45 protein-coding genes, 3 pseudogenes and 4 riboswitches are annotated in these 57,470 nt (G+C 65.0%); of the genes and pseudogenes, 24 read left to right on the top strand and 24 right to left on the bottom strand.

The annotated features are described in order from the left end of the window. Both RCJ92_RS03885 and RCJ92_RS03890 read left to right on the top strand, forming a co-directional pair. Positions 1-478, top strand: a pseudogene (locus RCJ92_RS03885) (formaldehyde dehydrogenase, glutathione-independent); the annotation flags it as partial. A 411-nt stretch (positions 479-889) separates the two neighbouring features. Then, the gene (locus RCJ92_RS03890; protein ID WP_446753809.1) at positions 890-2,803 is read left to right on the top strand and encodes a BCCT family transporter; all 1,914 of its coding nucleotides are present in this window, start codon (positions 890-892) and stop codon (positions 2,801-2,803) included. A gap of 139 nt (positions 2,804-2,942) precedes the next feature. On the opposite strand, the gene acs is transcribed toward RCJ92_RS03890, so the two are convergent. From acs to RCJ92_RS03910, 4 genes are all read right to left on the bottom strand, one after another. Beyond that, the gene (acs, locus tag RCJ92_RS03895; RefSeq protein ID WP_446753810.1) at positions 2,943-4,901 is read right to left on the bottom strand and encodes an acetate--CoA ligase; all 1,959 of its coding nucleotides are present in this window, start codon (positions 4,899-4,901) and stop codon (positions 2,943-2,945) included. A 32-nt stretch (positions 4,902-4,933) separates the two neighbouring features. Further along, positions 4,934-5,758, bottom strand: a complete 825-nt coding sequence (locus RCJ92_RS03900) for an ABC transporter permease (RefSeq protein WP_446753811.1) — start codon at positions 5,756-5,758, stop codon at positions 4,934-4,936. 3 nt (positions 5,759-5,761) lie between these two features. Beyond that, positions 5,762-6,775: an aliphatic sulfonate ABC transporter substrate-binding protein gene (locus RCJ92_RS03905; protein ID WP_138925497.1), complete on the bottom strand. Its 1,014-nt coding sequence runs from the start codon at positions 6,773-6,775 to the stop codon at positions 5,762-5,764. A 91-nt stretch (positions 6,776-6,866) separates the two neighbouring features. Continuing rightward, positions 6,867-7,694 carry an ABC transporter ATP-binding protein gene (locus RCJ92_RS03910; protein WP_138925498.1) on the bottom strand — a complete coding sequence of 276 codons (828 nt, stop codon included), beginning with the start codon at positions 7,692-7,694 and terminating at the stop codon, positions 6,867-6,869. Between the two features lie 5 nt (positions 7,695-7,699). Beyond that, positions 7,700-7,810: riboswitch (SAM riboswitch) on the bottom strand. 264 nt (positions 7,811-8,074) lie between these two features. Continuing rightward, a riboswitch (SAM riboswitch) is annotated at positions 8,075-8,164 on the top strand. A 15-nt stretch (positions 8,165-8,179) separates the two neighbouring features. Here RCJ92_RS03910 and RCJ92_RS03915 point away from each other — a divergent pair. Then, positions 8,180-9,520, top strand: coding sequence for an acyl-CoA dehydrogenase family protein (locus tag RCJ92_RS03915; RefSeq protein ID WP_446753812.1), 1,341 nt, complete (start codon positions 8,180-8,182; stop codon positions 9,518-9,520). A 45-nt stretch (positions 9,521-9,565) separates the two neighbouring features. Continuing rightward, complete coding sequence (locus RCJ92_RS03920) at positions 9,566-10,969, top strand: LLM class flavin-dependent oxidoreductase (protein WP_446753813.1); 1,404 nt, start codon at positions 9,566-9,568, stop codon at positions 10,967-10,969. 91 nt (positions 10,970-11,060) lie between these two features. On the opposite strand, the gene ggt is transcribed toward RCJ92_RS03920, so the two are convergent. After that, complete coding sequence (gene ggt / locus RCJ92_RS03925; protein ID WP_446753814.1) at positions 11,061-12,902, bottom strand: gamma-glutamyltransferase; 1,842 nt, start codon at positions 12,900-12,902, stop codon at positions 11,061-11,063. Between the two features lie 443 nt (positions 12,903-13,345). On the opposite strand from ggt, the gene RCJ92_RS03930 reads away from it, so the two are divergent. The 10 genes from RCJ92_RS03930 to RCJ92_RS03975 all read left to right on the top strand — a co-directional run bounded on the left by RCJ92_RS03930 (position 13,346) and on the right by RCJ92_RS03975 (position 23,579). Beyond that, entirely contained in the window at positions 13,346-13,735 is a 390-nt protein-coding gene (locus RCJ92_RS03930; protein ID WP_446753815.1) for an ASCH domain-containing protein, read from the top strand. A gap of 395 nt (positions 13,736-14,130) precedes the next feature. Next, positions 14,131-14,221: riboswitch (SAM riboswitch) on the top strand. A gap of 118 nt (positions 14,222-14,339) precedes the next feature. Next, positions 14,340-15,971 carry an ABC transporter substrate-binding protein gene (locus RCJ92_RS03935; protein ID WP_421014721.1) on the top strand — a complete coding sequence of 544 codons (1,632 nt, stop codon included), beginning with the start codon at positions 14,340-14,342 and terminating at the stop codon, positions 15,969-15,971. Between the two features lie 11 nt (positions 15,972-15,982). Further along, the gene (locus tag RCJ92_RS03940; protein WP_343831634.1) at positions 15,983-16,939 is read left to right on the top strand and encodes an ABC transporter permease; all 957 of its coding nucleotides are present in this window, start codon (positions 15,983-15,985) and stop codon (positions 16,937-16,939) included. Between the two features lie 14 nt (positions 16,940-16,953). Then, entirely contained in the window at positions 16,954-17,844 is an 891-nt protein-coding gene (locus tag RCJ92_RS03945) for an ABC transporter permease (protein WP_446753816.1), read from the top strand. A 16-nt stretch (positions 17,845-17,860) separates the two neighbouring features. After that, entirely contained in the window at positions 17,861-19,486 is a 1,626-nt protein-coding gene (locus tag RCJ92_RS03950) for an ABC transporter ATP-binding protein (RefSeq protein WP_446753817.1), read from the top strand. A 70-nt stretch (positions 19,487-19,556) separates the two neighbouring features. After that, a complete protein-coding gene (locus tag RCJ92_RS03955; protein ID WP_138174490.1) occupies positions 19,557-20,780 on the top strand; it encodes an acyl-CoA dehydrogenase family protein in 1,224 nt (407 codons plus the stop codon). Then, entirely contained in the window at positions 20,781-22,199 is a 1,419-nt protein-coding gene (locus RCJ92_RS03960) for an NtaA/DmoA family FMN-dependent monooxygenase (protein WP_446753818.1), read from the top strand. Between the two features lie 130 nt (positions 22,200-22,329). Further along, positions 22,330-22,746, top strand: coding sequence for a CoA-binding protein (locus tag RCJ92_RS03965; RefSeq protein ID WP_054820967.1), 417 nt, complete (start codon positions 22,330-22,332; stop codon positions 22,744-22,746). A gap of 94 nt (positions 22,747-22,840) precedes the next feature. Next, positions 22,841-23,242 carry an MmcQ/YjbR family DNA-binding protein gene (locus RCJ92_RS03970; RefSeq protein WP_446753819.1) on the top strand — a complete coding sequence of 134 codons (402 nt, stop codon included), beginning with the start codon at positions 22,841-22,843 and terminating at the stop codon, positions 23,240-23,242. Positions 23,243-23,255: 13 nt separating this feature from the next. Next, the gene (locus tag RCJ92_RS03975) at positions 23,256-23,579 is read left to right on the top strand and encodes an antibiotic biosynthesis monooxygenase (RefSeq protein ID WP_054820966.1); all 324 of its coding nucleotides are present in this window, start codon (positions 23,256-23,258) and stop codon (positions 23,577-23,579) included. Between the two features lie 121 nt (positions 23,580-23,700). On the opposite strand, the gene RCJ92_RS03980 is transcribed toward RCJ92_RS03975, so the two are convergent. The 4 genes from RCJ92_RS03980 to RCJ92_RS03995 form a co-directional block, all read right to left on the bottom strand. Next, complete coding sequence (locus tag RCJ92_RS03980; RefSeq protein ID WP_446753820.1) at positions 23,701-25,935, bottom strand: 5'-nucleotidase C-terminal domain-containing protein; 2,235 nt, start codon at positions 25,933-25,935, stop codon at positions 23,701-23,703. Positions 25,936-26,197: 262 nt separating this feature from the next. Continuing rightward, complete coding sequence (locus tag RCJ92_RS03985) at positions 26,198-26,407, bottom strand: hypothetical protein (RefSeq protein WP_279402474.1); 210 nt, start codon at positions 26,405-26,407, stop codon at positions 26,198-26,200. Between the two features lie 201 nt (positions 26,408-26,608). Beyond that, positions 26,609-27,337, bottom strand: coding sequence for an HNH endonuclease family protein (locus RCJ92_RS03990; RefSeq protein WP_138174477.1), 729 nt, complete (start codon positions 27,335-27,337; stop codon positions 26,609-26,611). 146 nt (positions 27,338-27,483) lie between these two features. Beyond that, positions 27,484-27,642, bottom strand: a complete 159-nt coding sequence (locus tag RCJ92_RS03995; RefSeq protein ID WP_171021127.1) for a hypothetical protein — start codon at positions 27,640-27,642, stop codon at positions 27,484-27,486. A 143-nt stretch (positions 27,643-27,785) separates the two neighbouring features. Continuing rightward, a riboswitch (TPP riboswitch) is annotated at positions 27,786-27,880 on the top strand. Positions 27,881-27,961: 81 nt separating this feature from the next. On the opposite strand from RCJ92_RS03995, the gene RCJ92_RS04000 reads away from it, so the two are divergent. Then, positions 27,962-28,765 (top strand): 3-oxoacyl-ACP reductase, encoded by an 804-nt coding sequence (locus tag RCJ92_RS04000; protein ID WP_446753821.1) that lies wholly within the window; start codon positions 27,962-27,964, stop codon positions 28,763-28,765. Then, a complete protein-coding gene (locus RCJ92_RS04005) occupies positions 28,762-30,102 on the top strand; it encodes an LLM class flavin-dependent oxidoreductase (RefSeq protein WP_446753822.1) in 1,341 nt (446 codons plus the stop codon). The genes RCJ92_RS04000 and RCJ92_RS04005 overlap by 4 nt, the downstream gene beginning before the upstream one ends. A gap of 14 nt (positions 30,103-30,116) precedes the next feature. On the opposite strand, the gene RCJ92_RS04010 is transcribed toward RCJ92_RS04005, so the two are convergent. After that, a complete protein-coding gene (locus RCJ92_RS04010; protein ID WP_446753823.1) occupies positions 30,117-31,238 on the bottom strand; it encodes a siderophore-interacting protein in 1,122 nt (373 codons plus the stop codon). A gap of 849 nt (positions 31,239-32,087) precedes the next feature. Between RCJ92_RS04010 and RCJ92_RS04015 the strand changes: the two are divergent. After that, positions 32,088-32,375: pseudogene (locus tag RCJ92_RS04015) on the top strand (helix-turn-helix domain-containing protein); the annotation flags it as partial. 32 nt (positions 32,376-32,407) lie between these two features. Here the strand turns inward: RCJ92_RS04015 and RCJ92_RS04020 are convergent. From RCJ92_RS04020 to RCJ92_RS04030, 3 genes and pseudogenes are all read right to left on the bottom strand, one after another. Then, a pseudogene (locus RCJ92_RS04020) lies at positions 32,408-33,577 on the bottom strand (IS3 family transposase). Positions 33,578-33,714: 137 nt separating this feature from the next. Next, a complete protein-coding gene (locus tag RCJ92_RS04025; protein ID WP_446753824.1) occupies positions 33,715-35,046 on the bottom strand; it encodes an MFS transporter in 1,332 nt (443 codons plus the stop codon). A gap of 20 nt (positions 35,047-35,066) precedes the next feature. Beyond that, complete coding sequence (locus RCJ92_RS04030; RefSeq protein WP_446753825.1) at positions 35,067-36,290, bottom strand: M20 metallopeptidase family protein; 1,224 nt, start codon at positions 36,288-36,290, stop codon at positions 35,067-35,069. 139 nt (positions 36,291-36,429) lie between these two features. Here RCJ92_RS04030 and RCJ92_RS04035 point away from each other — a divergent pair, with 139 nt between their 5' ends. Continuing rightward, entirely contained in the window at positions 36,430-37,458 is a 1,029-nt protein-coding gene (locus RCJ92_RS04035; protein WP_446753826.1) for an AsnC family transcriptional regulator, read from the top strand. Positions 37,459-37,468: 10 nt separating this feature from the next. Here the strand turns inward: RCJ92_RS04035 and RCJ92_RS04040 are convergent, their stop codons facing one another. Then, on the bottom strand, positions 37,469-37,591 hold the full coding sequence (locus RCJ92_RS04040; protein WP_446753827.1) for a hypothetical protein: 123 nt from the start codon (positions 37,589-37,591) through the stop codon (positions 37,469-37,471). Positions 37,592-38,200: 609 nt separating this feature from the next. On the opposite strand from RCJ92_RS04040, the gene RCJ92_RS04045 reads away from it, so the two are divergent. Continuing rightward, positions 38,201-40,315 carry a hypothetical protein gene (locus RCJ92_RS04045; protein ID WP_446753828.1) on the top strand — a complete coding sequence of 705 codons (2,115 nt, stop codon included), beginning with the start codon at positions 38,201-38,203 and terminating at the stop codon, positions 40,313-40,315. A gap of 450 nt (positions 40,316-40,765) precedes the next feature. Here RCJ92_RS04045 and RCJ92_RS04050 read toward each other — a convergent pair whose 3' ends face one another. The 5 genes from RCJ92_RS04050 to purS all read right to left on the bottom strand — a co-directional run bounded on the left by RCJ92_RS04050 (position 40,766) and on the right by purS (position 46,364). Then, positions 40,766-41,296 carry a hypothetical protein gene (locus tag RCJ92_RS04050; RefSeq protein WP_446753829.1) on the bottom strand — a complete coding sequence of 177 codons (531 nt, stop codon included), beginning with the start codon at positions 41,294-41,296 and terminating at the stop codon, positions 40,766-40,768. Between the two features lie 272 nt (positions 41,297-41,568). Then, positions 41,569-42,528: a restriction endonuclease gene (locus RCJ92_RS04055; protein WP_446753830.1), complete on the bottom strand. Its 960-nt coding sequence runs from the start codon at positions 42,526-42,528 to the stop codon at positions 41,569-41,571. A gap of 520 nt (positions 42,529-43,048) precedes the next feature. Beyond that, complete coding sequence (purL, locus tag RCJ92_RS04060; protein ID WP_446753831.1) at positions 43,049-45,364, bottom strand: phosphoribosylformylglycinamidine synthase subunit PurL; 2,316 nt, start codon at positions 45,362-45,364, stop codon at positions 43,049-43,051. Continuing rightward, entirely contained in the window at positions 45,361-46,113 is a 753-nt protein-coding gene (purQ, locus tag RCJ92_RS04065; protein WP_346922314.1) for a phosphoribosylformylglycinamidine synthase subunit PurQ, read from the bottom strand. The genes purL and purQ overlap by 4 nt, the downstream gene beginning before the upstream one ends. Next, complete coding sequence (purS, locus tag RCJ92_RS04070; RefSeq protein WP_054820624.1) at positions 46,113-46,364, bottom strand: phosphoribosylformylglycinamidine synthase subunit PurS; 252 nt, start codon at positions 46,362-46,364, stop codon at positions 46,113-46,115. Before purS ends, purQ begins: the two co-directional genes overlap by 1 nt. Positions 46,365-46,567: 203 nt before the next feature. On the opposite strand from purS, the gene RCJ92_RS04075 reads away from it, so the two are divergent. Beyond that, positions 46,568-46,990: a YchJ family protein gene (locus RCJ92_RS04075; RefSeq protein ID WP_246049680.1), complete on the top strand. Its 423-nt coding sequence runs from the start codon at positions 46,568-46,570 to the stop codon at positions 46,988-46,990. Positions 46,991-47,010: 20 nt separating this feature from the next. Here the strand turns inward: RCJ92_RS04075 and RCJ92_RS04080 are convergent, their stop codons facing one another. After that, entirely contained in the window at positions 47,011-47,964 is a 954-nt protein-coding gene (locus RCJ92_RS04080; RefSeq protein WP_343833074.1) for an ankyrin repeat domain-containing protein, read from the bottom strand. A 154-nt stretch (positions 47,965-48,118) separates the two neighbouring features. Between RCJ92_RS04080 and rlmC the strand changes: the two genes are divergently transcribed. Beyond that, complete coding sequence (rlmC, locus tag RCJ92_RS04085; RefSeq protein ID WP_446753837.1) at positions 48,119-49,264, top strand: 23S rRNA (uracil(747)-C(5))-methyltransferase RlmC; 1,146 nt, start codon at positions 48,119-48,121, stop codon at positions 49,262-49,264. Here rlmC and RCJ92_RS04090 read toward each other — a convergent pair. From RCJ92_RS04090 to RCJ92_RS04105, 4 genes are all read right to left on the bottom strand, one after another. Further along, positions 49,261-50,844 (bottom strand): cation:proton antiporter, encoded by a 1,584-nt coding sequence (locus tag RCJ92_RS04090; protein WP_138925525.1) that lies wholly within the window; start codon positions 50,842-50,844, stop codon positions 49,261-49,263. The genes rlmC and RCJ92_RS04090 overlap by 4 nt on opposite strands. Before the next feature lie 87 nt (positions 50,845-50,931). Further along, positions 50,932-51,426 carry a hypothetical protein gene (locus RCJ92_RS04095; RefSeq protein WP_446753832.1) on the bottom strand — a complete coding sequence of 165 codons (495 nt, stop codon included), beginning with the start codon at positions 51,424-51,426 and terminating at the stop codon, positions 50,932-50,934. A 46-nt stretch (positions 51,427-51,472) separates the two neighbouring features. Next, positions 51,473-52,393, bottom strand: coding sequence for a 3-methyladenine DNA glycosylase (locus RCJ92_RS04100; RefSeq protein WP_446753833.1), 921 nt, complete (start codon positions 52,391-52,393; stop codon positions 51,473-51,475). A 135-nt stretch (positions 52,394-52,528) separates the two neighbouring features. Next, positions 52,529-53,941, bottom strand: a complete 1,413-nt coding sequence (locus tag RCJ92_RS04105) for a CitMHS family transporter (RefSeq protein WP_446753834.1) — start codon at positions 53,939-53,941, stop codon at positions 52,529-52,531. A gap of 170 nt (positions 53,942-54,111) precedes the next feature. On the opposite strand from RCJ92_RS04105, the gene RCJ92_RS04110 reads away from it, so the two are divergent. The 3 genes from RCJ92_RS04110 to RCJ92_RS04120 are packed head-to-tail and all read left to right on the top strand — an operon-like array spanning position 54,112 to position 57,464. Next, the gene (locus RCJ92_RS04110) at positions 54,112-55,794 is read left to right on the top strand and encodes an ATP-binding protein (RefSeq protein WP_446753835.1); all 1,683 of its coding nucleotides are present in this window, start codon (positions 54,112-54,114) and stop codon (positions 55,792-55,794) included. A gap of 3 nt (positions 55,795-55,797) precedes the next feature. Next, a complete protein-coding gene (locus tag RCJ92_RS04115) occupies positions 55,798-56,472 on the top strand; it encodes a response regulator (RefSeq protein WP_446753836.1) in 675 nt (224 codons plus the stop codon). Between the two features lie 50 nt (positions 56,473-56,522). Further along, complete coding sequence (locus RCJ92_RS04120; RefSeq protein WP_346922308.1) at positions 56,523-57,464, top strand: cytochrome b/b6 domain-containing protein; 942 nt, start codon at positions 56,523-56,525, stop codon at positions 57,462-57,464. The last annotated feature ends 6 nt before the right edge of the window (positions 57,465-57,470 follow it).

Genomic DNA, 57,470 nt, shown 5'->3' on the forward strand with positions numbered 1-57,470 from the left:
CCAGGGCGACCCCGGTGAGCAGATAGAACAGATCCTGGGCGTGCCGGAGGTGGAGTGCGGGATCGATGCGGTCGGGTTCGAGGCCCGCGGCCACGGCCACGAGGCGGCCACCGAGCAGCCGGCCACGGTGCTGAACTCGCTGATGGAGATCACCCGCGCCGGTGGCCACCTGGGGATCCCGGGGCTGTACGTCACCGGGGATCCGGGTGCCGCCGATGAGGCGGCGAAGGTCGGTTCGCTGTCGATGCGCTTCGGCCTGGGCTTCGCCAAATCCCACACCTTCGTCACCGGACAGTGCCCGGTGATGAAGTACCACCGCGGGCTGATGCACGCGATCCTGGCCGACAAGGTGTCCATTGCCAGGAACGTGAACGCAACGACCATTTCCCTGGATGAGGCCCCCGCCGGGTACGCGGCCTTCGACGAGGGGGCGGCACAAAAATTCGTGCTGGACCCGCACGGCCTGATTCGCGGCTAAACGCCGAAGACGGGCGCAATGCGGGGGCGCGGGGGCGGGGAGGCGAGGAATTTCACATCCCCGCCCCTGGCACTGCATAGCACAAGGGCAAAAAGCGTTCTGGTGGGAACGGGATCGGGGGCAAAAAAGACCGTGGGGCTTGACCTGACTTGCCTGCATCCAACAGTATTGAACGCAGACCTTAGGGCCGCGGTGGGCCGTGTTGGCCGTTGTCGCATGCATCTGAACGGCGGGCTCGCCGATCTTCGAAGCGCCGCCGTTTCCGGCCCCTGCCGTCTGCCGGCCCGCCCGACTGGGGCCATGCAACCGTTCCGCTGCCACCGCCTGGCAGCCTGCCGTCCGGAGCGCGCTGCCGCCGAGTCGATGATTTCCCCGTCGGCAACGCCGTCCTGCCAGTGAAGGAAGAACGTAATGAAGCCAAGTGATCAATCGATCCAGGAGCTCGTGGGCGAGCTGCACACAGCTCGCAAACGCCGCCCCCGGAAATACACCGCCTCCGGCACCGACTACTGGGTGTTCGGCATTGCCGGCTGCCTGGCCCTGGCGTTCATCGCCTGGGGGTTCGTTTCCCCCGAGGGCCTGGGCGCAGTGGCCGGCAAGGCACTGGATTGGGTGATCACCAACACCGGCTGGCTGTTCGTCATCGCCGCCTCGGTGTTCGCGGTCTTCGTGATCGTGCTCGCTTCGAAGAACTTCGGGCGCATCCCGCTGGGCAAGGACGGGGAAAAGCCCGAATTCAGCACGGTCTCCTGGATCTCGATGATGTTTGCCACCGGCATGGGCATTGGCCTGGTATTCTACGGGGTGGGCGAACCGCTGTTCTTCTACATGTCCCCGCCGCCGGGAACCGTGGAGGGGCAGACCGATGCGGCGCTGAGCACCGCCATGGGCACCACCTTGTTCCACTGGACGCTCTACCCGTGGGCGATGTACGCCATTGTGGGCCTGGGCATGGCCTACGGCAGCTTCCGCCTGGGCCGCCCGCAGCTGTTCTCCTCCATGTTCTCCTCGATCTTCGGCGAGCGCGCCATCCACGGTTGGGGCGGACGCACCATCAACATCCTGGCCATCCTGGCCACGCTGTTCGGCTCGGCCTGTTCGCTGGGCCTGGGCGCCCTGCAGATCGGCGGCGGCATCCAGGCCACCGGCGTGATGGAGAACGTCGGCTCGGGCATCCTGGTGATCATCATTGCCATCCTCACCGCCCTGTTCGTGGCCTCCGCGGTCTCCGGCATTGAGCGCGGCATCCAGTGGCTGTCCAACACCAACATGGTGCTGGCCCTGGTTCTGGCGCTGATTGTCTTCATCGGCGGCCCGACCCTGTTCATCCTGAACGTCATCCCGAACGCGATTGGCGCGTTCATCCGCGACCTGCCGGAAATGGCCTCGCGCACCGCCGCCTCCACCGACGGGACCATGGCCGACTGGCTTTCGTCCTGGACCGTGTTCTACTGGGCCTGGTGGGTGTCATGGACCCCGTTCGTGGGTCTGTTCATTGCCCGCATCTCCCGTGGGCGCAGCATCCGCCAGTTCGTCACCGGCGTGCTGTTGGTGCCCTCGACCGTGACCCTGCTGTGGTTCGCGATCTTTGGCGGCGGCGCAATCGGCCTGCAGGAACGCGCGCAGCGTTCGGGGGATTCGAGCCAGGCGCTGGCCAGCATCGTTGACGGTGCCCCGGACATCAACTTCGACCTGGTGCTCTTCGACCTGCTGGAGAAGCTGCCGGTGCCCGGCTGGGTGGCGGTGGTGCTGATGGTGGTCACGGTGCTGCTGATCGCGATCTTCTTCGTCACCGGCGCCGACTCGGCCTCCATCGTGATGGGGGCGCTCAGTGAGCGCGGGGCTGAACACCCGACCCGCAAGTCCGTGATCTTCTGGGGCGTCGCGGTGGGCGCCGTGGCGGCGGTGATGCTGCTGGCCGGCGGGGACCACCCGGCGGCGGCCCTGAACGGGCTGAAGAACATCACGATTGTCTCGGCTCTGCCCTTCGTGCTGGTGATGCTGCTGCTGTGCGTGGCCATCTGGAAGGATCTGAGCCGCGACCCGCTGGTCATCCAGAACAAGGTGGCCCGTGAGGTGTTGGAGCAGTCGGTGGCCGAGGGCGTGGAACGCCATGAGGGCGGGCACTTCAGCCTGATGACGACCGAAATCGACATCATCACCATCGAACGGGCCCCGGCCCCGCACGACACGATCGTCTACGAGGAGGGGCAGCAGCCGCCGGCCAAGCCGGTGACCGATGAGGACCGTCCCGACCCGGAAGGGGAGAACCCGCGGACCGGGGACGATGACCCGCAGTCCGATGGCACTGATCCCCGGAAATAGCCGGCCCACCGGCTAGGCACCGGCCGGGCGTACGCCCCGGCGGGCACCACACCGGCCTTGCCCCGCCCCGCGCAGCTCACTGCGTGGGGCGGGGCAAGGCCGTTGTTCTCCAAGAGGCTCAGGCCAGCGGGCCCGGCGCCTAGCGGTGGCGGCAGATTTGCTCCAGCTTCGCGATGCATGGCTCGTTTTGCAGGCTGGTGGTGTCACCCAGTTCGGTGCCCTGGAACAGCTGGGTCAGCAGCCGGCGCATGATCTTTCCGGAGCGGGTCTTGGGCACGTCCGGGACCAGCACCACGTCCCGCGGCTTGGCGATCGGGCCGATCTGCCGGCGCACGGCCTCCCGCAGCTCTGCCACGAACGCCTCGCGCCTCGCCGCGGTGGCCGCATCCGGTGCGGCCGCGACCAGCGACTGGTCCAGCGGCACCACGAACGCGGTGGCCGCGTGTCCGGTGGTGGCGTCCGGGGTGGGGCACACCCCGGCCTCCACGACGCCCGGATGGGTGACCAGCGCCGATTCGATTTCAATGGTGGACAGCCGGTGCCCGGAGATGTTGATGACGTCATCGGTGCGTCCCAGGATCCAGATGTCCCCATCCGCATCGAACCGGGCCCCGTCCCCGGCCAGGAACCAGCCCTGCTCGGCGTACTGCTTCCAGTAGCTGGTGTAGTAGCGACGCGCATCGCCCCACACGGTGCGGGCCATTGCCGGACCGGTGCGGGTGATGACGATGTTGCCCTGTTCGCCGGGGGCCACACGTGTTCCCTGGGCGTCCACGATGTCCACCGCGACCCCCGGGGTGGCTCGCGCGGCACAGCCGGGCTTGAAGCCGGTGTCGGTGGGCCGCGGGGAGAGGATCGTCGCCCCGGACTCGGACTGCCACCAGGTGTCCACCATGGGGATGCCTTCGGCGGTGTTGCGTCCCACTTCGGTGCGCAGCCAGCGCCAGGCTTCCGGGTTCACCGCCTCGCCCACGGTGCCGCCCACCCGGATGGAGGACAGGTCATAGTGTGCCGGGATGCCGTCGGGGAACCAGCCCATGAGGGAACGCACCAGGGTGGGGGCCGTGTAGTAGCTGGTGACCTTGTAGCGTTCGATGATCTCAAAATGCCGTCCCGGGTGCGGGGCGTTGGGCACCCCCTCGTAGATCACCTGGGTGACCCCGTTGGCCAGGGGACCATAGATTTCGTAGGTGTGGGCGGTGACCCAGGCCAGGTCCGCCGTGCACCAGTGCACGTCCAGCTCGCGCAGCGCCGGGTCCGGGTTGGCGAACAACAGGTTGTGGCTGTAGGCGGCCTGGGTCAGGTAGCCGCCGGTGGTGTGCACCAGCCCCTTGGGCTTGCCGGTGGTCCCGGAGGTGTACATGATGAACAGCGGGGTTTCGGCGTCAAAGGCCTGGGCCTGGTGTTCGGTGGGCTGGCTGTCCACCAGCTCGTGCCACCACACGTCCCGTCCCTCGGTCCAGGCGATGTCGCACCCGGTGCGCCGGATCACCAGCACGTTCTCAATGTTGTTCTCCCCGGCCACCGCCGTGTCCGCGTTGTCCTTGACCGGGACGGCGGCGCCGCGGCGAAACTGGCCGTCCGTGGTGACCAGCAGCTTCGCTGCGGTGTCCTCGACCCGGAACTTCAGGGCCGCGGCGGAGAACCCGCCGAAAACCAGGGAGTGGATCGCGCCAATGCGGGCGCAGGCCAGGGTGATGACCACCGTCTCCACCAGCACCGGCAGGTAGATGACCACCCGGTCACCCTTCCCGATGCCCAGTTCGGTCAGCGCGTTCGCGGCCTGGCATACCCGTTCGGCCAGTTCCCGGTAGGTGACGGTCTCCCGGTCCCCGGGTTCCCCCTCGAAGTACAGGGCCACCTTCTCACCGCGGCCGGCCGCCACATGCCGGTCCGTGCAGTTCACGGCGGCGTTCAGCGTGCCGCCCAGGTACCAGGAAATCTGCGGGCCGCGTTCGGCGGCGGGGTCGGCGGCAACGATCCGGGAGGTGGTGTGCCATCGGGTGTCCCAGTCCAGCAGGTTCGCCGCTTCATCCCAGAAGCGCTGGCGGGTGGCTTCGTCGGTGCTTTCCTCGGAGGTGAGGTCGATGGTTGTCATCGAAGAAAATCCTTTACACGTGGTCGCGGGCCCTAGGCCCAGCGGGCAATGGCCTTGCGTTCGGCGATGGACAGCAGGGCATCGGTGAGTTTGCCGAAGATCGCCAGCAAGATGATGGTCAGGATCAGGCGGTCAATGCGCCCATTGTTTTGGGAATCGGTGAGCAGGAACCCCAGGCCCATGGAGGCGCCGAGCAGTTCGGCCGCCACCAGGAACAGCCATGCCTGGGCCAGGGCCAGGCGCAGCCCGGAGAAGATCGCGGGAACCACGGCCGGCAGCTGAACGGTGCGCAGCAGGCGCAGGCCCCGGTAGCCAAAGGAGCGGGCCGCCTCCACCAGCTGGGGATCCACGTGGCGCAGCGCCCGGGAGGCGGTGGTGAAGACCGGGAAGAAGGCGCCGATGATGATCAGGGTGACCTTGGAGTCCTCACCCATCTTCATCCACAGCACCAGCAGCGGAACCCAGGCCAGTGACGGGACCGCGCGCAGCGCCCCGATGCTCAGGCTCAGCAGGGCATCGGCCAGCTTCGATAGTCCCACCAGGGCACCGAAGACCAGGCCCAGCAGCGAACCGGCGGCAAAGCCCAACAGGACCCGCTGGGCGGAGATGCCTATGTGGGTCCACAGCTCACCGCGCTCCAGCAGGTCAACGGCGGCGGTGATGACGGAGGCCGGGGTGGGCAGCGCATAGGAGGGCACCAGTCCACTTGTCGTGGCCAACTGCCACGCCACCAGGACCAGGGCGGGGACAACCAGGCCCACCAGCCAGCGCGGGAGCCCCAGCAGTGCGGCGAGCAGCCCGGCGCGCGGGGCATCGGCTTGTGTGGTGGCCGGCTGCTGGTCAACAGGAGCGGTCATCGCCTATTCACCCGCAATCTGTGAGGCATCGGCCTGCCGGGCAAACTGGTCGTCAACCAGGGTGTCCAGTGCGGCGTCCACCTCGGCTTGGCTCTTCACATCGCCGCTGTCGACAAACACCGGCCCAATGTTGCCCAGCACCTGAACGAACTTCTCGCCCGGGACCGCCGCCACGTCGAGGTTGGATCGCTCGGAGATGACCGTGTCGGCGACCTGAGCGTCCAGTCCGGCGACATCGGCCAGGATCTGTGCGGTTTCCTCCGGGTGGCTGCCGGCCCACTGGCGCGCCTTCTCATAGGCGTCAACCACGGTCTGCGCCACTTCCGGGCTGTCCTTGAGGAAGTCCTCACGGGCGTTGAGCGCCCCATAGGTGTTGAAGTCCAGGTTGCGGTACAGCAGGCGTGCCCCGTCCTGTTCGGCGGACGCCATGATCGGGTCCAGTCCGCTCCAGGCATCCACCGAGCCGTTGGCCAAAGCGGTGCGCCCGTCGGCGTGCTGCACGTTCTGCAACGTGATGTCCTTTTCCCCCAACCCCGCCTCCTGCAGGGCCTGCAGCAGGAAGAAGTAGGGGTCGGTGCCCTTGGTGGCCGCGACCTGCTTGCCCTTCAGGTCGGCGACCGAGGAAACCGGTGAATCCTTGCCCACGACCAGTGCTGACCATTCGGGCTGCGAGTACAACGCGATCGTCTTGATCGGGGAACCGTTGGAGCGGGCCAGCAGGGCGGCGGATCCGGCGGTGGAGCCCACGTCGATGGCGTCCGCACGCAGTGCCTCGTTGGCCTTGTTTGACCCGGCCGACTGGATCCATTCGACGCTGATGCCGTCGTCGGCCAGCGCATCCTCCAGCCATCCCTTTTCCTTCAGCACCAGGCTCAGGGGGTTGTAGGTCGCATAGTCGAGGGTCAGGGTCTCACCGGCAGCGGCGTTCTCCCCGGCGCAGCCGCTGAGGCTGCTCGCGGCCAATGCCACGGCGGCGAAGGTGAATGCGCAACGGCGGGACAGGATGAATTTTGACATGGGAATCCTTAGCGGGTGGGTTCGGCGGCGCACGGGAGCAGGCCCGGACGCAAGGGTGAGGGATGGGCAGGAAGGCGACGCGGCGCGGGGGTTAATGGCCCGACGGGTCGACACCGAGCAGCTGCAGCAGATGCGCGCGCTGGGCGGTGAATCCGGAACCCGTCCGGTTGCGGGGCCTGTGGGAGTTCAGGGGCAGGTCCTCGATGACCCCGGCCCCGTTCTGCTTCTGCTCCGCGTTCGGCCGCCGGTGCCCCAGGACAATGACGCGGTCGGCCAGGCTCAGGGCCTCGTCCACGTCATGGGTGACCATCAGCACCGTGGTCGGGAACGAACGGTGGATGTCCAGCAGCAGATCCTGCATTTTCAGGCGGGTCAGGGCATCCAGCGCGCCGAACGGTTCGTCCAGCAGCAGGACCCCGGGGCGCCGTGCCAGGGCGCGGGCCAGTGAAACGCGCTGGGCCATGCCCCCGGAAATCTCGCGCGGACGAAGTTCCGCCGCGTGGGTGAGTTCGGTCAGTTCCAGCAGCTCGGCGATCAGCTCGCGCCCGGCCTGGGCGGTCAGCTGCGGAGACAGGCCCAGGGCGATGTTCTGGCGCACCGTCCGCCACGGCAGCAACCGGGGTTCCTGGAACGCCACCGCACAGCGGTCATCGATTCCCTCCACGGCGTGGCCGCCAATGCGGACCTGGCCGACACTGGGGTGATCCAGGCCGCTGACGGTGCGCAGCAGTGTGGACTTGCCGCAGCCGCTGGCGCCCAGGATGGCCACCACCTGACCGGCGGTGATCTGCAGGTCGATGCCCGACAGGACCGTGCGGGTCTGCCGTCCTGCGGTGAACGAACGCCCCAGGTTGTGGAACTGAACCGATCGGGCAGTGGATGGCGCCACGGGTGTGGGCGACACAAGGACAGTACTCATTGTCATCTCCATCGCTTCTGGCGTTAGCACCGTCCATGCAGGAAGAGGCCTTCTCCCCGTCATGGTGGTTGCTGCGGCGTCAACGAGCCAGATCTCTCGGCCGCTCGGGATGGTTACGCCACCATGTAATCGTCCCGAACGGATGGAAGGCAAATCGTTCGTAATGTGACGAATCTTCGAAGCATACGTTTCTGGGGCCGGTAATTCTGGTATTTCTTTGATCCCTTGTGGATTCTGCATCATTCTGCCGCTTGAGGGGGTCAGGCTGTAACGTCCTGCCCATTCGCGCGATCCGGGCGTTCGACGTCATCTGCGCTTCATGCCCCGAAATATGACGCCAGGCCTTGAGCCGGCTTCGTCACCGCCGGTACAAATGAGATGAACCATCCAGAGCGGCCGAGAGATCTGGCTCCACGACGCCGCAGCAACCACCCCATGCGGGCCGGTGCTACCGCCAGGACCGATGGAAGAATTGAGGCTCTTGCATGTCATTCGGCGAACCCCAACCGGACTTCAACGCGCTGTCCGACCCTGCCCAGGCCCCTGCGGGCAACGCCGTGGACCTGGACCAGCACCCCGAGCAGCTGCCCGAGCGGCAGCTGCTGAAGATCACCCCGGGGCCTGGGGCCGACGAACAATATGAACGCCTGGCCGCCACCTTCCGGCCGGTCTTCGCGCAAATCGCCGAGGGCGCGGCCCACCGGGACCGGGAGCGCATCCTGCCCTTTGAGCAAGTGGGGCTGCTGAACCGGGAACGCTTCGGGGCCCTGCGCGTCCCGGTGGACCGCGGCGGGTACGGTGCCCGCATGTCCGATGTCTTCCGCCTGCTGATTGAACTGGCCGAAGCCGACTCCCACATCGCCCAGCTCTGGCGTGCCCACCTGGCCTTCGTCGAAGACGTGCTGGCCTTCGAGGACCAGTCGCTGCAGGCCAAATGGCTGGAGCGGATCTCCGCCGGGCACATTGTGGGCAACGCCTACACCGAACGCGGCGGCAACCGGCTGGGCAGCCTGAACACCACGGCCACCGAGCACGAGGGCCGCTGGTTCGTCACCGGGGAGAAGTACTACTGCACCGGGACCATCTTTGCCGACTGGACCATGGTGGCCGTGGCCCACCCGCAGCTGCCCGGTCGGCAGATCGCCGTCGTGGCCACCCAGCATTCCGGGGTGCGGATCCTGGATGACTGGGACGGGTTCGGCCAGCAGCTGACGGGCACCGGCACCACCACGTTCGAGCGGGTCCCGGTGGACAGCTTCATCCCGCAGCATGAGAACGACACCGAATCGGCGATCTTCCAGCTGGTGCTGCTGGCCGTGCAGGCCGGCGTGGCCCGCGCGGCGCTGAATGACCTGCGCTCCTCGGTCCAGCTGCGCACCCGCAGCTTCAGCACCGGCACCGGGGTCCCGGTCCGCCACGAACCGCAGGTCCTGCAGGTCGTGGGGGAGGTCTCGGCCGAGGTCTTCGCCATCGAGTCGGTGGTGATGGGCGCGGTGCTGGAGGTCGAGGCCGCCCTGGCCGACGCCAACCTGAGCCCCGCCGAACGCTATGCGGTGTGCGAGTTGGCCGCCAACCGCGCCCAATCGGTCACCCAGCCGCTGACCATCGGGGTGACCAGCAAGCTCTTTGACCCGCTGGGCGCCTCGGCCACCAAGGCCAGCTGCAACATGGACCGGCACTGGCGCAACGCCCGCACCATCGCCACCCACAACCCCGCCATCTACAAATCCCGCATCGTGGGCGACTACGAGATCAACGCGGTGCCCCCGGTGCGGCTGAACGCCACCGGGGACGTCCCCGCCCCGGGCCAGGTCAGCTTCCGCTAGTCCCGCCCGCCACCATCGAATCAAACCCCCGAAAGAAGGACCGCCATGAGCCGCACACCCCGCGAAATCCTGTTCAACGCCTTTGACATGAACTGCGTCGCCCACCAGTCGCCCGGACTCTGGCGCCACCCGCAGGACCAAGCCGCAAGCTACAACACCCTGGGCTACTGGACCCACCTGGCCAAGGTGCTGGAAAAGGGCAAGTTCGACGGGCTGTTCATCGCCGATGTGCTGGGCACCTATGACGTCTACAACGGCACCAACGAATCCCCGCTGCGCACCGGCGCCCAGGCCCCGGTCAACGACCCGATCCTGCTGGTCTCCGCCATGGCCGCGGTCACCGAGAACCTCGGCTTCGGCATCACCGCGGGCACCGCCTACGAGCACCCGTACCCGTTCGCCCGCCGCCTGGCCACCCTGGACCACCTCACCGGGGGCCGGGTCGGCTGGAACGTGGTCACCGGCTACCTGCCCTCCGCCGCGCGCAACATGGGCCAGGAAGACCAGATGGAGCACGACGAACGCTACGACCACGCCGATGAGTACCTGGAAGTGGTGTACAAGCTGCTGGAGGGCTCCTGGGAAGATGACGCGGTCAAGGCCGACAAGGTCAGCGGCATCTACACCAACCCGGAGCAGGTGCACCCGATCAACCATGAGGGCAAGTACTTCAAGGTACCGGGCATCGCCATCACCGAACCGAGCACCCAGCGCACCCCGGTGATCTACCAGGCCGGGGCCTCCAGCCGCGGGGTGAAGTTCGCGGCCGAAAACGCGGAGGCCGTCTTCGTCACCTCGCCGACCCGGGAAATGCTCAAGGCCACCGTCACCAAGATCCGTGACGCCGCCGAGGCCGCCGGCCGGGACCGCTACGACATCAAGATCTTCGCCATGCAGACCATCATCACCGGCCCGGACTCGGCCACCGCGCAGGCGAAGTACGAGGACTACAAGTCCTACGCTGACGTCGAGGGGGCACTGGTGCTGATCTCCGGGTGGATGGGGGTGGACCTCTCGGCCTACGACCCGGACGACGTGATCGGCTCGAACGTGAAGTCCAACGCGATCCAGTCTTCCGTGGAGACCTTCCAGAAGGCCAGCGGCGACGAGGGTTCACCGTGGACCATCCGGCAGCTGGCCGAGTGGGTCGGCGTGGGCGGTTTCGGCCCGATCACCGTCGGTTCGGGCGCCGAGGTGGCCGAGAAGCTGATCGACTGGGTGGACTACACCGACGTGGACGGGTTCAACCTCGCCTACGCGATCACCCCGGGAACCTTTGAGGACATCGTCGAGTATGTGGTTCCCGAGCTGCAGGCCCGCGGCGCCTACAAGACCGAGTATGCCGAAGGCTCGCTGCGCAACAAGCTCTTCGGTGCCGGCGACCGGGTCAAGGACACCCACCGCGCCGCCCAGTACAAGATCGCCAACCGCCTGGCTGCCGCCCGCTAGCGGCCAGCGGTGAACAGGGCGGCGCGGCCGCGGAAAAACCCGTCACTGGTCTTTCCGCGGCCGCGCCGCCTTCGGTGTGGATGCGCGGGAGCTACTTGTGCTTCTTGTGTCCCTTCAGCTGCTTCACCACCATCGCCGAGCCGCCCCCGCGCCGGGTCGGTTCGGCCGCGGCGGTCAGCTTGCCCCGCGGGCCGATCTCCACGGCCGCCACCGCACCGATCTCCGCCTGCGGGGTAAAGGAATCCCCGGACGGCACGAACTGGTGGCCGAAGGGCTCCAAAATCCGGGCATCATCGGCAATGAACTCCGGTTCGGCGGTGACCGCGGCGGTGTTGCGCTGTGAGGCGCGCGGCGCGGCAATCGCCTCGGAAATCTCCATGCCCAGATCCACGCGGTTGACCAGGGTCTGCAGCACCGTGGTGATGATCGTCGAGCCGCCCGGGGAGCCAACCGCCAGCATCGGCTTGCGGTCCTTGAGCACAATGGTCGGCGCCATGGAGGAGCGCGGCCGCTTGCCCGGCTCGATGCGGTTCGGGGCGGCCGGATCGTAGACGGTGGAGAAGTCGGTCAGCTCGTTGTTGAGCAGGAACCCGCGGCCCGGCACCACGATGCCCGAACCGCCGGTCTGTTCAATGGTCAGCGTGTAGGACACGACGTTGCCCCACCGGTCGGCCACCGACAGGTGCGTGGTCGAGATATTCTCCGTGTCCTTCTCCTGCGCCACCACACCGGCTTCGGTGGGGCAGCGCCCGTCGTAGTTGGCGGCATCGCCCGGCGCTACCGGTTTCACGGAGGCGCGCTGCGGATCCAGGGCGCAGGCCCGTTCGGCCCCGAAGAGCCGGTCGGTCAGCTGGCGGGTGGGCACATCGACGGATGCCGGATCCCCGACGTATTTGCCGCGGTCGGCAAACGCCAGGGCGCTGGCCTCCAGGTAGTGGTGCAGCGCGTCGGGTCGCGGCATCGTGGAAAGCTGGAACCGGTTCAGGATGTTCAGGGCCTCGCCGACCGTGGTGCCCCCACTGCTGGAGGGGGCCATCCCGTAGACGTCCAGGCCGCGATAGTTCACCCTGGTCGGCTTCTGCTTCACGACCTTGTAGCGTGCCAGGTCCGCGGCGGTCATGTGGCCGGCTGGCACGGGCAGCTCGGTTCCCGGCACCACCGGCGGGGCCTGCACGGTCGCGGCGATCTGCTCGGCGAGCTCACCGCGGTAGAACGAGTTGATGCCCCGGCGCGCAATCATGCGGTAGGTCTTGGCCAAATCGGGGTTCTTGAACACGCTGCCCACCTTGGGGGCAGCCCCCCGGGGAAGGTACAGCTTCCGGGTGGACTCGAAGGCCTCGAACCGCTCCTTGTTATCCAGGGTTTGCTCGCGGAACGTCTCATCCACGACGAAGCCGCGCGTGGCCGTCTTGATGGCCGGCTGCAGGGCCTTGCCCAGGCTCATCGTTCCCCAGCGGTCCAGGGCCTCATCCCAGGTGGCCAGCGTGCCGGGCACGCCCACGGACACCCCGCTGGTCACCAGCTCCGGGGTGAAGGGGTAGGGGCTGCCGGTCTGCGGATCAATGAAGGCGTCGTGGGGCATAGCGGCCGGGGCGGTTTCCCGACCGTCCAGCGTGCTGATCTTCCGGGTTTCGGCGTCGTAGTACATGAAGTAGCCTCCGCCGCCAATGCCGGCGCTGTAGGGTTCGGCGACTCCCAGTGTCGCGGCGGCGGCCACCGCCGCGTCCACGGCGTTGCCGCCGCGGCGCAACACGGAAATCGCCGCGGAGGTGGCCTCCGGGTCGACGGTGGCCACGGCGCCACCGTAACCGGTGGCGGTGGCCTGCTTTTCGGTTTGGCGTGGTTCTGCCTGGGCCGGCGCTAGACTGAGCGCGGTCAAGCCTAACGCCAGGCTGATCGCGCAGGCTGGGGCGCGAAGTGATCGTGGGTGCACAGCTACCCGCTCCTTGGGGGGTTGATGGGTTCTGACCCCCTCAAGCTAGGCGTAGTGCACCACATCCAGTGGAAGTGACACGCATCACATTAGAAAAGTTGTGGTTGTCCTGAGGAACCGGCTTTCGGCGCAGCGCCTCCGGGGCGGGGCCGTCCTTCGGAGAGGAGCCGGCGGTTTCTGTGCACGAAGCACCGTATGCCTTTCCCGCCGATTTTTGCGCGCAACCTTGGTTCCGGGCAGAGGCAATGAAAGGCCCCTGTGCAGCGCCGGCCCATGGCGGAAAGCACTAGGCTTGGGCCATGGATTCCTCGGCCTCCCGGCTCCCGCCAGTCGACCTCGCGCGGGCAAGACAATTGTGGGGCGACTATGTGCTTTGGGCAGGGGGCGGGGGCCTGCGACCCGAGGTGTTGCCTGTCGTTGACTACTTCGGGGACAGTCCCGCATTGGCCGATGCGTTGCTGCGCGCAGTTTCCGACGGGGATAAGCGCGCAACCTCGAGCCTGGAGAACGAGTACACGGCAAGCGGTGAACCGTTGCCGGAGGCAGGCGCCTATTGGCTAGCCTGCGATTCCACCGGTACGGCGCGTCTCATCCTGCAGACCACCGAGGTCACCTTGGCGGCCTTTGACCACGTGGACGCCGATTTCGCCTTTGCTGAAGGGGAGGATGACCGCTCGTTGGCCAGCTGGCGCCGCGAGCATGAGAAGTACTGGCGTCGCACCCAGCGGGTTGCTGGACACCAATGGGATCCGACCCTGACGTCGCAGCCGGGTTTCCGGGTCGTGCTTGAGCGTTTCGTTGTCGCCTGGCCTATGGGCCCCGGCAGGGCGTAGCGCCCAGCGGTTTTTCCGCGCCGGTGGATCGGCCGGCTCGTGGATGAGGAATCTGTACAGGGTTTCACAGGGCTCCAACTGCGGGACAAGGCCAAGCCGGCCCGGCCCTGCGGCTGCTGCACAGTGCTGCCCCCGGTCCGCGGAGGCGTGTAAAACCCGCGCCACCCACTACAGCGGGCGCGGTGGCACCGGCGCCACCCTGCCGGAGGAATTGTCAAGGATCTGCGGTTTTCGCCTTCACACAATGACTTACCGGCGCGTGTGACCCCATTGTTACGGTGCTGCCGAGCCTTTGTCGCCTCCTCGGTGGCGATGTGACGTCGATGTTTCGTCATGGTTGGTCACATGAATGTCCCCGCCGCACACTGAAATCACCCGGAACACCCACCGGAACAACACCATCCAGAGCGACTGAGAGACCTGGCTCGTTGACGTCGCAGCAACCACCCCGACGGGGAGCGGTGCTAAGGCCAGGACCGATGGAGATTGCTAGATTTCGCAACGGTCCCCGAACACGGGCGGATGTCTGCCTGTTTTGCCTCCCTTCGCGGGAGGGACCTGAATTCAGCGTGCTCCTCGGGCTAAACCGAGAGGAACACGGATTATGCGGCCACCACGTTTGGCGCTGAAAGCCACCGCACTGCTTGCGGCCCTGGGGCTGTCGTTGACCGCATGCGGCGGCAGCGGCGCGGCAAGCCCGAACACCGAGTCGGCACAGCCAGCCGGCGACCCGGTGCAGGGTGGAACCCTGACCTACGCCGAGGTCACCCCCATCGACAACTGGCAGACCCAGGCTGCCCGGTTCTACGAGAAGGCCAACGTGCTGAACTCGGTGCTGGACCGGCTGACCTATTTTGACGCCGAGCAGGGCAAGCTGGTGGGGTGGATCGCCAGCGGCTTCACCTCCAACGAGGCCAAGACCCAGTACACGTTCACCATTCGTGACGGGGTGACGTTTTCCAACGGCACCGCACTGGATGCCAAGGCCGTCAAGGCGAACCTGGACGCGCTGGGACTGGGCATCAAGGATGCGCAGATCCAGCCGAACGTGGATTTCTCGGCGTACAAGTCCTCCAAGGTGCTCGACGGGAATAAGGTCCAGGTCACCCTGAAGCGCCCGGACGCCAACTTCCTGCGCGCCACCTCCTCGGTGACCGCCGGGCTGGTGGCCCCCGAAACGCTGAAGCTGGACAACGCCGGGCAGTCGGCGATCTCCAAGATCGTGGGTTCCGGACCGTTCGTCTTCGCCTCGGAAAAGCCCGATGAGGAGGTGGTGTTCAGCGCCCGCGACGACTACGCCTGGGCTCCGCAGGGTGCACAGAACCCGGGGGCTCCCTACCTGGATGAGCTGGTCATCAAGTACCTGCCGGAGGTTGCGCACCGTGCCGGGGCCGCCCAGTCCGGGCAGGTGGACCTGGTGCGGGGATTGCAGCCGGTGGATGAGCAGGTGCTGAAATCCGGCGGCGGCCAGGTGTTCGCCGCGCAGGGCGTGGACTTGACCACCAACAACGCCTCGGTGCGCATTGGCTCCGGGCAGCTGACCGACGCCAAGGTCCGCCAGGCGCTGCAGGTGGGCATCGACCGCCAGGCGCTGAAGGACACCGTGCTTTCGGACAGCTATGTGATTTCCGCATCGATTCTGAACCACAAGGCCCCGGGCTTCGTGGACTTCTCCGCGGAATTGGCCTACGACCCGGCGCGCTCCAAGGAGCTGCTGGATGAGGCCGGCTGGGTTCCGGGACCGGATGGGATCCGGCAGAAGGACGGGAAGAAGCTGGAGGTCACCGTCGCCTCCTCGAACAACTCGGTGGTCATCAAGCCGGCCTTCGAACTTATTGAGCAGCAGTGGCGCGAGATCGGGGTCAAACTGGTGAACCGGGCAGCGGACAACACGTTCCTGACCAGTGCCCTGGTCGATGACAAGGTCGAATTCTTCGGCACCCGGCAGTTCGCCTACGGCGGGCTGGGGCCGGTCTTCGGGCCGGCGAACAACACCCAGACGCTGAACGCGGACGAAGAGTTGAACGAACTGTTCACCCGGGAACAGGCGGCCACCACCGAGCAGGAGCACCTGAAGCTGATCGGTGAGGAACAGCGTGCCCTGGTGCTGGACAAGGCCCTGACCCTGGTGCTGTGGGATGAGGTCCAGGTCTACGGCGCGCATTCGGGCACCCACGTCGACTTCACCTCCGGCACTGCCCCGATCTTCCAGGGCGCCTGGAAGAGCGGCAAGTAGGGGAGGGAAGCATGGGTGGATACATTGCCAAGCGCGTTGGCCAGGCCCTGCTGGTCATCTGGCTGGCCTACACCGCGGTTTTCCTGGCGGTGCAGGCCCTGCCGAACGACCCGGTGACCATCTTCCTGTCCACCGACGCCGCCGCGGACCCGGCCACCATCGCACAGCTGAAGGCCCACTACGGCTATGACCAACCGCTGATCACCCAATACCTGGGACAGCTGGGCGCGCTGCTGCGCGGAGACCTGGGCTACTCGCTGTCCTCCGGGGCGCCGGTGGCCGCCCGGATCGGGGAGGTCATCGGATCCACGCTGGTCCTGGCCGGCAGCGCCTTCGTGCTGGCCGTCCTGCTGGCGGTGGCCCTGGTGGCCGCGGCCACCCTGGCCCGTGGTGAGCGGCTGCGCCGGGCGCTGTTGAACCTGCCGCCGCTGTTCATTTCAATCCCGGTGTTCTGGCTGGGCCTGGTGCTGCTGCAGCTGCTGGCCGTGCAGCTGGGGGTGATGTCCCTGTTCCCGGACGGTTCGGCGCTGTCGCTGCTGGTGCCGATCCTGGTGCTGGCCCTGCACCTGAGCGCACCGATCGCCCAGGTGCTGCTCAAGAGCGTTCAGCAGGTCTCGGCCCAGCCGTTCGTGGACGTGCTGCGCGCCAAGGGGGCCGGGGAGTCCTGGATCTTCTACCGCCACACGCTGAAGAACGCCGCCCCGGCCGCGCTGTCGATTGCCGGGATCACCATCGGCACCCTGCTGGCCGGCTCGGTGATCACCGAGACCGTGTTCGCCCGCGCCGGACTGGGGCAGCTGGTGCTGCAGGCGGTCACCGTCCAGGACATTCCCCTGGTGCAGGGGCTGGTGCTGCTCACCGCCGCCACCTTCACCGTGGTGAACCTGCTGGTGGACCTCATCCACCCGCAGCTGGACCCACGAATCATTACCGCCCACGCCGGCTCGGCACGGGCCCTGGCCGCCTGAAGGGACAAGGGATCATGAGCGTACTGACCGAACAGAACACCACCCCGGCCGGGCTGCCGCTCCCGGAGCCGGCACCAACCACCGCGGCGCCAACACCGGGCCGCCCGGTGCGCCGCTGGCTGGGACGCTGGTGGATGCTGCTGCCGCTGGGCCTGCTGCTGGCCTGGGCGCTGGTGCCCGGCGCGTTCAGCGCAGCGGACCCGATCACCGGGATCCCGGCGCAGAAGTTGAGCGCCCCCAGCCCCGCCCACCCCTTTGGCACCGACCACCTGGGCCGCGACGTGTACTCCCGGGTGGTGCACGGCACCGGGCAAACCCTGATGACCGCGGGACTGGCATGCTTGATCGGTTCGGTGCTCGGCAGCGTGCTGGGCCTGCTGGCCGGCACCGCCGGAAGGGCGGCGGACGCCGTGGCCATGCGCCTGGTGGACGTGCTGCTGGCGGTGCCCGCGTTCCTGATCGCGCTGATCCTGGTCACCGCCACCGAGCCCGGGCCGCTGTCCCTGGGCCTGGGGGTGGGGATCGCCTCGATTGCCGCGTTCGCCCGGCTGGTGCGCACCGAGGTGCTGCGGGTGCGCTCCCACGACTTCGTGCAGGCGGCACTGATGAGCGGCGGCGGCTACTTCACCGTGCTGCGCCGGCACATCCTGCCGCACGTGATCGGACCGGTGCTGGCCCTGCTCGCCGTGGATTTGGGGGCGGCGATCCTGGCCATCTCGGGACTGGGCTTCCTGGGCTTCGGCGCCCCGCCGCCCACCCCCGAATGGGGGCTGCTGATTTCCGAGGGACGCCAGTACCTGTCGGTGGCCTGGTGGCTGACCACCCTGCCGGGCCTGGTGATCGTCACGGCCGTCATGCTCACCGCCGCCCTGGGGCGCAGCATCAACCGCGCCTTCCGCTTCTAGGACAAGGACAGTGGACATGGAAATGAACACCAAGAACACCCCCGCCGCACCGGTGGTGCGCATCGAGGACCTCACGGTACGCTACCCCGGCGGGACGGTGGCCGCCAACGGGCTGGACCTGCACATCCCCTCGGGGCAGATCCTCGCCGTTGTCGGGGAATCCGGGTCCGGCAAGTCGACCCTGACCAAGGCGCTGATCGGGCTGCTGCCGGCCGGCACCCGCGTCGAGGGGTCCATCCGCTTTGGCGGCACCGAGGTGACGAACCTGGATGTGCGCCGCTGGCGGGCCATCCGCGGGGCCGGCATCGGGCTGGTGCCCCAGGATCCGGGCTCCAGCCTGGACCCGGTGAAGACCATCGGCTCCCAGCTGATCGAGGTGTTCCGGCTGCACCCGCAGCGTTCGGTGCCCAAGGCCCAGTGGCGGTCCCGGGCCGTCGAACTGCTGGCAAGCGTGGGCGTTGACCGCCCGGAATACCGGCTGGGCCAGTACCCGCACGAGCTGTCCGGCGGACTGAAGCAGCGGGTGCTGATCGCGATCGCCTTCGCGCTGGACCCGCAGCTGCTGATCGCCGATGAGCCGACCAGCGCCCTGGACGTCACGGTGCAGCGCACCGTGCTGGAGGTATTCGTCTCCCTGGCCCGGCAAAAGGGCACCACGGTCCTGTTCGTGACCCACGACCTGGCGGTCGCCACGGACATCGCCGACCGGGTGCTGGTGATGAATTCGGGGCGGATCCTGGAGGACCGCAGCGTGCGTTCGCTGATCACCGAAAGCACCGAACCCTACACCCGGGCGCTGCTGGCCCAGGCCACCGGCAGCCGGCAACGGCCCCAACCGGTCGCGCACGCCGACATCGCGATCGACGTGCAGGAGGTGTCCAGGACCTTCGGCCGCGGCGCCACCGCCCACCGTGCGGTGCACCAGGTCAGCTTCCAGGTCCCGCGCGGCACCACGTTCTCCCTGGTCGGGGAATCGGGTTCGGGCAAGTCCACGACCGCCAAGCTGATCATGGGCCTGCTGGATCCGCAGTCCGGGCAGATCCGGGTCAACGGGCAGCGGGTGGGTGCGGCCCACGGCCGGCGCCGGCACCAGCTGTGGCGCCAGGCCCAGCTGGTCTACCAGAACCCGGACTCGGCGTTGGACCCGCGCCAGCGCATCGCATCGATCATTGCCGAGCCGTTGCTGAACTACCGGCTGGGGGACCCGCGCTGGCGTTCCGGGCGGGTGGCCGAGCTCATGGAGCAGGTCAACCTGGCCCCTTCCCTGGCCGCGGCCCGCCCGCCCCAGCTCTCCGGCGGACAGCGCCAGCGGGTGGCGATCGCCCGGGCGCTGGCGTCCGGGGCCGAGATCCTGGTGCTGGACGAGGCGCTGAGCGCACTGGATGTGCTCACCCAGGAGCAGATCCTGGCCTTGCTCCAGTCCCTGCAACGCGAGCACGGGCTGACCTACCTGTTCATTTCCCACGACCTGCATGTGGTGGAACGCATCAGCCACCATGTGGGGGTCATGCGGCGCGGGGAGCTGGTGGAGAGCGGCAGCGTGCACCAGGTGTTCACCGAACCGGCCCACCCCTACACCCGCACCCTGCTGGCGGCGAACCCCGGGCAGGTTCTGCGTGAACTGTGCCCTGCCGCCGGCTGAACCCGAGCCCGGCCGGGAAGCGCCCGGCCACCGACGAACGACGAACTTCCCCCGTCACGAAAAGAGGAGCATGAGCACCCACGCCATCCAGGCCACCAGCGACGAAGCGGTCTACCAACGCCTGCTGGAACGCTTTCGCCCGGTCTTCACCCGCATCGCCCAGGGCGCCCGGGAGCGCGAACAACACCGTGAACTGCCCTACCAGCAGGTGGCGTGGCTCAAGGACGCCGGCTTCACGGCGCTGCGGGTCCCGGCCAGCCACGGCGGAACGCCGGTGAGCCACACCGACCTGTTCCGGCTGCTGATCGAATTGGCGGCCGCCGACTCCAACGTGGCCCACCTGCTGCGCAGCCACTTCTCCTTCGTGGAGACCATCGCGCTGCAGCCCGCCGAGTTCCAGGACCGCTGGTTCCCGCGGGTGCTGGCCGGCGAAATCTTCGGCAACGCCGCCACCGAACGCGGCGGCAACGCTCTGGGCGCCACGAACACCAAGCTGATCAACACCGGGGCGGGGTGGGTGCTGCGCGGGGAAAAGTACTACACCACCGGCTCCATCTTCGCCGACTGGGTGGTGGTGATGGCCTCCACGGACGGCGTGGAGGGGCGGCAGTACGCGGTCGTGGAACGCACCGCGCCGGGCGTGCGGATCCTGGATGACTGGGACGGCTTCGGCCAGCCGCTGACCGGCACCGGCACCGCCATCTTTGAGGATGTCCCGGTGCAGGAGCAGAACATCATCCAGCGCAAGGTCGCCTCCACCCTGGAACCGGCGTTCTTCCAGCTGTGCCTGCTGGCCGTGCTGGTGGGCATCGGCAAGGCGGCCCGTGGCGAGGCGGCCGGGCTGGTGGCCGCGCGCACCCGCACCTTCAACACCGGTTCCGGGGCGCTGTTCCGCGATGACGCACAGATCCAGGAACTGGTGGGGCGCCTGGCCGCCAATGTGTTTGCCGCCGAGTCGATTGTCATCACCGCCGCCCGGGAACTGGATGCCGCCCACGATGCGGCGCTGGGGCTGGACGAGCAGCAGGCCTACCTGCGCGCCGAACTGGCGGTGCAGCAGGCCCACGTGGCCACCCCGAAGCTGGTGCTGGATGCCACCAGCGAGCTGTTCGACGTCACCGGCGCCTCCGCGGTGTCCACCAGCAAGTCACTGGACCGCTACTGGCGCAACGCGCGCACCGTGGCCACCCACAACCCGGTCGCGTTCAAGGCCCGCTCCGTGGGGGACTACTTCATCAACGGCACCATCCCCACCGGGTTGAACTCCATTGGCGAAGCGAAGGGAAAGAAGTAAATGGGAACCTTTGACCAGCGACCGCGCCTGCTGCTGTCCGCCTTCTTGATGAACACCTCCAGCCACATCCTGGGCGGCATGTGGCGCCACCCGCAGGCCCAGCAGTACCGCTTCCACGAACTGGCGCCCTGGGTGGACCTGGCCCGCAAACTGGAGGACGCGAAGTTCGACGCCATGTTCTTCGCCGACGTGGTGGGCCTCTATGGGGACCACGAGGGCGGCTGGGCCTCCCATGTGCGCAAGGGTCTGCAGGTGCCCAGCCACGATCCACTGGTGCTGCTCTCCGCGCTGGCCGCCGGCACCGGGCAGATCGGGCTGGCCATGACCAGCTCGGTCATCCAGGCCCACCCCTTCCAGTTCGCCCGCCAGCTCTCCACCCTGGACCACCTCTCCAACGGCCGGGTCGCCTGGAACATTGTCACCAGCGTCCTGGAAAACGCGCACCGCAACTTCGGGGGAGCCTCCCTGGTCGCCCACGATGACCGCTACAGCTGGGCGGAGGAATACGTGGAGGCCGCCTACAAGCTGTGGGAAGGCTCCTGGGCGGACGACGCGGTGCTGGCGGACAAGGCCAACGGGATCTACGCGGATCCGGACAAGGTCAGCAAGATCAACCACCGCGGCCAGATCTACTCCATCGACGGGCCGCACCTGGCCGTGCCCAGCACCCAGCGCACCCCCTTCCTCTTCCAGGCCGGTTCCTCCCCGCGCGGCTCCCAGTTCGCCGCGACCCACGCCGAGGCGACCTTCCTGTTCGCTCCGCACCCGCAGTACGTGGCCAAGAAGGTCGCCCAGCTGGAGACGAACCTGCAGGCGGCCGGGCGCCGCCGCCAGGACCTGAAGGTGTTCGCCGGGCTTTCCTTCGTGGTGGGCTCCACCGAGGCGGAGGCCAAGGCGCTGGAAGCCGAATACGACCAGTACCTGGACCCGCACGCGATCATCGCGCACATCGGCGGCGGGCTGGGAATCGACCTGGGCGGACTGGATCTGGACACCCCGCTGGGCCGGGTGCAGACCGAAGGCGCCCAGGGGGTGCTCGAGGCGGTGCTGGCCTCCACCCCCGGCGGCAACCCGACGCTGCGGGATCTGGCCCACTACCGGGCCAAGGCCCAGCAGCTGGTGGGAACCCCGGAACAGATCGCCGACCAGCTGGAGCGGTGGCAGGACGCGGGCATCGACGGGCTGAACATCATGAACCACGTGCTGCCCGGCTCCTACGACAACTTCATTGACGGGCTGCTGCCCGAACTGCGTCGCCGCGGACTGGCGCAAACCCAGTACACCCCGGGAAGCCTGCGCCACAAGGTGTTCGGGCGCGGGGACCGGCTGCCGTCAAACCACCCGGCCGCCGCGTACCGCGGGGCATTCACGCACTCCAGCGCCGTCAGCGGCCAACCGGAGCAGAACCTGGTCCCGTAGCCGGACACAAGACCCGGGTAGCGGCCCCTTGGATGGCTGGGGGAGGCCGGGCCGCTACCCGCACCTGAACCACCGCTGCAAGTTCGCAGCGGTGGTTTTCCCCTGCCCGCACCCGGGGTAGGGTGACGGCATGAACGCCAAACATGTCAATGATCCAGAGGTTATCCGCCGGCTGCTGACCACCCCCGCCCGCTGGGCCGTGGTGGGATTGACGAACAACCCGCGGCGGGTGGCCCCCTCCATTGCCCGCTACCTGAAGGAACAGCTGGGAATGCAGATCCTGCCGGTATCCCTGAGCGGGGAAACCGTCATGGGGGAAACCGGCTATGAGCGTCTGGACCAGATCCCCGGGCACATCGACGTTGTGGACTGCTTCGTGAACTCGGCGAAGGTCGGGGACATCGTGGACCAGGCCATCGAGGTCGGCGCCAGCGCCGTCTGGCTGCAGCTGGGCGTTGTCGACGAAGCCGCCGCGCAGCGCGCCAAGGACGCCGGGCTCGAGGTGGTCATGGACACTTGCCCGAAGATCGAATATCCGCTTCTCTAGCGCCAGTGCTGCGAAGGAGCCCACCCCAGTCCCTGCCCCGGACGGCGACTGCTACCGTGGGAACCGGACGCGGCGGAGATCCGGGACGGTGGAAATGAGCGCGCTGGAGGAACACCACGAAGTGTGGCGGACCCTGTGCCTGTCCATGCCCGGAGCCTACGAAGACTTCCCCTTTGGGGAACACAGCACCGTGTTCAAGGTTGCCGGACGGGACCGCGCCAAGGGCAAGATGTTTGCCCTGCTGATGGTGCATCTGGGCGAACTGCTGCTGAACCTGAAGTGTGAACCGACCATCGCCGAACGGCTGCGAGACGAGCACGAACAGATCACCGGCGCCTACCACATGAACAAAAGACACTGGAACTCAGTGCGCGTGGGACTGGACCCGCAGGTGATGCGCGAACTGGTCGAGGATTCCTATGACCTGGTGATCGAGGCAATGCCGGCACGTGACCGGAGCGCCATCCAAATCAAGAGACACACCGGCGGCGGCTAACTAGACTGGTGGCATGTACTTCATCGTTGTTAAGTTTCAGGTAAAGCCCGAATTCACCGACAGCTTCATGGACCGCGTCGCCGAGTTCACCCGCACCACCCGCGCCGAGGAGGGCAACTTGTTCTTCGACTGGTCCACCAGCGTCGAAGACCCGAACGAGTTTGTGCTGGTTGAGGGGTTCCGTGACGACGAAGCGGCCGCCACCCACGTCAATGGCCCGCACTTCGCCGCAGGTCTGGAAGCCATGCGTCCGGCCCTGGTGTCCACCCCGAAGATCATTTCCCGCAAGGTCGATGGTCAGGGCTGGGACGAAATGGGCGAGCTGAAGATCGACTAGTTTCTGCCGCTGAGCGACCCCGCTTCCCCGGCCGGGGTCAGGGCGTCGACACGTCAAAAGCACCGCCGCTGGCGGTGCTTTTGACGTTAATCTTCACCTTGTCTCCCTGGGCTCTCGGCCTCTAGTGGGTGTTGCCCCGGCGACGCAGCAGCACCATGAGCAGCCCAACGACCAGGATGACCGCGGCAACGATGCCGATGCTCGAGTACGCGAAGCCCGTGTCGGCCAGATCCTGATGATCGGGTGCCGGTGACTGGGAAGCGTCCGGGCGTGGCGGCGCGGGGCTTTGGGTTGACTGGGTCGGCGACGGCGACGCCGACGGGGACGCCGTGGGCGAGGCGCTCGGCTGCGGGCTGGGTTCCGTGCTCGGCGTGGTGGGTGCCTCGACAGCTACCGTGAGCGGCACGGAAATGTCCTCCCGGCCCACCTGCGAGATCACCAACTGGTACTGGCCTTCCTTCAGCTTTTGAGGGGCGGTCAGCTGGAAGGAGGTGGAGCCGGCGCCATCGGCCGCGGCGATGTCCTGAACTTCAACCTCCCCGTCGAAGGCGCTGGCCGAGATCTTCGCCCCGGGCTCCAAATCGGAAACCGCCACCTCCAGGGTGGCGCCAGGAGCGAGGGTGGGCGAGGAGAGGCTCACGGTGGCCCATTCGGTGCCCGCCTGCACGGCGCGGCCCAGCGGCGCTGGATCCACGACGTCGTGGGACTTGAAGTAGTTCACCGTGGCGTCCAGGTCCACCTGGCCGCTGTCGGCATGGTCCTTGGCTTCGGCGAAGGCCGTGAAGTTATCCCCGCCGGAGGCCAGGAACGCGTTGGCGGCGACCCGAAACGTGTCAGACTCGGCGACGGGCTTTCCGTTGAAACTCACCGACGTGATGTGCTCACCGCGGGCCGCGTCCTCCACGTAGGTGTAGCTCAGTCCTTCGGAGATCCCCAGGTGCAGCTTTTCACGGGAAGCTCCTTCCGGCTGCCATTGCTGTTCGAGCACTTCATACAGCTGGGCGCCGGTCATGTCCATGGTGATCAGCGTGTTGGCGAAGGGCTGTACGTCCGCGGCGGCCTTGTAGGTGACGATGCCGTTTTGGCCGTACAGCAGATCAGCGCGCAGACCACCGGGGTTCATGAAGGCGATTTGTGCCGGGGCCCCGCCGAAGTCCTCGTTGGAGGTCGCCCACAAGTGGACATCGGCGATGGTGTTACCCAGGGTGGATTCCACGCCGCGGTCATCACCTGCCGGTTCGCCGCCGCGCAGGATGTCGGCGCTGATGGCGCCGATTTCCTGCTGGCCTACTTCTTCGGATTCGGCAACGGCCTTGTCAACAATCTCTGTGACGGCAGCGTTTGGCTTGAAAGCCGAGCTGCCTTCGGCAGCCAAGGGGACAAGCTTGGTGTCCGACTGCGTGACCGTGCCGTCGCTGGCATCAATGCTCAGGGAGATTTCGCCCAGGGTGGTGCCGTACTGATGCGCCTGGATCACCGGCCGGGTTTGGTCAGTGCCCGCGATTGGCACTGAGCAGTGGTAGGGCTTATGGGTGTGTCCGGAAATGATGGCGTCGATGTGCTCATCGGCATTGCGGATCAGCTGCCCATAATCCGTTGATTCCTTGGCAATCGTGTCACAGGCCGTGCTTTCGGATCCGTCGTGGGTCAGCAGCACCAGCACGTCGGCTTCACCGTTCTTCTTGTCGCCGTCGCTCAGCTTCTCTGCCACCCGGTTGGCGGCCTCGAGCTGGTCGCCGAAGGTGAGGTCGCTGATCCCGCTGGGGCTAACCAGCGTGGCCGTGTCCGCGGTGACCGTGCCGATGAACCCGACCGATACACCGTCTACTTCGCGGATTGTGTACTCCCTGAGGGCCGGCTTGCTGGTGCCCTTCTCGTATACGTTCGCGCCGAGGGCATAGTCCGCCCCCTCGGCTCCTTCGGCTTCGGACTTCGTGCCGTAGCGGGGGATTACACGCTCCTGCAGGTCCTGGAAGCCGCGATCGAATTCGTGGTTGCCCACCACCGACAGGTCCAACCCGGCGGCGCCGAGCGCGTCAATCGTGGGCGCATCCTGCTGTGAAGCGGAGGCGAACGTGGAGGCACCGATGTTGTCGCCGGCCGAGACAAAGAGGGTATTCGCATTCTCCTGCCGATATTTTGCGACCGCTCCGGCCAGTACTGCAGCTCCGGCAGATTCGCCCTCGGCCTGGATGCGTCCGTGGAAGTCATTGATGCTCAGCAGGTTGAGCTCTACTTCCTTGGCCGGACTTGGCTCGGTGGGCGCTGCCTGCGCGCCAACGGCGCCGGAGGCAATGAGCGAAAAGGACGCCAGGGCAGTGAAACCGACCCTGGGCAGGCGTCTGGAGGTAGACATGGAAAATCCCCTAGAGGTAAACAAGTGATCGTCACATGTTTATCCCACGGGAGTGAACCTGTCGATACTTTTTGATGAAGTGTGGGGTTGATGTCGGGGGCCGTTCACGTGGCCTCGCTTCACACGGCCCTCCCGCAGCGGGTCGGCCTGGGCGGCTCTCATCGCGAAATCCGCGCCATAGTTTGACTATCAAGCAGATCTTTCACGTTCACCGTGTGATCGTGGCCGGCTTCGGTGCAGATCCGCAACGGGGGCATGCGGATCATTCGCCGCTGGGTGGCCCCACCCGCGAGGCTCCCACGATTCGTCCGACCAGCGTGCATACGGCCAGCACGAAGAGCAGGTATGCCCCGGTAAGCAGGCCGTAGGCCAACTCACGATGCTGGACGTTGAGGGCAAAGATGAAGACCGCGGCACCGCACACCAAAAGCGCAACCCCCAGAAGCCGCATCTTCATCTCCGCATCACGCATCCCTTGTTCCGTAGACCACGCTGTCCCGTGAAAAACCAATGACTGTAATTACAATAATTGCACAAATGGTTGTCCGAAGGAATCCTCCGAAAGGACTAGATGTGCCTGCTCACCTACCGCAGTGGGATGAAGCGGCGCCTCGGGGAGCAGGGTAAACCTAGGAAAAACCGGTTCACCGCCGTGAGCCGGGGGTGTGCGCGGTTAGAGGCAGCTGCGCAGGATCTTCTCAATGGCCGCCTGTTCGGCCTTTGTCATCCACGCGTCATATTTCGCCTTCACCTGCGTCTGACGGGAAACGTAGCTGCACCGGAAGGAGCGGTTGGGCGGCAGCCACGTTGCCGCGTCCTTGTCGCCCTTGGATGCATTGGTCGGGCCATCCACAGCCATCAGGTTCAGCGGGTCGTTGGCAAAGTTCAGGCGGGTTTCGGCGTCCCACTGCTGGGCGCCCTTCTGCCAGGCATCCGAAAGCGCCACCACATGGTCGATCTGCACCGCGCTGCTGGTTCCCTGCCCGCGCACAAAGGAGATGCTCTTGCCGGTGTAGGGGTCATCAAGTACGCCGCTGAGCACCACGCATTCAATGCGTCCCTCCCGGTATTCCACGTCCTTCAGGTCCCGGGCGAGAATGTCATTGCGCGCGTCGCACCCGTTGCGGTCGGGGTCCTTCCAGCCCTTGCTGAATTCCTCGCGCGAGTACCCGGTCTTCGGGGCGCGGCCCTTGACGTCGATTTCCTCAAGCAACGCCAGCGATTCTGCGAACTCAAGGCTTTGCTCTTCGGTGATGGGGCCGCCGGTGGAGGGGGCTTGTGACTGCGTTTGCCCTGGAGCGGCGTCGGGGTTGAAATCGCTGAGCGTCCCGGCCGAGCATGAGGTCAGTGACAGTGAGCCAAGCAAGAGGGCCAGGGTGATGAAACGACGCGGGCTGCGCATGCGGTAGAAGGTTCCCTTCGATGCAGTGGGCGCACCAAAAATAAGGTGCTGCCTGTGGTGTACAGCCAGCACCTTATCGCTTCGGGGCGACACTATCGCCCGAACCGCCGGGGCACCTTTATGTGGTGTCCGTGACGCAGACCGCGCTAGTTGGTCGCGGTTCCCGGATCCTCGTCCTGGCCCGGACGGGTGTGCGATGCCCCGCCCTCATCACGCCACTTCTTCAGCTGCTCGGGTGACACTTCGCCGGTGTCGATGTTTTCTGGTGCGTAGGGGTCCTTGCCCTTGTCATTTACCGTGTCCATATCCTCACCGTAGGCCGGTTCCGGCAAAGCGACAAGGAGTCCGGTCCCGTCCGTTTTCGTAACGGCAACGGCGCGGCCTTGGCATTGTCCGGGTCAAAAAGTCTCCAAGTCGGCGCCTGGTCGCTGGATGTGGTAGGAATGGGCTTAGTGACACGGGGTGCCGCCGCAGCGGCTGAGAAAACACCCGTCGAACCTGCACCAGTTAGTACTGGCGAAGGGAATGTCCTGGATTCCACGATGCCCCGCACCTTTGAGTGGCTGCGGCGTATCCACACCGGGTTCCGTTCGCCTTGACCCACATTCAAGGAGTTCGAACACCATGAATACACAAACCACCACCGTCGAAACCAGCAACAGTGCTCTGCCCCTGGCAGAGCAGCAGGTGTTGGTCACCGGGGCCGCGCGCGGGCTGGGCGCGGCCATCAGCACCGCCTTCCTGGACGCCGGAGCGAACGTGGTCCTCAACTACCACTCCTCGGGGCAGGCCGCCAACGATCTGGCTGCCCGCTACCCCGAACAGGCCCTGGCCGTACAGGCTGATGTGCGTGAAGCCGGGCAGCTGAAAAACCTGGTCCGCCAGGCCGAAGAGCACTTCGGCAAGCCGCTGACCACGCTGGTCAACAACGCGCTGGTCGACTTCTCCTTCAACGGGGACGCCCGGCCCAAGGCTGGCGAACTCAGCGCGGCCGATTTGAGCAAACAGTTCACCGGGTCGGTGCTGGCCCCGGTCGCCGCAATCCAGGCCGTGCTGCCGAACATGCGCAAAGCCGGTTTTGGACGGATCATCAATATCGGCACGAACCTCTTCCAGCATCCGGTGGTCCCGTACCACGACTACACGGCCACCAAGGCGGCACTGCTGTCGCTGACCCGCACCTTCGCCGATGACCTGGGACCCGAGGGGATCACCGTGAACATGGTCTCGGGCGGACTGCTGCGCACGACCGACGCCTCCGCGGCCACCCCGGAAGAGGTCTTTGACTTCATCGCCTCCGGCACACCGCTGCGCAAGGTCACCAGCCCGGCCGAACTGGCGGACGCCGTCCTGTTCTTCGCCTCCCCCTGGGCCCGCGGCGTGACCGGACAGAACCTGATCGTGGATGGGGGACTGGTCAAGGGATGAGCCCCAAGCAATTGAAACTGAACCTGTTCATCTACGGTGCCGGCCACCACCAGGCTGCCTGGCGAGACCCGGACTCCGCTGCCGAACGCCTGGGCGACACCAGGTACTACACGCAGCTGGCGCAGACCGCAGAGCGCGGGCTGCTGGACGCGGTGTTCCTGGCCGACGGCCAATCCGTCTCCCCGCAGGCCGCAAAGGCCGGACCCACCTGGTTCTACGAGCCGCTGACCCTGCTCTCGGCGTTGAGCCAGCACACCGAGCACATTGGCTTGGTGTGTACTGTCTCCTCCAGCTTCTACTCCCCATTCCATGCCGCCAGAATGCTGGCCAGCCTGAACCACCTCTCCGGCGGGCGGGCCGGGGTCAACGTGGTCACCAGCATGTGGGATGCCGAGGCGCAGAACCATTCGATGCCCGGGCTGGGGGACCATGACACCCGATATGCGCGAGCCGATGAGTTCATTCAGGTGGTGCGCCGACTGTGGGATTCCTTCCCGGCCCAGGCCATACAGGCCAGCCGGGACGGGGACTTCGCCAACCCGGAACTTCTGCAGCCCATCGAACACGTGGGGGAGCACTTCACGGTGCGTGGCCCCCTGAACGTTCCCGGCGGCCCGCAGTGGGCCCCGGTGTTGTTCCAGGCCGGCTCCTCCCCGCAGGGTCGGGAGCTGGCCGCGAAATATGCCGAGGCCGTGTACGCGGTGGCTGCCGATCGGCAGATGGCCCTGGAGTACGGTACCGACCTGCGCTCCCGGATCGCCGCGGCCGGACGCGACCCGGAAGCGGTGGCGATCATGCCGGGGCTGGTGACCTACGTGGGGCGCACGCATGAGGAAGCCCGGGCCAAGCAGCGCCGGCTGAACGAGCTGCTGCCCACCGGTGACGCGCTTAAGCAGCTGGGCGTCTTCGTGCAGCAGGACACCTCCGGGTGGGACCTGGATGCCCCGGTGCCCGAACTGCCGCCACTGCACAGCTTCACCGGACCGAAGGGACGCTATGCCACGATCCAGCGGCTGATCGCCGTGCACCAGCCCACGGTGCGCGAACTGCTGGGGCTGCTGGCCGCCGGAGGCGGACACGCCACCATGATCGGTACCCCGCAGTCCATTGCCGATGAGATGGAGCAGTGGCTGGACTGCGGGGCGGCGGACGGCTTCAACCTGATGCCGCCCACTCTGCCCGCCGGCATCGAGGATTTCGTGGACCTGGTGATCCCCGAACTGCAGCGCAGGGGACTTTTCCGCACCGCGTACTCCTCCTCGACCCTGCGCGGGCATCTGGGACTGGGCCTGCCCGCATCGTCCTGGCCCCGCGAAGAAGCTAACCAGCCCAGATAGCGGCCGGGGCCGGTTCAACGCGATCGGGTCCGTAGCGTCCAGTAGGAGGAGACGTGCACCCGCTTCTTGTCCAGGCCCCAGCCAGCGACGATGCGGGAGATCGCCTTGGCGGCAGAGCGCTCGCCGTGGGCGATCACCGTGCTCTGTGGCGGGGGAGTGGGCAGCTTTAGGAAAGCTTCGGCCAGCAGGTCGGTGGTGCCCGGAGGCTGTCCATTGCGGTGCAGCCAGCGCAGCTCCACTCCCGCAGGGTGGGGGATCTGCAGTTCGCCCTGCGGCCCGGCCACCTCCAGCAGGGCCACGCCCTGCGCCGTCTCGGGCAGGGCGGCAAGGGCGCGGGACACCGCTGGGATCGCGGTTTCATCGGCGCCGAGGACGAAGTACCGCGAGTCCGGGTCCGGGCTGAACTTGCCGCGGGCCGCCGAGATCACCAGCCGGTCCCCGGGGCGCGCGGCCTGCGCCCACTCCCCGGCCGAACCGGGTTGATCATGCAGCACGAAGTCGATGGCCAGTTCCTGCGCGGCGCGGTCCACCCACCGGATGGTGTAGGAGCGGGAGCGGGGCACCAGGTGGCGGGGCAGGTGCTGCCGCAGCGCCTTAATGTCATAGGGCGGTTCAAGGCCCAGCTGGGGGTCGGCGAAGTAGACCTTCACATATTGGTCGGCCTTCGTGTTGGGCTGGAAACCGTCCAGCTGTGGTGCTCCGGCGATGATCCGGAGCATTTGCGGGCTCAACTGCTCGCTCCGGCGGATCTCCAGCACGTGCTGGCCCTTGCCCTGCGCCGGCGCCACACGGGGCTGGTCGGATTCGGGGGCGGTGGCGACCGGCGCCTCGGCGGGCTCCCCTTCACTGTGGGGTGCGTGGAGCGCGGACCCGTGCAGCAAGTTGCGGGCTTCGAGCAGGGCCGCGGCGGCCCCGGCACGTGCGGCGGCCGCCCTAAGCTGCTCCCGCTGCTCTGGACTCAACTCGAAGCCAGGGGTGTCGGCGTACTTCAGGGCCTTCCTCACCGCTTTGCGCCCGGCCTTCGCCCCGGCCTGCTCGGCGCGCTCAAGCACCTGCAGGACGAACAGATCCGCGCCGCCCGGAGCCCCCTCGCCTCGTCCGGGGCGCGGGTACTTCTGCCTCTGGTGCTTCGACATCTGCCGGCTCCTTTCGAATCATGCGCGGGTATCGGGTGGCGGTGCCGCACTGGCCCGGCCCACCGCGCTTGGGCCGGCACCTCGAGTCTGCGCGCTGCCGAGCGGGGATACAAGATGGGGCGGCTCACCTCGGCCACCGACGTGACTCTCCATAGCGCCGCCCTACCTCGCACTATTCCACGGCTACCGTGAACATCAAGGCTGAAGAATGGAAATTTTGCTTGAGCGTTCCATTAGCTGTGTCATGTGTTGACTTTGGTGATGAAAGAAGGGCTGAACTGGCATGGAGGCGTTTATGATTCGTTGGAGATCAGTGCCGCTCGGCCCAAACACTGCGGTGTAAAGTCCTAAATTCCCCTGTGAACGGATTGTTCGAAAGGACTTGATAGTGGCCAAGCTGCCTCGTGCTCGCGTCACTGCGATTTCCCGTAAGGAGATTCTTTAGCGCGCGTTGAGCGCGCTGATGTGTAGCCCGTGAGTCAGCAGTTGCCAGGGCCACGCACCAGCGCCATAGTGAACGGCAAAGCAGAGCCGGGAAAACCCCACCACCGTGCTGCTCGGTACGATCTACGCCCGCTACGGCGGGGCCGGGGTATTGGCCTTGAATAACAACCAAACCCCGGGCCCCCTGGACTGGCGCACCGAACATGACCCGCACAGATTGTCGGAGCCGCTGCCTGAATCCGAAATGCTCTTGGATACCCGAGCCTAAACGGCAGACCTAGGTGTACTGCCCAGGGACGTTGGTTGAATTCCTGCGACGACACGATATGAATTGATGGGATGACGAAGGCCTCCTGATGTGGAGTGGAGCTGTCTAAGTAACCGCTTCACAAACAGGAGGCCCTCATGTCCCACGCTAACGCAGCGCTGACCCCTAAAGCACGTTTGCGACTGGCCCAGCTCATTGTCGAGCACGGCTGGAGCGTGGCCGCCGCCGCGAAACTATTCATGGTCGCCTGGACCACAGCCAAGCGGTGGGAGCAACGCTACCGCGAGCACGGCAAGGACGGAATGAACGATCGTCCCAGCAGGCCGCGCACCAGCCCGAACCGCACCACCACTTCGGTGGTGAAGAACATCGTGTCCCTGCGCTGGCGCAAGCGCCTGGGCCCAGTCCAGATCGCCTACCGGCTGGGGTCTGCTGAAGGTTTGGTTGACACCGGGGTTTATGCCGCCAGAGCGACGGGCTCGATCATTCTAGCTTCGAACTGGACAGGAGTCAGTTTCCCCAGCCTGCGTTGCTTGCGTTTGCGGTGATACTTCCCCTCCACCCACCCCACGATCGCCGGGCGCAGTTGCTGGCGGGTGGTCCACCAGCGACGATCCAGCACGTTCTTCTGCAACAGGCTGAAAAACGATTCCATGGCCGCATTGTCACCGGCCGCACCGACCCGGCCCATCGACCCGACCAACCCGTGGGCTTCCAGGGCCTGGGTGAATTTCCGGGAACGGAATTGACTGCCACGGTCGCTGTGCACCCCCACGTGGGTGTCCACGGTGCGCCACCGCCATCTGCAGGGCGTTGACGGCCAGCTGGGCCTTCATCCGCGAGTCCATCGAGTAGCCCACGATCCGGTTGCTGAACACGTCCTTGATCGCACACAGGTATAGCTTGCCCTCACCGGTGTGATGCTCCGTGATGTCGGTCAGCCACAGCTGGTTGAAGTGCTCGGCGGTGAAATTCCGCTGCACCAGGTCATCATGCACCGGCGGACCAGTCGGGGTGCACTTGCGCCGACGCTTGCTGGTCACCGAGCTGATTCCCGCCTTGTTGCACAGCCGGCACACCCTGCGCTCGGAGACCTGGTAGCCCAGGTCCTCTAGGTCATCGGCCAGTACCCTGTACCCGCCTTCGGGGTCGTCTTCGTGCAGCTCACGCAGCTTCGCGGTCAGCTCCTGCTCTTCAACATCCCGCGCCGAGACGGGACATTTCAGCCACTTGTAATACGCCTGGGTACTGAATCCCAGGACCTAAGCACGTCACCACCACAGGCACACGTTTCCTGCCTGTTCTGGCGATCAATTCACGGACGAGCGGGCCCATTATTTTGGGGAGCGGATATGCGGCTGGGAGAGGTACGCTGCTGCTTTGCGCAGCACCTCGTTCTCCATCTCCAGCTCCCGGATTCGTTTGAACGCCTGGGACATTTCTTTGCGTTCTTCCGGGTCGGTGGACGGTGTCATTCCATGGGAATGGAACCGAGTATCGCGCACCCAGGACTGCAGCGCTGTCCTGAGATCGCCAAATCCTGATAGACCTGCTTCTGGGGAATCCCTGATTCCACCAGCGCCACGGCATCGCGCTTGAACTCATCGGTGTAGACATTCTTGGGCATGGGGTCTTCCTTCGTTTGAGCGCAACCTTATCGAGGTTATGCGGTCGAAGTATCAACCAAACCTTCAGCAGACCCCACGCCCTAGCGCCTAGGAGCGCTTCGGCACCGGATGGCACAGCTAGGACTTTTGACGCAGGCTAATCCGTCAGTTCCTTGCCGCGGGATTCAGTAATGGCCCATGCCGTTAGAGCCGATATCAGCAGCAGCACAATCGAATAGATCGAGAAGACCGTTCCTCCATATTCACCGAACCAGCTATCCAGAGCTGCTTGGAGATATGCCGCTGTCCCGCCGAACAAAGCTACGCACAGGGCATATGGCGCGGCAACACCGATAGTGCGAACCGATGTGGGGAACAGCTCGGCATAGACCGCGGGCATGATGGCCGCCGAAGCGGATATGAAGATCAACATGACCGACATGGCGATGAATAGTTGCCACCATTCACCATGCACGACGAAGGTCATCGGGAACTGCATTGCAGCAGCACCAATAGACGAAATGATCAATACCGGACGCCGACCAATGCGGTCCGACAGTTTACCCCAGAATGGGAGTGCCGCCATGAAGATTAGGTTTGCCGCTACGCCAACCCAAAGGGCCTCGGATGGTTCCATGCCAAGGCTAGCGATTGCATGCGCAGGGGTGGCAACGGACCAAATATAGTAAACCACGGTGAGGCCGACTGTCAACCCGATGACTTGAAAGGCTTTTGTTCGGTTGGCCATGAAGTCTTTGATGAGCGAGGCCTTCGGCTGTGTAGCTTGCTTCTCGGCCTTCTTGTGCTTCGTGAACTGCTCAGTTTCCTTCAAACGTGCTCTCATGACGAGGGTGTATAGTCCGAAAACAGCTCCCAATGCGAAGGGAATGCGCCAGCCGAACCCGTTCATTTGCTCGGTGGTTAAGACCAAGGTGAAAATGGCTCCGAGCAAGGTGCCAAAGACGATGCCAGCGGTCCCTGAGAAGTAGATCAGCGTTGCGTATAGGCCGCGTTTCGGTGCCGGTGCCATCTCGGCCAGGTAGGTCTGGGCGCTGGGAAGTTCGCCGCCGTGGGCCAAGCCTTGGATGAGTCTGGCGATCAGGAGCATCACCGAGGCAAATGCACCCACGGCTGCGAAGTTCGGGGTCACTGCAATAATCAACGATCCTAACGCTGCCAGGCCGACAGCCAACGTCATCGAGGTCTTGCGACCGATGCGGTCACCGATCACGCCGAAGAGCACTCCGCCCACCGGTCGCGCTACGAAGCCCACGGCGAAGATGGCCATGGTTGCGAGGAAGGCGCTGGTCGCGTCTTGCGGGGAGAAGAGGTTATTGGCGATATACGGGGCGAAGGTGGCGTAGATGGCCCAGTCGAACCATTCAACAGCGTTGCCGGCACCGATGCCGAAGAGGCTCTTTGTCAGTTCCTTGCGGTTATGCGGTCGGTCAGTAGTCGACGCCGCGCCGCCGAGTTTAGGCGTTTCCATGAGATTTCTCCGGTCCGAGGTTAGTTGGCGGACAATTCAGCGAGCTTGCTGATGGCCAGATGTGTGTAGAGTGCGGTGCCCTTAGGCAGAACCTCATCGGAGAATTCTGCAAAAGGTGAATGGTTGAATTGTGCGTCGGAAGCCTCGACGCCCGGTGCCAGCGCTGACAGGAATATAAAGGCTCCGGGAACATGTTCGAGGACCCGGGAAAAATCTTCCGATCCCGCGAGCGGGTTTGCCATCTGCGCATATGCTGACTCGTCGAAGAGCTCCACCACGGCACGGCTGGCGAAGGCAGTCTCAGATTCGTGGTTGATTGTCACCGGATATTCCGGGCGCAGTTCGATTTCAACGTCTACGCCATGCGCTGAGGCAATGCCACGCAGCAGGCGCGGGAGTTTTTGTTCTAATGCTGCAAAGGTCTCGCGGCTGAATGAGCGGACGGTAGCTTCGAAGTGCGCGGTTTCGGGGATAACATTGCGGGCATGGCCGCCCTCAAAGACTCCTACGGAGATCACCACTGGATCGAAGACGTCGAACCTGCGTGTAACCATCCCTTGCATCGCAGTGACCATTTCCGCGGCAACATAGACCGGATCCTTGGCCAGGAATGGTGCGGAACCGTGTCCGCCCTGCCCGTGCACCGTGACAAAGAGACCAGCTGAAGAACTCATCACCGGGCCGGGACGGCTCATAAACTGTCCAGAGGTTCCCAGCGCGCTCATGACATGCAACCCAAAGGCTGCGTCTACCGTTGCGCCGGCGGCTTCAAGCACTCCCTCGCGGATCATGTGGCCGGCACCGTCGAATCCTTCCTCGCCAGGCTGGAACATGAAGACGACATCGCCGGCCAACTGGTCGCGTCGATCCGCCAAAAGCGTCGCCGCTCCAGCGAGCATGGCAGTGTGCAAATCGTGGCCGCAGGCATGCATCGTATTGCCCGTTTGGGAGGCGTAGGAAACGTTGGCCTTTTCCCTTACTGGCAAGGCATCCATGTCGCCGCGCAGTAGGACGCTGGGAGCATTGTCCCGCACGGCACCGCCACGCAGCACAGCGGTGACCGAGCTCAGCTCTTGTCCCAGAGTCACCTCGAATCCTAGCGGTTCGAGCCATTCCAGGACTCGCTGTTGGGTCAATGGCAAATCAAGTCCGACTTCCGGTTGACGGTGAAGCTCATGGCGAAGCTTCTGGATTTCAGGCGCCAGGTGCTGGGCATCGCTGACAATGTTTTCCGAAGAGTACATCGCGGACCTTCTTTTCGTTGACAAGGAGGCGTCTTATGAGGCCAATCACACTGTTTATCATCAGGTACTTTAGAACGTGCGCCTGTAGATTCAAGGTTTAATTGCATTTGAACGTGGATCGACCGAAAATAGTTGCACGATGATGGATTTCGAACTAGCGCAAGATGACTTGGAACTAGTGCATGCGCTACAAATAGCGCCACGCTTAAGTTGGACAGAGCTGGGCAAGGTGCTTGGAAGGCATCCGGCCACCTTGTCTAACCGCTGGAACCGCCTGCATTCGCAACGGGTCGTCTGGATACTGGGGCATTTGGGTGGCCGCCCGCAGATGCATTGCACCGTGCTCTTGGACGTGGAGGCGGATCCCCGACTCATGGATGCCACTTTGCGGGCATTGTGCCGGATACCGGAGGTGAATTCCGTTGACAGTTCCTCGCGGCATGCCGATTTCCGGTTGACCTGCATCGCTCCGGACTGGCTGAGCATGTCACACCGGGTGCTGCCCAAATTGTGGGCAGTGGAAGGGGTTCTGAGGATCAAGGCCTCCGTCTGCACACGCGTCTATGCCAGCGGAGACCAGTGGAGACTCGATGTCCTTTCACATCGGCAGGAGGATGAGCTACGCGCCCTGGCGCCAGCACCGCAGGTTTCAGTCGGAACTATCCCTGCGGCCCTGTGGCCCTGCCTTGAAGTCCTGCAGGTCAATGGCCGAGCAACAGCACGGGATATTGCCCAATCAACAGGACAGCATCCGGCCACCGCAGCTCGCTTGCTCAATGCCGCACTATCCGCAGGCATGGTATACATCCGTTGCGAACTGGCTACCGACTATTCCGGATCCCCGCTGTTGGTACAGTGGTTTACCAAGGTGCCACCGGGAATGGAAGACCGAATCGCGCAATTCCTTAAAACTTTTCGCAGCCTAAGATTGTGCGCAGCCACCACGGGGGAAGCGAACCTGACGTTCAACATGCAGCTGCATGAACCATCTGAAATCGCTAGCATCGAACGAAAGCTCGTCGCACAGTTTCCGCAACTGCAGATCCTTGAAACCTGTGTCGGCACAAGAAGCTACAAGCGCATGGGATGGCTGCTCGATGCCGACGGGCGGTTCAACCGATCTCCAGACGGCATTGAAAGTAGCTACCGATCGAGACCGCATAGCTGAGGATGAACCGCTACAGCTGGCTGCGCCCCTGAAGGGAGGCGCGCAGCACCTGCAGCACCCCGTGCTCGGTATTGGCCGGGGCCGTGAAGTTCGCGGCCTGCGCCACCAGCGGGTGAGCAGCGACCCCATGCACTCCACAGTGCGGATTTTTCTCATCGATAAATTTATATTATGTATAGCTCTGGCTTTTGTATTGTCTTATCCTGCGGACTCGGGGATCTCTGGAGGGCATGCTGGCGAGGCAGGAACTATCTAGCGGATGGCTACTATCCAGTCACAAACAAATACGCTAAATTATTCTTCTACACGTATTCATTCGAATACACGTCAGGCCGGGGTGTCCTCCTCTGAGATCCGCACTCACGGCAACAGAATCCGCGGCCGATGCGCTTTCTGCGCAGAACCAGGAAAACATGCCCCCTAGCGTCACTGGCGCTCTGTTCTCCACCGCCCTCGCCTCCGGCCTGTTGTTCTCCGCCGCGCCGGCACATGCCACAGAAGCACACCTCGCCTTCGCCACAGCCAGCACCCAGGAAACCACCGCCGAGGAGCTATCCGCCTCGGCACCAGAGGCATCGGAAAGCATATCTGCCTCCGTGGAGGCTGGAGAAACTAGTCGTACCGAGACCGCAGACCTTCCTGCCGAGCCCAGCGTAGAACCGACAGAACAGGCTGGCTACGAAGGCAGCTCAGACGCCCATGAGCCAACCGATGCGAGTCGCAGCTACTTCTATTCCCGTAAGTGACCGATAACCTATCTTATGTAAAGCTAGGGGCAGTTTATCCCGTAAAGCATGAACAGGCCGTCGTCCTGCTCCGACCCTGGGCGGCTGAAGCGCGCCATGGTATTGCTGATTTTCGGCGGATTTTTAGTCTAACCGTGGAATGTGCTCGTATTCTGAGGCGATGTTTCGCCCGCGAATACTCTGATCCGAAAAGCTGTGCAAAGATTTATCCAGTTCTCAAATCTAAGCATCCCGAGGGGCACATGAACTTTCACCGCACAACACTGGCCATCAGCGCTGCCCTGGCTCTCGTTGTCGGAGGCCTCACGCCGGCTGCTCAGGCAGCCCCACCCCACAGTTGCTGGTCATGGAGCGATGAAGAAGATCGCCCGTTCCATATGGAATGCTCTGAGGTTGAATCATTGGCGGATCTGGATGTTCCCACCACGGTGACCGAGCTGAGGATTCTGAACCAGGACGAATCAACCATAGCGGGGCTGGAGCGTCTGAAGGACATGCAACAGCTGACTTCTGTGGAAATCTACGGTGCCACCAACGAGGCGGTTGCGGCTGTGGCTCAGTTGCCCAACCTGAAGAAGCTTTGGGTCACCTTCCTGCCAGCGTCCGGTGTCACTGATGCCACGCGTACTGCTCTGACCAAGATGACAAAGCTAACCAGTCTGACCGTGCAAGACGCGGGCATCACGGATTACTCCTGGGTGGCAGCTATGCCTCTGCTTGAAGAGTTCAAAGCCAATGAGACGCATTCGCTTTCCAAGGGCTGGGTGGGCAAGACGCTGACCTTCGCACCAATTGTCGGTGTAGATGGCCGAGCCATCGTTCCGCACCGCCCTTCATGGGCCGCTGATCCACAGCCCGTTTACACGAAATTTACTGCCACCTCCGTGCTGCCCATGGTGGCCGGCAGCAACGTCATGGTCGCAACCTCCGATGCAACCACGGGTTCCTCCCTGATCTCTTCTGATATATACGTTGTTTTGGTCAGCGACGTATTTGATACCGCGAAGTCAAGCCCGCTGAGAGTCAACTACCGCACAGCACGAAAGGACAATTCTGACTCTCCTTTCGCTATCGTCGGTGACGAATTGGAAATACCTTGGGGCTCCTATGCGCAAAAGAACTTCCAGTGGTTCCGCAATGCTGTCGCGGTCCCTGGGGCTACCGGGCGCACCTATAAGCTGACCCCCGCTGATGCCGGGAAGAAGATCACCGCAAAGTACACCAGCGTTGAGAAAACTTCTTGGGACAAGAAGATTGTCTATGTCCCTACCGCTACCCTGTCCACCGGGTACGACCTACCGATCCCGGCCTCTGAGTCCGCTCACCCCGCTGCCAAGCTGACCGGCACCGGATTCGTGACGGAGAAACTCAGTGTTGCGTTGGATCCCACCGTGTTCCCCCATGCCCAGAAGACGTATCAGTGGTTCAAAGACGACACTACTGCGATCAAGGGCGCGACTGGTCCCACCTTCAACCCAGATGATTCTTTGAACTTGAAGCGGGTGCACGCCGTCGTAACTTTCGTTGGCGCACATGCGGAGCCGGTCGAGCTGATCTCCAAATCCGTAAAGATCGATCATGGCAATCTGAAATCCGGGAAACCGACCATCTCTGGCTCCGCTAGGGTGGGGTCGAAGCTGACGGCCAAACCGGGAACGGTATCCAAGCAGGATGCGAAACTTACTTACATCTGGCTGCGCAACGGAAAGGAAATTTTCCAGCAGAATCGCAGCACCTATACTCTTGTTCCCGCCGACTTGGGGAAGAAGATTAGCGTAAAAACACAGTTCACCCACCGTTATTACAACACCGTGGTCACTCAAAGTACAGCGACCAAGACAGTGGCACCGGGAACGCTAAAGGTGAGTAAGAAACCGACTCTCTCAGGCAAGAAGATCGTGGGGAAGACCGTAAAAGCGTCATCCGGCGCCTATAGCCCCATTGCTGAGAAAGTGACGTACCAGTGGCAACGCTCCGGCAAGAACATCAAAGGTGCAACCAAGAGCGGCTACAGGGTTACTAAAGCTGACAAAGGCAAGAAGCTGACAGTCAAGGTGAGCGCAATAAAGAAGGGCTACACAACGAAGAGCACTGTAGTGACTGCCAACTAATACCATTTTGCGTCGAGAAGAACCTGCGGTGCAGCTATTGCGTAAAGTTAGCTGTCGAGTCGCTTCATTGCTGTTGTAGGGATCGTCGAGAACACGGCCGGGAGTTTAATTTGTGTGCACAAAGAGCTTTCCTTGAGTCGATCCCCTATCGCTACAGCACAGGTCTAGATTCGGCAGCGCGGGCGCATCGCTGGACTGGAGCTCAGGAATTACTTTCGCTCCTATCGGTTGAAGCTGATAACCGACGTTATGTAAAGTTAAGGCTGCTGTATTGTCAGAACATGCGAACTCATGGCCTCTTGATAGTTCATTGACTACTCGGGCTTTCGCTGACACCCAGCAACTTTCCCCGAGCCTCGCCAATGTGTCATGGATCCTGAGCTGCGGTAATGTGGTACAAGACTCACTGGTGCGTTAGGCCCTAAAGAATTTCTTTGACTAGGGGAGCCACTAATTCCTTCCGCACTCGGGGGGCGTAATGCTTACTCCTTCGACCTGTTGGTACGCGGCTAACGCTGCTTGTACCCAAATGCCGCGAACTCTGAGGTATCTGTCAGTGTCAGTGTTATGAATGCTTGGGTCCATTTCAACCTGTTGGGCACGCTCACGAGCAATCTGCATACGCTGCTGCGCTTCGCTGAAAGCGCTCGGCCTACACTCCTTCAGGTCTTCCATAAGATCTGTCGCAGCGGACACTACGCCTTCAGCCTGTCCTGCCGAATAGAAATCAAATTTTCGTTGGGCTTCGCTTTTCCACACTTCAATTAATTGCGTTGCGCGCGTTTGGGGATCAGTCAAAAGCCGATTCTCCGCTTTAAGCTGCGCGTTAGACCAAAGAGTGGTTGCCAAAAATGCGCCCATCACTAAAGTCCCGACTAAGCTAATGACAAATTTCCCTTTAGCATTTTTCCATGCCGCAGAGAGACTCAAAAAGAACCCTGCCAATGTTGCTACTGCTAGAACAGCAGATAAAAAATCCAAGTTTCCTCCACTGCTACCTATACGAGCATGGCAGCCTCTTTTACAGATATCGTAGTCTTCTATGCTATCGGCCCTGGTCGTCAATTCGTTGGGCCGAGAACGTATGTGAACACTAAGTCGACACAGCAGCGGTCCTCCGCTGCAGAGATTAATGATGGCGCAATGGCCAGCCTCAGAATTTACTCAGGCACGCAGACAACGAAGTTTCGACACACGGTGACCTAAATCATCGTGAAATAGCAGTCTTCAAACTTTAGAAGAAGACCGAGGCATCAACTTCTTGGGGGCCATTGAATCCAGTAATCGATCTCCTGTGGCCAGGTGCTCCCCAGATGTCGATCTAGCAATTCAACTAACTTCGTTCCGTCTACAAGATCCAGTTTGCTATTTCCGGAAGCCATTTGGTGGGTGTTCTTTGAAATCCTCCCGGTAGTCAGTAAAACTGCGGAAGTTGCATGATCGTTATCGGCAGTTCCAAGAATTGCGCGAGCTTTCGTAATTGGAACTGAACCACCATAATGTGCACAATCAATAACCCGATGCTCTCGACGTCCAGCCTGTTCTAATTTAGCAATTACGTCGCGACCTCCATCATTTGTTGGAGCAGTTAGTGTGCAACTAAAACCCATCTGCGAATATAGATTAGCGGTAAGGTGTTCTAGTTCCCGAGGGCTGATCTTCCCCAGGGCCTCGGCCGAGTTGCTGCTCCTCCGCGATAGATACCCGGCGGCAATTACTGCTTTGGCGTCCCATAGCCCTTCGAGACGACGATCCGGCAAGGACTGCGCATGGGCCATTAAGTAGGCCTCGATGACTTCCATCGCCTTCTTGGGCCAATGGGGCAGTAAATCAACAACCCATCGGACACCCGGATGCGCAGGCTTATTTGGATTAGCCAAACGCTTTCCATACTCGGTGGAAGCAAGCTTTTCTTGTATCTTCCCAACGTCCGACGTTTGGAGAAGTTTGAGATTAAATGTATCAGCACCGAAATTAACGTACTCGAAGAGAAAGCATCTTAATATACGAGTCACCTGATCCAACGATCGCTGATCGATCGAGGAAACATACTTTCTAAGCATTTCGTCTGTAGGAAAAGCCAGCATCGAAGGATCGAGATCGCTGTCAGGGTCAGCTGTCTCCATTTTGCCGAGCCATTCCTCTAGATCATCTTGATCATGGAGTTTTGAATCCTGCGTCTCGAGCCGTCCGGGTAAGCTTTGCGATTCCATAACTATAATTTTCGCACGACTACACAATAAAATACCCCTGCAGGGCCGCCGCGCAATGTCTTGCAACTGAAGAGTTGCAAGACGTCTCGTCATGCTCCTTTTCCCCGCTCCTAAACCCTTGAGAAAACAGCGATGGACGATTCTCGTAACTATGTGCGGCAACCGATCTCTTGAGTTTGTGTCACCATCGTTAGTTGCGAGACACCCTTCACGTACTAAGGTTCTGGCTGGTCAGATACGTCCGCGCATCTACCAAAGCTCGGAACACAAATCTGCAGATTTAGGTTCTTCTCGCGGCAGAGGTGTCCGGGGATAACCTCTATGTGGACCCCGTCCTTTCCATTGCACCCACCAAGTGACCAGTACCGGGGAAAGCACTCGGCGCATTGCGCCCAAGGGGACTGTGGCCATCACCTCCATGTACAAGACGGGGCGGCTCACCCCTGAGGAGAGGGGAAACGCAACGGCCCGTCTCCCCGCGAGGGGGAAACGGGCCATTGCGCTAATGGGAGAGCGGCGATTAACCGAAGTACTTCTCCATGGTGCCCTCGTGGGCCTCACGCAGTTCCTCCACCGAGGCGGTGAAGTGCCCCTGGACTTCCAGCGCGTTGGACTCGGCGTCCACCACGCCGATCCGGGCCACGGTGATCCCGCGGGCGCTGGTCATGTCGTTGAAGCGCACTTCCTCGCTGCGCGGCACCGCGACCAGGGCGCGGGCCTGTGTTTCGGAGAACAGCGCAGTGAACGCGTCGATGCCATCACGAGCCATGATCTCATCCAGCGCCACCCGGGCACCCACGCCGTAGCGCAGCACCATCTCGGACAGCGCCGCGGCCAGGCCGCCTTCGGACAGGTCGTGCGCGGCGTCGATCATGCCGTCGCGGCTGGCGTTGATCAGCACCTGGCCCAGCGCCTTCTCCGCGGCCAGGTCCACCTTCGGCGGCAGACCGCCCAAGTGCCCGCGCAGGTTCGCGTACTCGGAGCCGTCCAGCTCATCCAGGGTCTTGCCGATCAGGTAGATCGCCTGCCCGTCGGCCTCGGCGCGCCACCCGGAGGGGGTGCGGCGGGCCACGTCATCCAGCTTGCCCAGGGTGGCGACCACCGGGGTCGGGTGGATGGCCTTCTCCCCGGTCTGGTTGTACAGCGACACGTTGCCGCCGGTGACCGGCACGCCCAGCTCCATGCAGGCGTCGGACAGCCCGCGGATGCCCTCGGCCAGCTGCCACATTACGTCCGGGTCCTCGGGGGAACCGTAGTTCAGGCAGTCGGAGACCGCCGCCGGGATGGCCCCGGAGGTGGCCACGTTGCGGTAGGACTCGGCCAGCGCCAGTTGAGCTCCTGCGTAAGGATCCAGGTAGGTGTAGCGGCCATTGGCGTCGGTGGCGATCGCCACCCCCAGCCCGCTCGCTTCGTCCACGCGCACCACGCCGGCATCATCCGGGGAGGCCAGCGCGGTGTTGCCACCCACGTAGCGGTCGTACTGGCGGGTGATCCAGGACTTGTCGCACAGGTTCGGGCTGGCAATCAACTCCAGCACCGCCGCCTTGAGCTGCTCACCGGTGCCCGGCAGATCCTGCCCGGCCGCGGAGGAGCGGAAGGTGTCGGCCTGCAGCGCATCCTGCCAGTCGGGGCGGGCGTATGGGCGGTCGTAGACCGGGCCGTCGTGGGCGACGGTCTTGGGATCCACGTCCACGATCACTTCGCCGTTCCAGGTGATGACCAGGCGGTTGGTGTCGGTGACCTCGCCCAGCCAGGAGTACTCCACGCCCCACTTGGCCATGACGGCCTCGAACGCCTCAACGTTCTCGGGGGAGACCACCGCCATCATGCGTTCCTGGGACTCGGACATCAGGATTTCGCCCGGGGTCAGGGTCGAGTCGCGCAGCAGCACGTTGGTCAGCTCCACGTGCATGCCGCCCTCGCCGTTGGAGGCCAGCTCGCTGGTGGCGCAGGAGATGCCCGCGGCACCCAGGTCCTGGATGCCCTCGACCAGGGAGGCCTTGAACAGTTCCAGGCAGCACTCGATGAGCACCTTCTCGGCGAACGGGTCACCGACCTGCACGGCCGGGCGCTTGGAGGGCTTGGAGTCGTCGAAGGACTCGGAGGCCAGCACGGAGGCGCCGCCGATCCCGTCCCCGCCGGTGCGTGCCCCGAAGAGCACCACCTTGTTGCCCACGCCCGAGGCGTTGGCCAGGCGCAGGTCCTCGTGGCGCAGCACGCCCACGGCCAGCGCGTTGACCAGCGGGTTGCCCTGGTAGATCGGGTCGAACACGGTTTCCCCGCCGATGTTCGGCAGGCCCAGCGAATTGCCGTAGCCGCCGATGCCGGAGACCACCCCGTGCACCACACGCTGGGAATCCGGATGGTCGATGGCGCCGAAACGCAGCGGATCCATGACCGCCACCGGGCGGGCGCCCATGGAGATGATGTCACGCACGATGCCGCCGATGCCGGTGGCCGCACCCTGGTAGGGCTCCACGTAGGAGGGGGAGTTGTGCGATTCGATCTTGAAGGTCACGGCCCAGCCGTCGCCCAGGTCGGTCACGCCGGCGTTTTCGCCGATGCCGACCATCAGGTCCTTCTTCATCTCCTCGGTGACCTTCGCACCGAACTGGCGCAGGTGGTTCTTCGTGGACTTGTAGGAGCAGTGCTCGGACCACATCACCGAATACATCGCCAGCTCGGCGGCGGTGGGGCGCCGGCCCAGGATCTTGACGATCTCGTCGAACTCGTTTTCCTTCAGGCCCAGTTCGGCCCAGGGCAGCTGAACCTGAGGGGTGGCCGAGGCATTCTCCACGGTGTCGATATTGAATTCCTGAGCGACGTCCTTGCTCATTTCTTGCCTCCAACAAGGTGGGTCAGAACACTGGTGAAGAACCGCAGGCCGTCGGTGCCGCGGTGGTCCGGCCCGAAGCCGGGCTCGATGGCGTGCTCCGGGTGCGGCATCAGGCCCACGACGTTGCCGGCCTGGTTGCTCACCCCGGCAATCGCACGGCGGGAGCCGTTCGGGTTCCAGCCCACGTAGGAGAACGCGATGCGGTTCTCCGCCTCCAGCGCGTCCAGGGTCTTCTCATCGGCCACGTACTGGCCGTCCTGGTTCTTCAGCACGATGGTGATTTCCTCACCCTGCTCGTACTCACCGGTCCAGGCGGTCTGGTTGTTCTCCACGCGCAGCACCTGGTCGCGGCAGATGAACTTCAGATGGTCGTTCTTGATCATCGAACCGGGCAGCAGGTGCGCCTCGGTCAGGATCTGGAAGCCGTTGCAGATTCCCAGCACGGGCAGCTTCGCGTCGGAGTTCGCCGCGTCCACGATCTTGTCCATCATCGGGGCGAAGCGGGAGATCGCCCCGGCACGCAGGTAGTCGCCGTAGGAGAAGCCACCGGGGATGATCACCGCGTCCACCTCTCCCAGCGAGGTGTCGGCGTGCCACAGCGGCACGGCCTGGGCGCCTGCGGCGCGCACCGCACGGGCGGCGTCGCGGTCATCCAGGGTTCCGGGGAAGGTCACCACGCCGATGCGGGCGCCGGACAGTTCGGCACTGGGCGTCGAATAGTCGCCAATCAGGGGCAGTTCGGTGCTCATTAGTCCGCGACGACCTCGACGTTGACGACGTCCTCGATCACCGGGTTGGACAGCAGGGTGGCGGCCGCCTCACGGGCCTGGGTGAGGATCTGCTCGGTCACCTCGCCCTCCACAGTCAGCTCGAAGCGCTTGCCCTGGCGGACAGCTTCGAAGGAGGAGAAGCCAAGGCGGGGCAGTGCTCCCGCAATCGCCTTGCCCTGGGGGTCAAGGATTTCTGGCTTGAGCATGACATCAACAACGATCCGGGGCATCCGGCATATCTCCTGTGCGCGAGGGGGTTAAATGCCACACGGAGTTGCCGTCTCACACCAGGGGGATTGGCGCTCCGCGAGCTTGCCCATCCAGTCTACCGGCAATGTGACCGGTGCTGGGCCGAGTGTGAGACAGCTATCCCCGGGACCGGAACCCGCTCGCCGTACGGGTGCCGGGCGCAGCCAGGCAGTACGCTGGAGGCGTGGCTACTTCACTGAGCACTTCACTCGCGGCGACCTGCCCTTGCCGGGTCGCCGAGGAGCACGCGCGCAGCTATGGGCGCTGTTGCGCCCCCTGGCACGCGGGACGGGCCGATGCCAGCGCGCTGCCGCAGAGCGCCGAACAGCTGATGCGTTCACGCTACAGCGCGTTTGTGCTGCAGCTGGCCGACTACCTGCTGGCGACCTGGCATGAGAGCACTCGTCCGCGCAGCATCGACTTCGACCCGGGTGTGCACTGGCTGGGGCTGCGGATCCTTTCCACCCGGGCCGGCCAGGAATCAGCCTCGCGCGGGGTGGTGGAGTTCGAGGCCAGCTACCGTGCGGCCGACGGGGTGGGCACGCAGCACGAAAAAAGCACGTTCGTCAAGGAAGACGGGGCCTGGTTCTACCTGGACGCCCTGTAGCCGCCGGGCGCGGCCGCACCCTAGCGCGAGGCGCTGCGGATGACCTGCACCATCTGCGACAGCCCGCGTTCGCTGGCCAGCTCCAGCGCGTCGCTGCCGGTGCGGTCCTTGATCGTCGCATCGGCCCCGCCCAGCAGCAGCAGCCGGGCGACGTTGACGAAGTTCGATGAGTCCTGGCCCAGCACGACGGCCTCATGCAGCGCCGTCCAGCCCAGGTCGTTGACGTGGTCAACCTCCACGTCGTGCTGCAGCAGCAGGCGCACGGATTCGACCTCACCGTTTTCGCTGGCCATCATCAGCGCGGTGCTGCCCATGTGGTTGGTGGCCTCCAGTTCCGCACCGTGCTCGATCGCGGCGGAGAGCACCGGCACCATTCCCTCGGCGCTGGAGCGCAGGTAGGCGGATTCGTGGAAGTCATCGGTGGCGTTCGGGTCAGAGCCCAGCTTCAAGAGCTTCAGGGCCATCGCCTCGTCCTTGTTCACCACCGCCTTCAGCAGCGCGGTGCGCCCGTAGCTGTCGCGGGCCTCCAGGTCCGCGCCGTCGGCAACGGCCTTCTCCGCCTGGGCGACCTTCTTGTTCTTTACCGCATCCAGGAGCTGGGTGGTCGCCTTGTCGTAGCTGGCACTGGTGCTGGGCAGCAGGGACACCGCCGGGGCCTTCGCGCCGGTGCCGGCGCTGGAAAGGGGGGCCACCTCATCGGCGGTCTTGCTCGCAGCGGTGGAGGGGGCCGGTTCGGTGGTGGCCGGCGCCTTGCCGGTGCTGCTGGCCTTGGGGTCACTGCTGGGCTGTGGGGCGGCCGCGACCTGGCCGGATCCCTGTGCGGCGGCCTCGGGGGCCGAAGATGAGGTGGGGGCGGCGGGCTGGGCCGGTTGGGACGGAGCCGAGCAGCCGCTGACGCCCAGCGCAGCGGCCAAGGGCAGGGCCGTGAAGGCCAGGGGACGACGAAGCGAGCGGCGTCGAATCTGCTGAACCATTGTCCCTTTCCGGGGTTGCGAGTGCGGTCATCATGCTACGCCCCAGCGAAGCAACTGGGTTTGAGCCTATCGCCGGAACCTGAAAAATCCCGGGCAATCAGCGTCGAGCTCACTTAGTTGGCAGCGGGGCCGATTCGATAACATGGCCAGCATCATGCAATGCCTCTACTTCTCGGCCGGCCGGTGCCGTTCCTGCAGCCAAATGACCCGCCCCTACCAGCAGCAGCTGCAGGGCAAGGCCGAGCACTGCGCCCAGCTGCTGGCCGGGCATGAGCAGCTGCGCTTCCTGCCCCCGCAGCCCAGCGTCGAATCAGGGTTCCGCAACAAGGCGAAAATGGTGATTTCCGGCACCAGCGAGAACCCGACCATCGGCATCCTGGACGCGGACGGGCACGGGGTGGACCTGCGCCACTGCGGGGTCTGCGACCCGGCGTTGCGCGCCGCGTTTCCCGTCATCGAACGCTTCATCCGCCAGCTGGGGCTGATCCCCTATGACGTGCCGCGGCGCAAGGGTGAGCTCAAGCACGTGATCATCACCCTGGCCCCCTCCGGGCAGCTGATGGTGCGCTGGGTGCTGCGCACCAAGAAGCACTTCGTGGCGCTGCGCGATTCGCTGCCGCTGTTTTCCAAGGCGCTGCCCGCGGCGAAGGTGGTCTCGGTGAACTTCCTGCCCGAGCACAAGGCCGTGCTCGAAGGCAGTGAGGAGATCGTGCTCAGCGCCGCCCAGACCCTGCCGATGGAGTTGAACGGCATTGGGATGCACCTGCGCCCGCAGGGCTTCTTCCAAACCAACACGCCGATCGCCGCCGCCCTGTACCGCCAGGCCGCCAGCTGGGTGCGGCAGCTGCAGCCGGCCAGCGTCTGGGACCTGTACTGCGGGGTCGGCGGGTTCGCATTGCACGCCGCCGCGCCGGGGCGCAGCGTGACCGGGGTGGAAACCAGTGCCGAGGCGGTGCGCGCGGCCGAACGCAGCGCCGCGGACCTGGGGCTGGCCGATACCCGGTTCATCGCCGGGGACGCCACGCAGTTTGCCCTGGCCCAGGACCAGGCCCCGAAGCTGGTCGTCGTCAACCCGCCGCGGCGCGGCATCGGGCCCGCCCTGGCCGACTGGCTGAACACCTCTGAGGTGCAGCACGTGATCTACTCCAGCTGCAACGCGGTGAGCCTGGCCAAGGACCTGCGGCGCATGGACCGGTTCACCGCCGTCGAGGCGCGGGTGATGGACATGTTCCCGCAGACCAACCACTATGAGGTGATTGTGCGCCTGCAGCGCCGCCCCCGGACGGCGGACAACGGCTAGCGGTCCAGGATCATGGTGCGCTGGTCGAGGCGGTGAATGATCTCATCGACCATGTGCGGGTCCACCCCCGGTTCGTTGCGCGCCCGCAGCAGCTCGTTGCGGGCCGCGTCCAGCGCCTGGCTCTGCAGGGAATCGGAGATGTGGATCAGCTTGCGGTACTTGGCCATTTTCTGCCCGTGCAGGGTGTCGCTTTCCACCTGCGACTCTTCGCTGAGCAGCAGGGTGTGCAGCGTCTGCAGCCGGCGGGTCACCAGCTCCCGGTAGTCATCGGGCAGCCTGTCCAGGTCCGGGGAGGCCTTCAGGGTCTCCATCGCGGTGTGCTGTGCCCGGTTGGCCAGCTTGCGCCGCTTGCGCCCCAGCAGCTCCACATTGTCCTGGATCTTCAGCACCCGCATCAGCGCCGGCAGGGTCAGCCCCGGGATCACCAGCGTGGTCAGCAGCACCGCGCAGGCGGTGACCACCGCAAAGTTCCGGCCTTCGATCGCCTGCCCGGCCGCGTCGCTGACCGGCAACGCGAGCGCCAGGGCCAGGGTCGCCAGCCCGCGCATCCCGCACCAGGTGAGCACCAGCGAGTCCTTGGCGGCGGACATGCCCTGCGCCCGCACGTGCGGCAGGTAGTAGGTGGCGAAAATCCAGGCCAGGCGCACCAGGATCACCACCGCACAGATCAGGGCCACCTGCGGGATGAAGGTCAGCAGGTGCGCGCCCTCCTCGATGACCACCCGGTTCATCTCAATGCCCATGAACCCGAACGCCAGGCCCGTGGCCAGCATCTCCAGCACTTCCCAGAACGCGGTGCGGGTCAGCCGTTCACGGGAGTCCTGTGGGCGGGCCCGGCGGCCCAGCTCCAGCGCCGTGACCACCACCGCGATCACCCCGGAGGCGTGCACCTCCTCGGCCAGCAGGTACACCGCATAGGGGGCCACGAGCGTGGCCGCGCAGCGGGCCACCAGGTTCGGCACGAAGCGGTTCATTGCCCCGACCAGCCAGGCCATTGCAATGCCCAGGATGGTGGCGGCCGCGGCGCCGAGCACGAACTGCGGGATGATTTCCAGTCCCACGTCGGTGCGGTTGATGGTGGCGTTCACCGCCAGCTGGAAGATCACGATCGCCATCGCGTCGTTGAACAGGCCCTCGGTCTCCAGCAGCGAGGTCAGCCGGCGCGGCATCTTCACCTTCGTGGCAATCGCGTCCACGGACACCGGGTCCGGCGGGGCGACGATGGCGCCCAGCGCGATGGCCAGGGGCAGGGACAGCAGCGGCACGAAGGCCCAGACGGTGGCGGCCACGGCGCCGGCGGTGACCACGATCAGCAGCACCGCCATGCGGATCAGCGTGCGCCAGCGCAGCCGGAAGACCGACCAGGAGCTGCGTTGGGCGGTGGCGAACAGCAGCGGCGGCAGGAACAGCGGCAGGATCAGTTCGGGGTCGATGTGCAGGGTCGGCATGAACGGCAGGAAGCCGGCCACCAGCGCGGTCAGCAGCATCAGGATCGGATAGGGCAGTCCGATGCGTTCGGAAACTCCCACCACCAGCACGGTGACAAAGAGCAGGGCGACGGTGAGGAGGAAGAATTCCATGACACCTCAAATCCTAGTTGTCACACGATCAAATGTAGTTGATTTTCATCAACTTTTTTCCGTGTCGGTCCGCGGGTGGCAGGTCGCCTAGAGTCCGCCGTGGCCCAGCAGTGGGGCCAGCGCATCCCATTCGGCGATCGCGCAGCCGTTGCTGCGCGTAAAGGAGGTTTTCACTGCGTTGCCCCGGTGGGTGCCGATGACCACGGCCCGGTCCGGCCCGCCGTACTGCTCGGTGCACGGCTGGGAGGCCGGGCGCTGCGGGGCGAGGACCGCCGGGTTCTCCTCAATCATCGCGCAGGCTGCCGCCGCATCCGGGACGGTGCTCGAATCCACCGGCTCGGCGCCCCGGCAGCTCAGCGTGTACTGGCTGCTCAGGTTCGTGCCGTCGGCGTGCAGCTCCACCGTCAGCGTGGTGTCCACGGCCGGATCCGTGGGGCTGGGGGAGGGGGCGGAGCTGCTGCTGGCGGTGGTCGTTGGCTGCTGCCCGTCGGGCTCGACCTGCGCGCAGCCGCTGGCCGCCATCAGGGCCAGCAGGCAGGTCAGCGAAAGTCCGGCGCGGCGCGCCAAGCGTAGAACGTCCATAGTCCATTGTGGCTTGAAGCACAGCCCGGCCGCCAGCGTCCCGGCGTTAGCTGGTGCTCAAGGTGTTGCCGCAGGCCGGCAGCGCCACGGATTCGGCGACCGCCAGCAGCCGCGAACGCAGCACGTCGGCGCGTTCGGCGAAGCGCTTCTGCTCCCGCACGTAGCGGGCCTTGCCCTCGGCGGTTTCGATCCGGATCGGCGAGTAGCCCCACTCGGCCAGGTCGTAGGGGGAGGCCTGCATGTCCATGGTGCGGATGTCCCAGGCCAGCTCGAAGCAGTCCATCATCAGCTCACTGGAGACCAGCGGCACCAGTTTGTACGCCCACTTGTACAGGTCCATGTTGGCGTGCAGGCACCCGGGCTGTTCCAGGTCCCGCTGGGTTTCCCGGGTGGGCTGCAGCTCATTGAGCGGCGCGGCCTGCGGGGGGTAGAAGCGGAAGGCGTCAAAGTGGGTGCAGCGGATCCGATGCCTCTCCACCACCCGGTCGGTGCCGGCCGCGCCCAGCCGCAGCGGCAGGTATTCGTGCCGGATCCCGTTCTCCTCGGACTTGTAGGCCATCGCCCACTCGTGCAGTCCAAAGCAGGAGAAGCTGGCGGGGCGGCTCGCGGTGCCGCGCAGGATCACCCGGGCGAACTCCAGCATCCGGGCCCGTGCGGCGGCGAACGCGGCGAGATCGACCTGCGCGACCGGCGTGCCGTCCACCTCGGAAACCCGGTAGAACTTCCAGTGGGCCCGCTGCCGGGCCGGTTCCCCGGCCAGCTGCACCCCGGCCCCTGGATGCCAGCGGTACAACTGGCCGGGCTTCTGCGTGTAGTAGGTGAACAGGAAGTCTTCAACCGGGTGCTTCTTCCCGCTCATCCGCCGCGTGGTGAAGGCCTCGCCGAAGCTGCGTGCGCGCCGCTCATGCTCCAGGGCGCGCTCGCCCCATGCGGCGGCGGGCAGCAGGACGGTTTCAGGCGTGGGCATGGCACCCATTATCCCGCCCCTGAGGCGGTGGCGGCCAGCGGGCGTCGCGCATCTCACTCCCACCGCCCGCTTAACGCCGCTGGCGGCTCTTCCCGGCAATGTCGGGAAGAGCCGCCAGCGGCGTGGGAAGTGGGTCTAGCCCATGTGGATCACGCCGAAGAGCACGCCGGAGGCGAGCATCACCAGCGAGACCACCAGGGCCCGCCACAGCACCTTCTTGTGGTGATCGCCCAGGTCAACCTTGGCCATGGAGACCAGCAGCAGGATCGCGGGCACCAGCGGAGACTGCATGTGCACCGGCTGGCCGGTGATCGAGGCGCGGGCCATGTCCACCGCGTCGATGCCGAAGTGGGCCCCGGCCTCGGTCAGCACCGGCAGGACACCGAAGTAGAACGCGTCATTGCTCATGAAGAACGTCGCCGGGACGGAGATCAGGCCGGTGAGCACGGCCAGGTAGGGGCCCATGGAATCCGGGATGATGTCCACGAGCCAGGCGCTCATCGCATCGACCATGCCGGTGCCCGAGAGCACGCCGGTCAGCACCGCGGCGGCCAGCACCATGGAGACCACGGCGATGATTTCGCTGGAGTGCGCGGTGATCATCTTCATCTGGTCGCTGACCTTCGGGAAGTTCACCACCAGGGCGATGCCGGTGCCGACCATGAACAGGTAGGACAGCGGAACAACGTCGATGATCAGCAGCACCATGATCGCCACGGTGAGCACCAGGTTGAAGATGAACAGCTTCGGGCGCAGCGTCTCGCGGTTCGGGTCCAGCGCGGTTCCGTCCATGGTGGGCCGTTCGGTGCCATCGCCCTTGGTGGCCACCGCCTCCAGCACGGCCACCGGGGAGGAGCCCGGCCCGCCGGCCGGGGCCTTCGGGCGGTTCAGCGCGCCGCCGCCCAGCTCGGTGCCCCACACCTCGGGCATTTCGCGGTGCAGCCGGCGACGCTCGGACAGGCCCAGCTGCCAGGCGAAGATGCCGACCACGACCAGCGCCACACCCAGGGAGGGGAGCATCGGCACGAAGATGTCGGTGGCCTCCACGCCCAGGGCGGCTGCGGCGCGGGCTGTGGGCCCGCCCCAGGGCACGACGTTCAGGGTGCCGTTGGTCAGGCCGGCCACGCAGGTGAGCACCACCGGGCTCATGCCCAGGCGCTGGTACACCGGCAGCAGGGCGGCGGTGACCACGATGAACGTGGTGGAGCCGTCGCCGTCCAGCGAGATCACGGCGGTGAGCAGCGCGGTGCCGATGACGACCTTGGCCGGGTCGTTGCCGACCAGCTTCAGGATCGCGGCCACCAGCTTGTCGAACAGGCCCACGTCGATCATGATGCCGAAGTACATGATGGCGAACATGAGCAGGGCCGCGGTGCCGGACATCGACTTCACGGCGTCCATCACCATGTCGCCCAGGCCCAGCCCGGCCCCGGCGAACAGCCCGAACACGGTGGGCACAATGATCAGTGCCAGCATCGGGGTCATGCGTTTGGTCATGATCAGCACCATGAAGGTGGCGACCATGAGGAATCCGAGGGCAACTAACATTGCACCGACCTCCTTGGCGGAAAAACGTTGATGATTGCACCCGTGGGGCGGGTACGCCATTGACGCTACGTGGGCTGCGTCACGACCGCGGCTTGTGCCGGGTTCTGATCGCTTTTAGTTTTTGACCGCTTTTTGCTCATTAAAATCTCCCCGGCCCGTATGCTGGGTAAATGCGCTCCACCACCGCCACCAGCCGCCGCCTGAGCGGCAAGCACTTCGCCTCGCGCATCATGCGCCTGCAGTTCGCGGTGCTTGGGCTGCTGATCCTGGTGGTGACCGCCGCGACCATCGCGGTGCGCTATGACCAGGTCTTTGAACGCGCCGAAGCCACGGCCCTGGGCATCGCCCGCACCGTGGCCGCCGATCCGCAGGTGCGCCAGGTGGCCGCCGAGCAGGCCGAACGTGAGCGGCTCGACGCCGGTTCGCTGCGCCGTGGGCCGCTGCAGGCGCAGGCCGAGGCGGTCCGGCGGGACACCGGGGCCGCGTTCGTGGTGATCACCGAGGACCGCGGGCTGCGCCTGACCCACCCGAATCCGCGGCAGATCGGCCAGCGGGTCTCCACCGATCCGGTTGCGCTAAGCGGGGTGGAGGATGTCTCGCGGGAGCACGGCACCCTGGGCGATTCGGTGCGCGCCAAGGTGCCGGTCCGGGCCCCGGGCACTGACGCCGTGGTCGGGGAGGTCTCGGTCGGGCTGGCCACCGAGTCGCTGACCCGCACCCTGCTGGTCTCCATTTCCTGGATCATCCTCTTCGCGCTGCTGGCCGCGGTGCTGGCCACCCTGGTTGGCCGGGCGACGGTGCGCCGGCTCAAGCGTGAGACCCTGGGGCTGGAACCGGCAGAAATCGCCCAACTGGTCCGCGACCAGCAGGCCGTGCTCTACGGGGTGACCGACGGGGTGATGGGCCTGGGCAGCGACGGGGTGATCACGGTGCGCAACAAGGCCGCCCGGCAGATGCTCGGGCTGCCGCACCGCACCGAGCTGGCCGACGTGGTGGGCCGTCACTACGCGGCCGCCGGACTGAACGAGCGGCTGGTCACCGCTATCCGGCAGCGCGAACGCACCCCGGTGCGCCTGGAGGTTGGCCAGACCTCGCTGATCGCGCGCATCAATGACGTGGTGCGCGACGGGGTGGACCTGGGCCAGGTGATCCTGCTGCGCGACGTGACGGTGGTTGAGGCGTTGGGCACCAAGCTGGATGCGGTGCAGGACATGGCCGACGCGCTGCGCGCGCAGCGCCACGAATTCGCCAACCGGATGCACGCGGTGCTGGGACTGCTGCACCAGGACAGGATCGACCAGGCTCGCGACTACCTGCGTGAGGTCACCGACTCGGGGCCGGCCATTGTCCCGGTCCAGGGGCTGGAAACCGTCAACGACCCCTACCTGGCCGCGTTCATTGCGGCCAAGGGGATCAGCGCCCACGAAATGGGAATCGAGCTGCGCATCTCCCCGGACTCAATGCTCTACGCGCCGGTCGCCAGTGCCCACGACGCCCAGGACGTCACCGCGGTCCTTGGAAATATGCTTGATAATGCATTTACTGCTTCACTAGGGGCTGAAGGGCCGCGGTGGGTGGAAGTCGACCTATTGTCCGAGGGGAGCACCCTGCATTTGGCGGTAGCCGATTCGGGGGCGGGCATCACCACCGCACAAGACATCTTCAATCCCGCGGTCACCACCGGCAGCCAGCTCGGTGCCGGGCACGGACACGGGGTGGGACTGCCCCTGATCCGCCGGCTGGCCCGGGCCCGCGGCGGGGACGTGTGGGTGGCCGACCGGGGCGGGGAGCACGGCGGGGCGGTCATTGCTGCCCGGCTGCCGTCGGTATTAAGCGAGGAAAGGAAGGGCTGAACCATGCCAACCCCTGGGGACTACCGGGTGCTGATCGTCGACGACGACTTCAGGGTCGGTGAACTGCACGCCTCCATGGTCAATGAGATGCCGGGTTTCACGGCGCTGGAACCGGTGCAGGATTCGCGCACGGTGCCCAAGGTGGTGGCCGCGCAGCAGCCGGACCTGGTGCTGCTAGATTTGTACCTGCCGCACGTGAGCGGCCTGGAGCTGGCCAAGGTGCTGGACGTGGATGTCATCATGGTCTCGGCCGCCAGCGAACCGCAGAACATTGCCGCGGCCCTGCGCGCCGGGGTGCTGGCCTTTGTCATCAAGCCCTTCGAACCGCGCACCCTGGCCGCCAAGCTCAAGGGCTGGGCCCGCTACCGCCGGCAGCTGGCGGCGAGCACGAACCTGGACCAGGGTGCCGTGGACCGGCTGTACAAGGCGTTGTGGGCGGGGGAGGAGACCGCCGCGCCATCCGGAGGCGCCGCCCCCACCGAGCAGGCGGTGCTGGCCTGCGTGCAGGATGCCGGCGAACCCTTGAGCGTCGCCCAGGTCGCCGAGGCCGTGGGAATCGCCCGGGCCACCGCGCAGCGGTATCTGGCCGCGCTGGTCGCCAGCGAGGCCCTGCAGCTGCAGCTGAGCTACGGAAACCGGGGCCGACCTGAACACCGATACCTGACTTCACCTCGGTAGGAACGCTACGATAAGTGCAATCACCACTTCGTGTCGAAGGAAAAACACATATGTCTACGATCGGCAAGAAACCGTCACGCACCGGGAAGGCCACACCACCCCCGTGGCTGCGCCCGGTTCTCACGGTGGCAGCGGCATTGATCGTCGCCGCCCTCGTGGTGCTGCTGGCGCGCTGGCTGCGCACCCTGGAACCGGTGCAGGATTTCCTGACCCGCTACCCGGGGCATTCCACGCTGCCGCAGAACGCGCCGGTCGGCTTCCCGGCCTGGATGGGCTGGCAGCACTTCCTGAACATGTTCCTGATCGTGCTGATCATCCGCTCCGGCTGGCAGGTGCGCAGCACCGGGCGCCCGCGCACCTTCTGGACGCGGAACAACAAGGGGCTGGTCAAGACTAAGGGCACGCCGAAGAAGATCAGCCTGGAACTGTGGTTCCACCTGAGCCTGGACGCCCTGTGGGTGCTCAACGGGCTGGTGTTCTACATCCTGCTGTTCGTCACCGGCCAATGGATGCGCATCGTGCCAACCCACTGGGACGTGTTCCCCAACGCCCTTTCCTCCGCCCTGCAGTACGCCTCCTTCGACTGGCCCCTGGAGAACAGCTGGACGAACTACAACGCCCTGCAGATGATCACCTACTTCCTGGTGGTGTTCGTCGCCGCGCCGCTGGCCATCATCACCGGGCTGCGGATGTCCAACGCGTGGCCGAAGCAGGCCAGGATCAACAAGGCGTACCCGATCGAGCTGGCCCGGGCGATCCACCTGCCCACCATGCTGTTCTTCGTCATGTTCATCATCGTTCACGTGGTGCTGGTCTTCTCCACCGGGGCCCTGCGCAACCTGAACCACATGTACGCGGCACGTGATGACACCGGCTGGCTGGGCCTGTGGGTCTTCATCGGCTCGGTGGTCGTGGTCGTCGCCGGCTGGCTGCTGGCCCGCCCGATCTTCCTGCGCCCGATCGCCGGGCTCACCGGCAAGCTCAGCCGCTAACGCGCC

This window comes from Glutamicibacter sp. BSL13 (assembly GCF_052928425.1).

Excerpts from the sequence above, each read along its gene's own strand:
- RCJ92_RS03945 (WP_446753816.1), top strand. The coding sequence starts at position 16,954 with ATGAGCGTACTGACCGAACAGAACACCACCCCGGCCGGGCTGCCGCTC.
- RCJ92_RS04100 (WP_446753833.1), bottom strand. The coding sequence starts at position 52,393 with ATGCCCACGCCTGAAACCGTCCTGCTGCCCGCCGCCGCATGGGGCGAG.
- RCJ92_RS04105 (WP_446753834.1), bottom strand. The coding sequence starts at position 53,941 with ATGTTAGTTGCCCTCGGATTCCTCATGGTCGCCACCTTCATGGTGCTG.
- RCJ92_RS04095 (WP_446753832.1), bottom strand. The coding sequence starts at position 51,426 with ATGGACGTTCTACGCTTGGCGCGCCGCGCCGGACTTTCGCTGACCTGC.
- RCJ92_RS04030 (WP_446753825.1), bottom strand. The coding sequence starts at position 36,290 with ATGTACTCTTCGGAAAACATTGTCAGCGATGCCCAGCACCTGGCGCCT.
- RCJ92_RS04035 (WP_446753826.1), top strand. The coding sequence starts at position 36,430 with ATGATGGATTTCGAACTAGCGCAAGATGACTTGGAACTAGTGCATGCG.
- RCJ92_RS04120 (WP_346922308.1), top strand. The coding sequence starts at position 56,523 with ATGTCTACGATCGGCAAGAAACCGTCACGCACCGGGAAGGCCACACCA.
- RCJ92_RS03990 (WP_138174477.1), bottom strand. The coding sequence starts at position 27,337 with ATGCGCAGCCCGCGTCGTTTCATCACCCTGGCCCTCTTGCTTGGCTCA.
- RCJ92_RS03995 (WP_171021127.1), bottom strand. The coding sequence starts at position 27,642 with ATGGACACGGTAAATGACAAGGGCAAGGACCCCTACGCACCAGAAAAC.
- RCJ92_RS03935 (WP_421014721.1), top strand. The coding sequence starts at position 14,340 with ATGCGGCCACCACGTTTGGCGCTGAAAGCCACCGCACTGCTTGCGGCC.
- RCJ92_RS03975 (WP_054820966.1), top strand. The coding sequence starts at position 23,256 with ATGTACTTCATCGTTGTTAAGTTTCAGGTAAAGCCCGAATTCACCGAC.
- RCJ92_RS03890 (WP_446753809.1), top strand. The coding sequence starts at position 890 with ATGAAGCCAAGTGATCAATCGATCCAGGAGCTCGTGGGCGAGCTGCAC.
- RCJ92_RS03940 (WP_343831634.1), top strand. The coding sequence starts at position 15,983 with ATGGGTGGATACATTGCCAAGCGCGTTGGCCAGGCCCTGCTGGTCATC.
- RCJ92_RS03915 (WP_446753812.1), top strand. The coding sequence starts at position 8,180 with ATGTCATTCGGCGAACCCCAACCGGACTTCAACGCGCTGTCCGACCCT.
- RCJ92_RS04010 (WP_446753823.1), bottom strand. The coding sequence starts at position 31,238 with ATGTCGAAGCACCAGAGGCAGAAGTACCCGCGCCCCGGACGAGGCGAG.
- RCJ92_RS03910 (WP_138925498.1), bottom strand. The coding sequence starts at position 7,694 with ATGAGTACTGTCCTTGTGTCGCCCACACCCGTGGCGCCATCCACTGCC.
- RCJ92_RS03985 (WP_279402474.1), bottom strand. The coding sequence starts at position 26,407 with ATGCGTGATGCGGAGATGAAGATGCGGCTTCTGGGGGTTGCGCTTTTG.
- RCJ92_RS03960 (WP_446753818.1), top strand. The coding sequence starts at position 20,781 with ATGGGAACCTTTGACCAGCGACCGCGCCTGCTGCTGTCCGCCTTCTTG.
- RCJ92_RS03955 (WP_138174490.1), top strand. The coding sequence starts at position 19,557 with ATGAGCACCCACGCCATCCAGGCCACCAGCGACGAAGCGGTCTACCAA.
- purQ (WP_346922314.1), bottom strand. The coding sequence starts at position 46,113 with ATGAGCACCGAACTGCCCCTGATTGGCGACTATTCGACGCCCAGTGCC.
- rlmC (WP_446753837.1), top strand. The coding sequence starts at position 48,119 with ATGCAATGCCTCTACTTCTCGGCCGGCCGGTGCCGTTCCTGCAGCCAA.
- RCJ92_RS04090 (WP_138925525.1), bottom strand. The coding sequence starts at position 50,844 with ATGGAATTCTTCCTCCTCACCGTCGCCCTGCTCTTTGTCACCGTGCTG.
- RCJ92_RS03950 (WP_446753817.1), top strand. The coding sequence starts at position 17,861 with ATGGAAATGAACACCAAGAACACCCCCGCCGCACCGGTGGTGCGCATC.
- RCJ92_RS04115 (WP_446753836.1), top strand. The coding sequence starts at position 55,798 with ATGCCAACCCCTGGGGACTACCGGGTGCTGATCGTCGACGACGACTTC.
- RCJ92_RS03970 (WP_446753819.1), top strand. The coding sequence starts at position 22,841 with ATGAGCGCGCTGGAGGAACACCACGAAGTGTGGCGGACCCTGTGCCTG.
- RCJ92_RS04000 (WP_446753821.1), top strand. The coding sequence starts at position 27,962 with ATGAATACACAAACCACCACCGTCGAAACCAGCAACAGTGCTCTGCCC.
- RCJ92_RS03920 (WP_446753813.1), top strand. The coding sequence starts at position 9,566 with ATGAGCCGCACACCCCGCGAAATCCTGTTCAACGCCTTTGACATGAAC.
- purS (WP_054820624.1), bottom strand. The coding sequence starts at position 46,364 with ATGCCCCGGATCGTTGTTGATGTCATGCTCAAGCCAGAAATCCTTGAC.
- RCJ92_RS04110 (WP_446753835.1), top strand. The coding sequence starts at position 54,112 with ATGCGCTCCACCACCGCCACCAGCCGCCGCCTGAGCGGCAAGCACTTC.
- RCJ92_RS03980 (WP_446753820.1), bottom strand. The coding sequence starts at position 25,935 with ATGTCTACCTCCAGACGCCTGCCCAGGGTCGGTTTCACTGCCCTGGCG.
- acs (WP_446753810.1), bottom strand. The coding sequence starts at position 4,901 with ATGACAACCATCGACCTCACCTCCGAGGAAAGCACCGACGAAGCCACC.
- purL (WP_446753831.1), bottom strand. The coding sequence starts at position 45,364 with ATGAGCAAGGACGTCGCTCAGGAATTCAATATCGACACCGTGGAGAAT.
- RCJ92_RS04025 (WP_446753824.1), bottom strand. The coding sequence starts at position 35,046 with ATGGAAACGCCTAAACTCGGCGGCGCGGCGTCGACTACTGACCGACCG.
- RCJ92_RS03965 (WP_054820967.1), top strand. The coding sequence starts at position 22,330 with ATGAACGCCAAACATGTCAATGATCCAGAGGTTATCCGCCGGCTGCTG.
- RCJ92_RS03905 (WP_138925497.1), bottom strand. The coding sequence starts at position 6,775 with ATGTCAAAATTCATCCTGTCCCGCCGTTGCGCATTCACCTTCGCCGCC.
- RCJ92_RS04005 (WP_446753822.1), top strand. The coding sequence starts at position 28,762 with ATGAGCCCCAAGCAATTGAAACTGAACCTGTTCATCTACGGTGCCGGC.
- RCJ92_RS04055 (WP_446753830.1), bottom strand. The coding sequence starts at position 42,528 with ATGGAATCGCAAAGCTTACCCGGACGGCTCGAGACGCAGGATTCAAAA.
- RCJ92_RS03900 (WP_446753811.1), bottom strand. The coding sequence starts at position 5,758 with ATGACCGCTCCTGTTGACCAGCAGCCGGCCACCACACAAGCCGATGCC.
- RCJ92_RS04080 (WP_343833074.1), bottom strand. The coding sequence starts at position 47,964 with ATGGTTCAGCAGATTCGACGCCGCTCGCTTCGTCGTCCCCTGGCCTTC.